Below are 56,237 nucleotides of genomic sequence, written 5' to 3' on the forward strand. Positions count from 1 at the left end.
ACGGCACGCTGACCGGCATCGACTGACAGCACCAGGCCACCGCCGGCGATGCGCCCGGACACCTCGATCACGAGGCGGCCGGTGCGCGGATTTTCGGTGTAGGGATCGGTCGCGATCGGATTGGACAGGGAGATGTCGATCTCGCCGACATGGTTGCGGCCGATCGCCTTGTTCTCGCTGCTCGAGAGCTCGCCGGGATCGACCGCCTTCTCGATGGCGACCACGGTGGCGCGGCTTTCCTTTGGCCCCGACCGCACCAAAAGCTGGTCGCCCTTGGCGAGCGGCTTGTCGTGCAGCCAGAAGATCCGCGCGCGCAGCCGCCGCGTTTCGCGCGGGGCGGCGCCCGCATGCGCGATGATGTCGCCGCGCTCGACGAACAATTCACGGTCGAGCGTGATGCCGACCGAGCGGCCCGCGCCCTGCCGTCCCGCCACCGGCGTTATCGGCCAGCTCTCGACCGTCTTGATCTTGGCGATCTTGCCGGCCGGCATGATCACGATCTCGTCGCCGGCAATCAGGCTGCCGGATTCAATGCGGCCGGCGACGATACGGCGGTCGTCGAACTTGTAGATCGCCTGCACCGGCAGCCGCAGCGCCAGCGCTTCCAGGGGACGCGCCGGCTCGAGGTGATCAAGCGCCTCGACCACGGTCGGTCCCTTGTACCAAGAGATGCGGTCGGTGCGCTCGGCGACGCCATCGCCGTCCCGCGCGGAAATCGGGATCACGGCCGTGGGCGTCACGCCGAGGCCGTTCAGATGCGCGGAGATCTCGTCGCTGATGTCCTTGAAGCGTGCGGCGGAGAAATCGACGCGGTCCATCTTGTTGACGACGACCGCGACCTGCTTCACCCCGAGCAGATGCAGGAGATAGCCGTGCCGCCTGGTCTGGTCGCGCACTCCCTCCAGCGCGTCGATGATCAGCACCGCACCGTCGGCCTGCGAGGCGCCGGTGATCATGTTGCGGAGGAATTCGGCGTGACCGGGCGCATCGATCAGCACGATGTCGCGCGAATTGGTGCGGAAGCGGATTTGGGTGGTGTCGATGGTGATGCCCTGGTCGCGCTCGGTCTGCAGCGCGTCGAGCAGGAACGACCATTCGAACGGCATGCCGCGCCGCGCGCTGACGGCCTTGAGCATTTCGAGCTTGCCCTCGGGCAGGCTGCCGGTTTCGTGCAGGAGGCGGCCGACCAGGGTCGACTTGCCGTGGTCAACATGGCCGACGATGACGATGCGGACCTGGGGACGCGTGGTGCCGTTCGGCGTGCCGGGCGAGGCTGACGTGACGATCATGTTCATGGCCGCGTCCTTGATCAGAGATAGCCGGCGACGCGAAGGCGCTCGAAGGCGTCCTCGGTCTCGTGGTCGAGTGCGCGGCCCGAGCGCTCCGGCACTTTGGTCTGCTCGAGCTCGATCAGGATCTCGTCGATGCTCGCAGCGTTCGAGGCAACCGGATTGGTGATGTCCTGGTCACCCAGCGAGCGATAACGCTTGCCGTCCTTGGCGAGGTACAGCGGAATGATCGGGATGTTCTCGCGCTTGGTGTAGGCCCAGATGTCGGCCTCGGTCCAATGCAGGATCGGATGGACGCGCAAATGCGCGCCTTGCGGCGGCGAGGCGTTGAAATGATCCCAGAACTCCGGCGGCTGGTCGCGCACGTCCCAATTGCCCTCCAAGCCGCGCGGCGAGAACACCCGCTCCTTGGCGCGCGTTGCTTCCTCGTCGCGGCGGATACCGGCGATCAGGCCGTCGAAGCCATACTTGGCGAGCGCCATCTTGAGGCCCTCGGTCTTGCGCGCGGCGGACCGGGCGGCCGGTGGCAACGTTGGGTCGACGGCATCGATCGGCGGGCAGGGCTCGACGCGTAGATCGAGATCCCATTCCTTGCCGTAATGATCGCGGAAGCGATACATCTCCGGAAACTTCTTGCCAGTATCGACGTGAAGGGCCGGGAACGGCATCTTGCCGAAGAAGGCTTTCCGCGCCAGCCAGATCATGACGTTGGAGTCCTTGCCGAGCGACCACAACAGGGCAATCTTCTTCAGCCGGGCAAAGGCCTCACGGAAGATGTAGATGCTCTGCGCTTCGAGCTGGTCGAGATGGTCCATGCTCGGGGCAAGTTCGGCAGAAAATTCTTGCGCGCGCACGCGCTCAGCTAGCGCCGGATTGCTCAGTCGATCAGCAGCGGAATCGTCCTTGAGAAGATGCATCTCTGCCACTTTGCGTTTGGAGGCGAAAATTCTATAGTTGCGGTGCGGAAGAGAAGAAAAAATTTTCTCTTTGCGCGCTCGAAACGAGACATATATAGAAAATAATTCCAGTCAACCCCGTTTGTGGGGAAGCGAGTATCACATGCGGTTCTTGCCGGTGTTTCTCGATCTCAAGGCCGGCCCGGTGGTCCTCATCGGGGCGGGCGAGCTTCTGCGCGCCAAGCTGCGCGTGCTCGCCGCTGCCGGCGCGCGCCTGCGCGTGCATGCGATCGATGGCAATCATGACCTTGGCCTGGGCTCCGAAGATTTGGCGCGCATCGAGATCACGGCGAGCGATCCGCTCACGGCGGATCTTTCCGGCGTCATCGCCGTCGTCTGCGCGGGCGCAGGCGATGTCGGTGTCGCCATGTCGGCTCGCGCCAAGGCGGCTGGCCTGCCCGTCAACGTCATGGACGACCTCGAGCATTCCAGCTTCATCTTTCCGGCCATCGTCGATCGCGGCGATGTCGTGGTCGCCGTCGGCACCGGCGGCACCTCTCCAGTGGTGGCGCGGCGCGTGCGCGAGAAGATCGAGGCGCTGCTGCCGGCGCGCATTGGCGAACTCGCCGAGTTCATCGGCACCTTCCGCAAGTCGATCAACGAGCGCATCGCCGAGTTTCCGCTGCGCCGCCGCTTCTGGGAGCGCGTCATCGACGGTCCGATCGGCGCCGCCGTGCTCGCCGGCCGCAACAGCGAAGCCGATGCATCGCTCAAGGCGATTGCCGATCCCACCGCATTCGCGCGCGCCGACAAGCCGGAAGGCTCCGTCGCACTGGTCGGCGCCGGCCCCGGCGATCCCGATCTGCTCACCATCAAGGCGCTGCGCGCGCTGCAGGACGCCGACATCGTCTTCCATGACGAGCTGGTCTCGCCCGAGATTCTCGACCGCATTCGCCGCGACACTGCGCGCGTTCCGGTCGGCCGCCGCGTCGGCAAGCCCGGCATCGGCCAGGACGCCATCAACGAGCGCATGATCGAGGCCGCGCAATCGGGCCAACGCGTCGTGCGGCTGAAGGGCGGCGATCCCTTCGTGTTCGGCCGCGGCGGCGAAGAGGTGGAAGCGCTGCGCGCCGCCGGCATCGCCTATTCGATCATTCCCGGCATCACCGCAGGGCTCGGCGCCGCCGCCGATTTCGAGGTGCCGCTCACTTATCGTCACGAAGCGACCCGCATCACCTTCCTCACCGCACACAAGGCCCGCGATGCCGAGAACGTGGATTGGTCGACGCTGACCGACACGAGGATGACGGTCGTGGTCTACATGGGCATGACCGCAGCGCCCGCCGTGCGCGCAGGCTTGTTCGCGGCCGGCCGCTCGCCGGAGACGCCGGTCGGCGTGTTCGCCCGCGTCACGCGGCCGGATGCGCAAGGCGCAATTGGCACGCTGCGCGATCTGCCGGAACTGGTGCGGCGGATCCATGGCGGTCCCGCCATCCTCATCATCGGCGACGTCGTCCGGCATGCCGGCTCGCTTCGCCGCCAGACACCCAAACAAATCATCTCTGACCTATTGGATGCAGCCGAATGACCTCTCCGCTCGAACAAAAGAAGATTCGTATCGCCGGCCCCTCGGTCGTGACCGCCAACCGTACCTGGGACGGCATCGTGGTCTACCGCACCGCCGCCAAGAGCTGGTCCGCCGAGCTGTCGGAAGCCGCGATCGTGCGCAACTCCGACGAGGCCAAGGCGTTGCTTGCGGAAGCCGTGGCCGATGACGTCGGCGCCATCGGCCCCTATATCGCGCCGGTGCAGATCGGCGACGATGGCAAGGTCCAGCCCGGCAATCTGCGCGAGCAGATTCGCCGCACCGGCGTCACCATCGGACAGCCGGCCCAGGTTTAAGGCACCCACTTATGTATGCTTACGACGAAATCGACCGCACGCTCGTCAACGAGCGCGTCTCGGAGTTCCGCGACCAGGTGAAGCGGCGCCTGTCCGGCGAGCTCACCGAGGACGAGTTCAAAATTCTGCGGCTGCAGAACGGCGTCTATCTGCAGCTGCACGCTTATATGTTCCGCGTCGCGATCCCCTATGGCACGCTGGCGACGAACCAGATGCGGGCGCTCGCCCATGTCGCGCGCAAATACGATCGCGGCTACGGCCACTTCACCACGCGGCAGAATATCCAGTTCAACTGGATCAAGCTTGCCGAACTCCCGGATGCACTCGAAGACCTCGCCAAGGTCGGCATCCACGCGATGCAGACCTCCGGCAACAACATGCGCAACGTCACCTCGGATCAGTGGGCCGGCGTCGCGCCGGGCGAGATCGAGGACCCCCGCATCTGGTCGGAGCTGATCCGCCAGCACACCACGCTGCATCCGGAATTCTCGTTCCTGCCGCGCAAGTTCAAGATCGCGATCACCGCCTCGGACCACGACCGCGCCGCGATCAAGATCCATGACATCGGCCTGCGTTTGATCAAGAACGAGAAGGGCGAGACCGGTTTCGAGGTGCTGGTCGGCGGCGGTCTCGGCCGCACGCCGTTCATCGCCAAGACCATCAAGCACTTCGTGCACGGCCGCGACATCCTCAGCTACATCGAGGCGATCTTACGCGTCTACAATCAGTACGGCCGCCGGGACAACATCTACAAGGCGCGCATCAAGATCCTGGTCCACGAGCTCGGCATCGAGAAATTCTCGCGCGAGGTCGAGGACGAGTGGCAGCACATTCGCAACTCCTCGCTCCAGATCGACGACGAGGTGATCGAGGACATCCGCTCGCGCTTCACCTATCCTGCCTACGAGAAGCTGCCGCACATGCCGGACGAGCTGCGGCAGGCCGCGGCCGACCCCGATTTCGAGGCATGGCGCAAGAACTCGGTGGCCCCGCACAAGGTGCAGGGTTACTCCATCGTCACGATCTCGCTGAAGCCGGCCGGCGGGCCTCCGGGCGATGCCACCGCCGAGCAGATGGACGCGCTGGCAGATCTTGCCGACAAATATTCCTTCGGCGAGATCCGCGTCGGCCATGAGCAGAACCTGGCGCTGCCGCACGTCGCCAAGCGCGACCTGCCGGCGCTGTGGAAGGCGCTCGACAAGCTCGGGCTGGCGACGCCCAACGTCAACCTGATCACCGACATCATCGCTTGCCCCGGGCTCGATTATTGCTCGCTGGCGAATGCGCGCTCGATCCCGATCGCGCAGGAGCTGACGCGGCGCTTCGCCAATCACGAGCTCGCCAACCTGATCGGCCGCCTGCACATCAACATCTCCGGCTGCATCAATGCCTGCGGCCATCACCATGTCGGCCATATCGGCATTCTCGGCGTCGAGAAGAACGGCGAGGAGGTCTACCAGATCACCATCGGCGGCCGTGCCGACGAGAACGCCGCGCTCGGCACCCTGATCGGTCCCGGCGTCAAGTTCGACGAGGTCGCCGACGTGGTCGAGGACATCGTGGAAGCCTATCTGGCGCTGCGCGAGCGGCCTGAAGAGCTGTTCATGGACACGGTGAAGCGCCTCGGCGTCGAACCCTTCAAGGAGCGCGTCTATGCCACTCGTTAATGGCGGAAAGATCACGGACGACAGCTTCGTCAAGCTCGCCGTCGACACGCCGCTGCCCGAGGGCGGCGACATCCTGGTGCCCGCCGAGCGCTTCCTCGGCGAGGCCGAGGGCTTGCTCAAGCGCGCCGGAAAGGTCGGCGTGATCTGGCCCAACAATCGCGACATCGCCGAACTCGTGCCGTATCTCGGCCAGATCGCCGCCGTCGCGCTGGTGTTCCCGACCTTCCGTGACGGGCGCGCCTACAGTCAGGCGCGGCTGCTGCGCGAACGTTACAATTATCGCGGCGAATTGCGCGCGACCGGTCAGGTGCTGCGCGACCAGTTCGTGTTCATGCTGCGCGCCGGCTTCGATGCCTTCGAGGTCAAGAAGCAGGCCGACGCGGAGGCCTTCATGCAGACCGCCAAGCGCTATTCGGTGTTCTACCAGCCGACCGGCGATGGCCGCATCACCGCGCTGCACCGGCGCATGCAGCTGCGCCATTCCGAAGGGGTCGGCACGTGAACGCGATCGCGCCTCAGGTTTCGCCCGTGTCTGCGCTACCTTCGGCGGACGAGCTCGATCGCGCCTTGCGCGATGCCTCGCCCGCGGAGGTCATTGCCGCGGCGCTGAAGACGGTCGGGCGCGAGAAGCTTGCGCTGGTGTCGTCCTTCGGCACGGAATCGGCGACGCTGTTGAAGGTCATGTCGGATGTCGATCCCGCAATCCCCGTGATCTTTCTCGACACCGGCTGGTTGTTCGAGGAGACGCTGGCCTATCGCGATACGCTCATTGCGACGCTGGGCCTGAAGGATGTCCGCTCGATCAAGCCGGCCGAGGAGACGCTGTTGCGCGAAGATCCCGACCGCGACCTCTGGTTCTCCGATCCCGACGCCTGCTGCCGGATCCGCAAGGTCGAGCCGCTGGCGCGTGCGCTGAAGCCGTTCGACGCTTGGCTCAACGGCCGCAAGCGCTTTCAGGGCAATGCGCGCGCCGACATTCCGGTCGTCGAGGACGACGGCGCGCGGCTGAAGTTCAATCCCTTCGCCAACGTCTCGCGCGAGGAGATCGAGGCGATCTTCACCCGCGCCAAATTGCCGCGGCACCCTCTGGTTGTGTCAGGATTCCTGTCGGTTGGGTGCATGCCTTGCACCAGCAGAACGACTGAAGGTGAGGATGCACGCGCCGGCCGGTGGCGCGGCCGGGCCAAGACAGAATGCGGCATCCATACGATGAAGACTTCGTAGCACAGTCACGCTGCGAGCTAGCGAACAAGAAAATCGGGTTCCGTTGACACAAGAGCGTTTCGCCAGGAGTTATGCCTGCCGTCGACGACGCAGATGTCGTCGAGGTGAATGGAGATGGACATGATGCGCCGTATCGTTCCGCTCGCCGCAGGATTGCTCGCGACGGGGCTCTGGGCAGGCTCGGCTCTGGCCGCCGACATCAATTTGCTGAACGTGTCGTACGATCCGACGCGCGAGCTCTATGTCGAGTTCAACAAGGCGTTCGCGAGCGCCTACCAGAAGGAAACCGGCAAGAGCGTCGAGATCAAGCAGTCGCACGGCGGCAGCGGCTCGCAAGCACGCGCGGTGATCGACGGCTTGCAGGCCGATGTGGTGACGCTTGCGCTCGCCTATGACATCGACGCCATCGCGAACAAGCGCCTTACCGCGGCGGATTGGCAGAAGCGGCTGCCGCAGAATTCATCACCCTATACCTCGACCATCGTTTTCCTGGTGCGCAAGGGCAATCCCAAGGGCATCAAGGACTGGGACGATCTGATCAAGCCGGGCGTCGCCGTCATCACGCCGAACCCGAAGACGTCGGGCGGCGCGCGCTGGAATTATCTGGCCGCCTGGGGCTTTGCGCAGAAGAAATACGGTTCGACCGACAAGGCCAAGGACTTCGTCGGGAAGCTCTTCCAGCAGGTGCCGGTGCTCGATACCGGCGCCCGGGGCGCCACTGTGACCTTTGTCGAGCGCGGCGTCGGTGACGTGCTGCTCGCGTGGGAGAACGAGGCGTTCCTGGCCCTGAAGGAATTCGGTGCGAACAAGTTCGAGATCGTTGCACCGCCGCAGTCGATCCTCGCCGAGCCGCCGGTCGCGATCGTGGACAAGGTTGCCGACAAAAAGGGCACCCGCAATGCGGCTGACGCCTACCTTCAATACTGGTACACCAAGGAAGGGCAGGAGATCGCCGCGCGCAATTTCTACCGTCCGCGCGATGCCGAGACCGCCAAAAAGTATGAAAATTCCTTCGCCAAGGTCGAGCTGTTCACGATCGACGACGTCTTCGGCGGCTGGACCAAGGCACAGAAGGAACATTTTGCAGACGGCGGCGTTTTCGATCAGATTTACAAGAACTGATCGGGCGCTGTCGTAGGGGGCTTTAGCAGGGGGCCTGGTGAGCGCACTCGCAGCACGACGCCGGACATTGCCGGGCTTCGGTCTCACCATGGGACTGACGCTTTCCTGGCTGTCCGTGATCATCCTGATTCCACTCGCCGGCCTGTTCCTGAGATCGCTCGAGCTCAGCCCCGAGCAGTTCTGGAACATCCTCTCCAGCCGCCGCACCCTGAACGCGCTCCGCGTCTCGTTCGGCCTCGCCTTTGCGGCGGCTTGCGTCAATCTGGTGATGGGCAGCATCATCGTCTGGGCGCTGGTCCGCTACCGCTTCCCCGGCCGCCGCATTTTCGATGCCATCGTCGACGTGCCGTTTGCGCTGCCGACGGCGGTGGCCGGCGTCGCGCTGACGGCGCTGTTCGCCGAGAAGGGCTGGTTGGGTGCGCCGCTCGCCGCGCTCGGCCTCAAGGTGGCGTTCACGCCGGTCGGCATCTTCGTCGCCATGATCTTCATCGGCATTCCCTTCGTTGTCCGCACCGTGCAGCCGGTGCTGCAAGATCTCGACCCTGAAATCGAGGAGGCCGCGGGCAGCCTGGGGGCCAGCCGCTTGCAGACCATCGTTCGCGTGATCCTGCCTTCGCTCGCGCCGGCGCTGCTCACGGGCCTCGCGCTCGCCTTCGCCCGCGCGGTCGGTGAATACGGCTCGGTGATCTTCATCGCCGGCAATCTGCCCAACGTCTCCGAGATCGCGCCGCTCTTGATCGTGATACGCCTGTCCGAATTCCGTTACGCCGATGCGACCGCGATTGCGGTGGTCATGCTGGTCGTCTCCTTCGTCATCATCTTCGCGGTCAATCGGCTCCAGCGCTGGGCGCAGAGCCGGATCCCGGCGCGCTGAGGGCGGACCATGACGATGCAGATCGCAGATTCCGTGTCGCTCTCGGCCTCCGACTCGCAGGCACGCGCGCACGCGGCGGCGGCGCGGAACAATTTGCGCACAGAGCCGCGCGCCGTCCGCATCGTCATCATCACGCTGGCGTTGCTGTTTCTCACCGTCTTCGTCGTGCTGCCGCTGGTCGTCGTGTTCGCGCAGGCATTTTCGCGCGGCATCCTCGCCTATTTCGCCGCGCTCGCCGAGCCGGAGGCGATGGCGGCGATCAAGCTGACATTGATCGTCGCGGCGATCTCGGTCGGGCTCAATCTGGTGTTCGGCCTCGTCGCCGCCTGGGCGATTGCAAAATTCGAGTTTCCGGGCAAGACCTTCCTGATCACGCTGATCGACCTGCCGTTCTCGGTCAGCCCGGTGATCTCGGGCCTCGTCTTCGTGCTATTGTTCGGCGCGCAAGGTTATTTCGGCAGCTGGCTGCGCGAGCACGACATCCAGATCCTGTTCGCGGTCCCCGGCATCGCGCTCGCCACCACCTTCGTAACCTTCCCCTTCGTGGCGCGCGCGCTGATCCCCCTGATGCAGGAGCAGGGCACGCAGGAGGAGGAGGCCGCGATCTCGCTCGGCGCCTCCGGCCTGCAGACCTTCTTCCGCGTCACCCTGCCCAACATCAAATGGGGTGTGCTCTACGGCGTCCTGCTCTGCAACGCGCGCGCGATGGGCGAGTTCGGTGCGGTCTCCGTCGTCTCCGGCCACATCCGCGGCGAGACCAACACCATGCCGCTCTTGGTCGAGATCCTCTACAACGAATACCAGTTCGTCGCCGCTTTCGCGATCGCCTCGCTGCTCGCAATGCTGGCGCTGATCACGCTGATCGCAAAAACCGTTCTCGAACGTCATCTCGACGAAGGACAAGACGCCAGTGACCATTGAAGTCAAGAATCTCGTCAAGAAATTCGGCAGTTTTGCAGCCCTCGACGGCGTCGATCTCAAGGTCAATGACGGTGAGCTGCTGGCGCTGCTCGGCCCGTCCGGCTCCGGCAAGACTACCTTGCTGCGGATCATCGCCGGCCTCGACTGGCCGGACTCAGGCGAAGTCTCCTTCAACGGTGAGGACGCGCTGGCGCAAGGAGCCCGCGAGCGCCACGTCGGCTTCGTGTTCCAGCATTATGCGCTGTTCCGCCACATGACGGTGTTCGAGAACGTTGCCTTTGGCCTCCGCGTGCAGCCGCGCGCGGTCCGAAAGGATGAGGCTGCGATCCGCTCGCGCGTCAAGGAGCTGCTCGATCTGGTGCAGCTCGACTGGCTCGCCGACCGCTATCCGAGCCAGCTCTCCGGCGGCCAGCGTCAGCGCATCGCGCTCGCCCGTGCGCTTGCGATCGAGCCGCGCATTCTGCTGCTCGATGAACCCTTCGGCGCGCTCGACGCCAAGGTGCGCAAGGAGCTGCGCAAATGGCTGCGCTCGCTGCATCACGAGATCCACGTCACCTCGATCTTCGTCACGCACGACCAGGAGGAGGCGCTGGAAGTCGCCAACCGCGTCGTGGTGATGGACAAGGGACGGATCGAGCAGATCGGCTCGCCCGACGATGTCTACGACAATCCGGCGACGGCGTTCGTGCACGGCTTCATCGGCGAATCCATCGTGCTGCCGATCCAGATCGGCGATGGTGCGATCCGGCTCGGCGACCGGCAGCTCGATCTGGCGGCCGATGGGCTTGCGCCTGGCGCGTCGAAGCTGTTCGTGCGGCGACATGACATGCTGGTCGGCCCGCCCGGCAGCGGCGCCTTCGAGGGCGCGGTCCAGCACGTCCGTAATTTCGGCCCGGTGCAGCGGGCGGAAGTAGCCCTGTCCGGCGGCGAGACCATCGAGATCGACGCCCCCCGCGACAAGGAACTGCGTGCCGGCGACACGATCGGCCTCAATCCGCGCCGCTACCGAATTTTTGCGGGCTAGGCCCGCCGTCATTCCGCCCCCGGAATGACGGCTCAAATTCTCTTCAAAATTCACCTTTCAGCCATTGTTGGTATGCAACAACAGCCCCTCATTTGGGGGCCCCGATTCATGCGCGCTGCGGCCGCAATTCTCATCATGTTGCTGCTTGCCGGCTGTGCCGGCAACGAAGCTCCGGTCCAGCAGCCGTCGATGTATGCCGACATGGCGGTCCCGGGCTCCAAGCTCGACGTCCAGGCAGCTGCGATCATGATCTCGCAATACCGCCAGAACAACGGGCTCGGTACGGTCGTGGTGGACCCGGATTTGACTCGGCTCGCCGAATCCCAATCGGGCGCCATGGCGGCGGCCAACAAGATGGACCACGACGTCCGCGCGCCGCTCGCCAAGCGTCTGGCCTCTGGCGGTTATCCCGCCACCGTGGCGGTCGAGAACATCTCGGCCGGCTATCATACGCTGGCGGAAGCGTTTTCCGGCTGGCGCGACTCGCCTCCGCACCGCGCCAACATGCTCAAGAGCGGTGTCACAAAATTAGGCATCGCGGCGAGCTATGCTCCAGGCACCAAATACAAGGTGTTCTGGACCATGATCCTGGCCTCCACCGAGCCTCGATAAGCCAGACTTGATCCCGGGGATGCATTGACGTCGCGGCGGAGTGTCGCCACGGTGGCCAGCCTTTTGCTATTGTTCCCGCATGACCGATCATAGTCCGGAAACCGCAACAATCCCCACGAATGCGCAGCGCGTGCTGGTCCTCCAGGGCGGCGGCGCGCTCGGCTCGTACCAGGCGGGCGCCTTCCAGGCGCTGTGCGGCTACGGCTTCGATCCGGAATGGGTCGCCGGCATCTCGATCGGCGCGGTCAATGCCGCGATCATCGCCGGCAACGAGGGGCACACCCGCGTCGAGCGGCTCAAGGAATTCTGGGAAATGGTGTCGGCCCCGGTGCCGTGGAAGCCGGTCGGCAAGAGCGACCGCAGCCGCGAGCTGTTCAATTCCACCAGTGCCGCGCTGATTGCGACGTTCGGCGTGCCCGGCTTCTTCACGCCACGCATTCCGCCGGCGCCGCTGTGGCCGCCGGGGCATCCCGAGGCCGAAAGCTATTACGATACCTCGCCGCTGAAGAAGACGCTGGAACGTCTCGTCGATTTCGACCGCATCAACGATCTGAAGACACGCCTGTCGGTCGGCGCGGTCGGCGTCACCTCGGGCAATTTCAGATATTTCGACAATTACGCGTTCAAGAAGCTCGGCAAGAAGATCGGCCCCGAGCACATCATGGCCTCCGGCGCGCTGCCGCCGGGCTTTCCCTCCGTCGTCATCGACGGCGAGCATTATTGGGACGGCGGCATCGCCTCCAACACTCCGCTCGACTACGTGCTCGATGCCGAGGTCGAACGCGACATGCTGATCTTTCAGGTCGATTTGTTTTCCGCGCGGGGCGACCTGCCGAACTCGCTGCTGGAGGCGGCCGAGCGCGAGAAGGACATCCGCTATTCCAGCCGCACGCGGATGAACACCGACAAGAACAAGCAGCTGCACAACGCCCGCAGGGCCGTGCGCGATCTGATCGGCAAATTGCCGGACTATCTCAAGAATGATCCTTCCGTCGAATTCCTGGCGAAAGTGTCGCGCGAAAGCACCGTCACCGTGGTGCACCTGATCTATCGCAGCAAGAACTACGAATCCTCGTCCAAGGATTACGATTTCTCGCACATTGCCATGGTCGAGCATTGGGAAGCCGGCGTGCGCGACGTGCATCTGTCGATGCGCCACAAGGACTGGCTGGAGCGGCCGCAGTCCGGCGAGACCATGGTGACCTACGATCTCACGGGGGACGTCACCGCGCCCCCGGCAAAAAGGAGCGAATAGAATGGGTACTCTGTCAGGCAAGAACGCCGTCGTGACCGGATCGACCAGCGGCATCGGGCTCGCTTACGCGCGCGCCTTCGCCGGCGCCGGTGCCAACGTCGTCATCAACGGTTTCGGCTCGCCGGAGGACATCGAGAAGGAGCGCGCCAAGATCGAATCCGATTTCGGCGTCAAGGCGGTCTACTCGCCCGCCGACATGACCAAGCCCGCCGAGGTCGCCGGCATGATCGCGCTCGGCGAGAAGACGTTCGGCTCGGTCGACATCCTCGTCAACAATGCCGGCATCCAGTTCGTCTCGCCGATCGAGGAATTCCCGCCGGAGAAATGGGACCAGATCATCGCGATCAATCTGTCCTCGGCCTTCCACGCCATCCGCGCCGCGGTGCCCGGCATGAAGAAGAAGGGCTGGGGCCGCATCATCAACACGGCGTCGGCGCACTCGCTGGTGGCCTCGCCATTCAAGTCGGCCTACGTCTCGGCCAAGCACGGCATCGCCGGCCTCACCAAGACCGTGGCGCTGGAAGTCGCGACCCACAAGATCACCTGCAACTGCATCAGCCCCGGCTACGTCTGGACCCCGCTGGTCGAGAAGCAGATCCCCGACACGATGAAGGCGCGCAATCTTACGCGCGAGCAGGTCATCAACGACGTGCTGCTCGATGCGCAGCCGACCAAGGAGTTCGTCACCTCCGAGCAGGTCGCCGCGCTCGCACTGTTCCTGTGCAGCGACGACGCCGCCCAGATCACCGGTACCAACCTCTCGATCGACGGCGGCTGGACCGCGGAGTAAGAGGCGATGCCGTAGGGTGGGCAAAGGCGCGTCAGCGCCGTGCCCACCAATTTTCCGCTGCTCGCGACCAGCGTCAGCGGCACTGGGTGTCTCACCTCTTCCCGCGCCTTCTGCGAACCAGCCGTTCTCAGGTCCGAGGCGAACCATATTGGCTTTCCGGCTCGTTCAGTCCGGCAAGGGGCCGCCGCGACGTGTGGCGGATATGGACGATATGAACGAACTCGCCACTGACACGGTAAAATATCCGAAATGGATAGCGGACGACCGTTACCACGCGGACTTGGGAACGTTGTGTGACCCGTGGCGATGAGAAAGGCGCACCCCGGACGCGCTCGATAACATCCGCAAATCTTCGTCCTATGGCATCGGCGATCGCTGGGCTGGCGTTGCTGGCATAATAGGTTGCAATGTTTTCGAGGTCAGCAAGCGCCTCTCGGGACCAGACGACCTTCATCCGCGCCTGAATTTCGCGAAGACTTCTGCGACCTCGGCATCCGTAGCGAACTCGCCGCGATCTATGGAGGCTAACGCAGCGTCGATACTTCGCAGCTCTTCCTGCGTCGCAACATACTCGCCGCCGAGCAGTTCGCTCTCGATTTCGCTGGCAATCGCAACCAGCTCGTTCTGGGCCTCTTCGGGCCAAGTCTGGGCACGTTCCAGAATATCTCGCAGATCGCTTGCAGCCATACCCAACTATATCAGGTGCCGAAGAGCTTTCCAATCATCTCAAGCTGATGGCTAACGTCCGAACGCCAGCACGTGCAGCCCGAGCCGCTGCCGCACGATCCAGAACAGCAGCACCGTCTCGAAGGTGAGGGAGATCGAGGTCGCGGCCGCCGCGCCATGGCCGCCGTAGCGCGGGACCAGCGCGATGCAGAGCACTAGGTTCATCACGAAGGCCAGCGCATAGGCGAGCGCGCAGATCTTCTGCTGGCCGAGCATGTTGAGCAGGCGCTCCACCGGGCCGATCGCGGCGCGCACCACGAGGCCGATCGCGGCCACAAACATGATGTCGTAGCCGATCACGAATTGTGGTCCGAACAGCCAGAGCAGCGGCTTGCCGAGCGCGAGCAGCACGATGGTCGCGGCCAGCGACGGCCAGAACGTCCAGGTGATGGCATGCGCGACGTAGGCCGACAGGCGCGCCTTGTCGCCGCTGGCATAGTATTCGGCGAAGCGGTGTGCCGTCGTGGCTGACATCGCGTAGTGGATGAACGAGACCAGCGCCAGCGTCTTCACCACGGCGAAATAGACGCCGACCTCGTCCGAGGGACGGAATTGCTGCAGCACCAGCACGTCGGTGTAGGACAGGAGCAGGTAGAAGCTCTCGACCAGCAGGATCGGTAGCGAGACGGCGAGCCAGCCCTTGACGTCATAGGCCTTCGGTCCCGGTGTGATGTGATCGGCGAGCTTGCGGTTCAGCACCACCATCTGCCCGGCCATTGCGATCCATACCGCGCAAAGGCTTGCCACCATCGCGGCGACCGCGCCGAGGTGATAGCCGAGCAGGAAGGCGAGCGCCGTGATGCCGATGATCAGCGCCTGACGGATGATGAATTGCGGCATCAGGCCGAGTTGCATCCAGTCGTGCGAGCGCGCGATGCCGTCCTGGGTGTTCGCGACCACGAAAGCGGGCAGCGTCATGCAGCCGATATAGAGCGGCAGCACCTCGGCCGGATCGATCCAGGGCGACAGCAATTTGACGATGCCGGCAAGGCCGAGCGACGTCAGCGTGGACACGGCAAAGGTCAGCCAGCGGCTGCCGGACAGGAAGCCGCGCAGCAGGGCCTGCGCGCCGCTGGCGCGGTACTCCGGAATGATCTTCTGTGCGGAGGCCGAGATGCCGAAATCCATCATGCTGCCGAGCAGCAGCACCCAGGTCCAGACATAGACATAGATGCCGTAATCGGACGTCCCCATCCAGCGCGCCAGCAGCACCTGCGACACGTAAGCGAGGCCGGCGCTGATGACGCGGATGATGAAGATGGTGCTGGCGAGCCGCCGCGTCAGCGACGCCTCGCTCGATCCGCCCGCGAGCTTGGCGCGCAGCCGCGCGACCAACCCGGCCGGTCCGGTCGTTGCGGGTGGTGCATCCATCACGGCCAATCGAAGAATCCCCAGCGACCTGCAGCAGGTGAGGAACTAGCAACCATTCGTTAAGATTCGGTTGGGCAGCTATTCAATGCTCGGTGTCGTCCCGGACAAGCGCGCCTCAAGCGCGCGCCGATCCGGGACCCATAACCCCAGGGAGAAGTGGCAGCGTGAGCTGGCAAGTCCGAGTCTTCGCCAAACCACTCCCTGTGGTTATGGGTCCCGGGCTCGCGCTTCGCGCGTCCCGGGACCACAGCTGAACGTGGAACGGCAGCAGTGCAACTCACTCGCGCCGTCCGGCCTCACTCCAAATTCGTGTTGAACTCGTACGCCTTCTCCGGCCCGACCAGCGTGAACTTCAGCGCGGCGCCCTCGGGCTTGGCGCCCGGCGGCAATCCGCCGAGCTCGAACGAGAAGCGCACGACTCCCGGCGCGCCGTGCTGCACCGGCGCCGGAATCGGCAGCGCCCAATCGGGTGTCGGGCCTTCCACGAACAGATTGACGTTGCTTCTGTCCGGCGCCACCACGTCGACCACCACGTTCTTGGGCCCGTCACGCTTGACGTCACGAATGGTGAGCGGATTGGGATCGCCGATATTGGCGGGCTTCGGCACGGTGTCGAGCGCGGCACGCAAGTTCGCATCCTCGGTCGAGGCGACGCTGTTGAAACCCAGCTCGGCGCTGGCCTCCACGGGAATGCAGAGCTTCTCGCAGACCGCGTAGTTGATCTCGGCGCGCAAGGTCACCGGCTTGTCCGCAGCCTTGGCGACGATGCGCAGGGGCAGCACCACCTGGTCGCGATAGCCGATCGAATGGCCGCCCGCGCCGTCGTCGAACTTCAGCGGTGCCGGCCACATCACCGTCACCGCTTCGACATTGTCGGACTTGGAGAAGTCGAACCGGGGTGGAACGCCGGAATCGCCAGGCGACCGCCAATAGGTCTTCCAGCCGGGCTGCAGCTGGAAGGCGATACCGCCGAGCAGCACCGCGCCGCTGCGCGATCCCGCGAGTAACCGCACCGCGGAATGTCCATCGCGCTGCCAGGGCGAGGCGTCATCGGCACGGGCCGCGAGGGCCAACGACGAAGCGAGCAGGGTTGTCGCGACGCCAATCGCCGCACGCAGGGGAACAATGCTGGACATGGCACGTCTTTACAGGGTCGCCCAGGGCCAAACCATTGAATTGCTTGTGATGGATGCACTCGAATCAAGTCGCCGCAAGCCTTGATTTGACAGCCGCCCGGCCCGACATCAGGATAGGAATTGAAACCGGAGTGCTCGAGCGATGGCTCCCACAGGCAAGAGGACGGGCGAAAGCACCCGCAGCTCGGGCGCCGCGCTGCCCAGTTCCGGCGGCTATCTCGACGGCCGGCTCCTGATCGCAATGCCCGTGATGGGCGATTCCCGCTTCGAGCGCTCGGTGATCTATCTCTGCGCCCATTCGGCGGAGGGGGCGATGGGCATCATCGTGAACCATCCCGCCGGCAGCATCGACTTCCCCGAGCTCTTGCAGCAGCTCGGCATCATCAAGAAGGGCGAGCACATCAAGCTGCCGGAGAACGCCGAAAGCATGAAGGTGCTGCGGGGCGGGCCGGTCGACACCGGGCGCGGCTTCGTACTGCATTCCAGCGACTTCTACATCGAGAACGCCACGCTGCGGATCGATGACGGCGTCTGCCTGACCGCGACGGTCGACATTCTGCGCGCCATCGCCAACGGCTCCGGCCCCAAGCACGCCATCCTCGCGCTCGGCTATGCCGGCTGGGCGCCGGGCCAGCTCGAGACGGAGATCCAGAGCAACGGCTGGCTGCATTGCGACGCGGACGCGGATCTGATTTTCGGCGACGACGTCGACGACAAGTACAACCGTGCTTTGCAGAAGATCGGCATCGACCCCGGCATGCTCTCGAACGAGGCCGGGCACGCGTAGGGGGTGTGGCATCCTTCCGATGTCGTACATCCTCTCCGCTGTCATGCCCCGGCTTGACCGGGGCATCCAGTACGCCGCAGCCTATCGTTTCGATCACGACCATCACGGAATACTGGATCGCCCGGTCAAGCCGGGCGATGACACCATTTGCTGAGCGGAGCTGTGCGGCGCCTACTCCGCGGCCTGCTGCTGCACCGTCGGCTCCGTCCCCGCCACCGTCGCGCGGCGCATGTCGCGGGGCTGGGACTGGTCGTAGCGGCGGACGCGGTGCATGGTCTGGCGGTTGTCCCACATCACGAGGTCATGCAGCTTCCATTTGTGCACGTAGACGAACTCGGGTTGCGTGGCGTGCTCGTTCAGATCGCGCAGCAGCAGCCGCCCCTCGGGCACGCTCATGCCGACGACCTTGCCGGCATGCGATGACAGATACAGCGACTTGCGGCGATGCACGGGGTGCGTGCGCACCAGCCGTTGCAGCACCGGCTTGAACATCTCCTTCTCTTCGTCGGTGTATTCGGTGAAGCCGAGCGATCCCCGCGAATACATCAGCGAATGCTCGCAGACGAGATCCTCGATCTCCGCCTTGGTCTCATCGTCGAGCGCGTCATAGGCCGCGCGCATGTCGGCGAACTCGGTGTTGCCGCCCTTCGGGTTCACCACCCGCGCCGACAGCAGCGAGAACTTTGCGGGGATAGGCCGGAACGAGCTGTCCGAGTGCCACAGGCAATTGCCGAGGTTGAACAGATTGGCACGGCTGTCCTTGGGCAGCGGCTTGCCGTCCTTGCCGAGATTGGAGACGTCGTTCAGACCCGAGGTGAGGCGGTACTCGTCCGCCTTGGTGATGTTGCCGCCGCGCACCTCCTCCCGCTGGCCGAAATTCAGCGCGAACGCCATCTGCTGCTCGTCGGTGATGTCCTGATCGTGGAAGACGAGCACCGCGTATTTGTCCATGGCAGCCTCGATCTCGCGCGCCTGATCCGGCGTGAGCGCCTTGCGCAAGTCGAGGCCGGACACCTCGCCGACGAAATGTTTCTGAAGCTGCCGGATGGCGATGGTCATTGCGTTCCTCCCGCATCTACGAGCGGTTTCCCGCTCTGTTTGTGGAAAAAATGACTCCCGCATCCGGCGATGTCAACGCGCCGCGCGCATGCCTCTCACGCGTTCCGCGCCATCAGCCCGCCATCGACCGGGATCACCGCGCCGGTGAGGAAGGACGCCGCCGGCAGGCACAGGCTCAGCGTCATATGCGCGACCTCTTCAGGGTCGCCATAACGGCCGAGTGCGGTGCGGCGCTTGGCGTAGATGGTCTTGTGCTCCTCCGGGATGCGGTCGGTGATTCCCGTGCGGATCGGTCCGGGGCAGATGCAGTTGACGGTGATGCCCTCGCGGCCGAGCTCCACCGCCAGCGAGCGGGTGAGGCTCACGACGCCGCCCTTCGCGGCCGAATACGGGCTGTGCAATGCGGTGGCGCCGAGCGCCTCGGTCGAGGCGATGTTGACGATGCGCGGGCTCTTCGACTTGCGTAAGTAGGGCAGCGCGGCGCGGATGATGCGTGGGTGCGCCGTCAGCATCACGGCGATGCCCTTCGCCCAGGCATCCTCAAAGCCCTCATCGTCGATCGCGACGCGCAACGAGATGCCGGCATTGTTGACGACGATGTCGAGGCCGCCGAAATGCGCGGCGACGTCGCCGACCACGCGCTTGATCTCGCCGCCGTCGGCGACGTCGAGCTTCCACGCCCTTGCCGCGCCACCGCTTGCCGCAATCTCCCTGGCGACGTCCTGCGCGCCTTGCTCGTCGAAATCCGTGACGGCGACGTTCGCACCTTCGTTTCCGAACACACGCGCAGTGGCGCGCCCCATGCCGCTGGCTGCGCCAGTGACGAGTACGGTGAGTCCCTTAACGGACCGGCTGAGCTCCCTGACGTCGGACATGCTGTTCCCTCGCGCCGAGCTGGTTCTTGTTGTGATTGACAAGGCTGGCATCGATCCGCAGACAGGTCAAACAAGCAGAAAACAAAAGGGGAGGCCGACAATGGCAAACGAGCTCGATTTCTCAGGCAAGCAGGTGCTGGTGGTCGGCGGTTCCAGCGGCATCGGCAACGGCATCGCGCAGGCCTTTCGCGCCAAGGGCGCAGCTGTTGCCGTCTGCGGCACGCGTGCTCGCGCAACGGAATATTCAGCCGACGAAGGCTCCGATCTCGAAGGTCTTGCTTACGCGCAGCTCGACGTCAGCAATCCCAATGCCATCGAAGCATTCAGGCCGCCGTTCGACCGTCTCGACATCCTGGTGCTCGCGCAGGGCGCGGTGATCTACCGCCGCGGCGAATTCGAGATGGCGGGTTTCCGCAAGGTCGTCGAGGTCAATCTGATGAGCCTGATGGCCTGCGCGACGCGCTTTCATTCCATGTTGCAGGACGCGAAGGGCGCGCTGATCATCGTGTCCTCGACCGCGGCCTATCATTCCACCATGGGCAATCCGGCCTACAACGCCTCGAAGACCGGTGCGGTCGGATTGACGCGCACGCTGGGCGAGGCCTGGGCCGAGGACGGCATCCGCGTCAACGGCATCGCGCCAGGGCTCGTCGACACCAAGATGACGAAGGTGACGACCGACAATCCGAAGCGGCTCGAAGGCGCGCTCGCACGCATCCCGCTGCGGCGATTGGGCACGCCGGCCGACATGGCGGGCGCAGCGTTGTTCCTGGCCTCGCCGCTGTCGTCCTACATCATCGGCCAGACGCTGGTCGTCGATGGCGGCCTGATTCTATAGGAGAGCCTAAGGAACCGCGCTGCGTCTGATCGGTTACTTCGGCTGACCACCGAGGAGGATTATCATGGACACGGATCGGATTGTTGGATCGGCGAAGGAATATGCCGGACGCGCGGAAGGCGCGATCGGAGACATGGCAGGCGATGCCAAGACGCAGGCGTCGGGCAAGGCGCGGGAAGCCGCGGGCACGGTGCAGAATCTCTACGGCCAGGCCAAGGATGCCGTGCGCGACGCCACGGACACCGCCGCGGGCTATGCCAAGGACGCCTACGAGAACAGTGGTGAGACTTTCCGCGACGGCTCGAAGGCCATTGCGCAGAAGGTGCAGGACAATCCGCTCGGCGCGCTGCTGGTTGCCGGCGGCATCGGCTTCGCGCTGGCGCTGCTGATGTCGCGTCCCGCCCGCCGCCCGCCGTCACGCTGGCGCTATTAGGGCTAGTTGCCGAACGCCTGTCACGCGTGCCCCGGCTCAGCGATGCAGCGTGAGACGCTGCATCGCTGAGCCGGGGCCATCTTTTCTGAATGCCGCACGAATTGGGTCCCGGCTCTGCGCCGCATCACCAGAAGGTGCTGCGTCGCGTCTGGGACACGAGATCTTACGCTTACCGGAACATCTCGGCGGAACGGCCGACGTTAGCCGGCGGACGCGGGATCCCAGGATTGAGATTCGGATTGCGCGGCCCGGGCGGCGGCGCAATTTGGCGCGGCGGCGGGGGCTGCGGCGAGCCGAAGCCGAAGAAATCACGGAATGTGGGCGTTGCCTGGGCCGGCAGTTGCGGGGCGACCTGCGGCTTCTTCGGCGCGAGCTTTGGCGGCGCGATTGCAGCGGCCGCGCCCGGTGCGCCCTGAGCCGCCCCGCCGTCCGGCGTCGTTGCCGCCATCGGCGTATCGCCCTTGGCCTGCTCGCGGCCGACTTCCCGGCGAGGCCAGGCATAATCGTCGGCGCGGCCGGCAGGAGCTGCCAGCGGCTCACCCTTCACCATCGTCTTGGCGGCGAGCGCATCGACGGCGGCGGGACGCGTGCCCGGTCCGCCCAGCAATTGATCGGTCGAGATCGAGGCTGCAACCAGCGGCACGATCGGCCCGGCCAGCGGCCGCGGCGCAGGCTTGCCCGGCTCGGCGCTGGTGTCGGGCGTCGCGGGCTCGCTCGGCAGCGCGATCGGGCCGGAGCGTCCGGCAAGCAGGCGCGTGATCTCGCGCTCGACATAATGCGCGAGCTTGCGCGCGCCAGCCTTGGTGAAATAGATGCCGTCGGAGCTGCGCAGCTGGCGGATCTGGCCTTCGAAGTCCGGGCCCTTCTGCAGGAAGCGGCCGGCTTCGTCGACGAAGCCGTCCCAGACGTCGACATAGGTGATGCCGGCCTTGGCCGCGCCTTCACGGTACAGCGAATCCAGGAACAGCGTGTCCGCGGTGCCCTTCGGTCCGCGGACCGCGGGCAGGCCGACCCAGAGCACCGGCACGCCCTTGGTTTTGAGGACGGCCGCGAGCTCCTCGATCTTCTTGCCGTAGAGCTCGACCCAGCGCTCGTCACGGAATTCGTAGAGGCCGTTGGGGTTGCGCGCGGTCTTTTCCGGCGCAGCCGCCGGCGTGTCGGCATTGTCGGCGTCGTCCTGCGGCAGATCGGCATCGGCAGGCTTGTCGTCCGGCTTGGCGGCGCTGTCGCCGGGCTTGGCGTCGCTGGGCTTGCCTTGCGGCTTTGCGCGCGCACCCTTGTCGTTCTTCTTATCTCTGTCCTTCTCCGCGGCCGGCTTGTCGGGTTTGTCGGCGGCCGGCTCGCGGATCGCGACGCGGTCGTTGAGGCCGAGCATGACGACGATCACGTCGGGCTTTTCGGTCTCGAGAATGCCCTTGGCCGCCGCGGTCCAGTCCGCGGGCTCGCCCTTGGGCTGGTACCTGATCAGGCCGGACGTGGTCTTGTGCTTGCGGATCACGCCCATGTCGGGCTGCTCGGCGTAGGCGTCTTCTAGGCCATAGGCGAGCCAGTCGGCCATGGCATCGCCGATCACCAGCACGTTCTTCTCGGGAATCGTGTCGCGCTTGGCCGGTGCCGGCGCGCGCGAAAAATCCTGGCGCGGCGCCTGCGGCGGCGGCTGGAATGGTGCGAAGAAGTCGCCGCCGAACCAGCCGCCACCTCCGCCGCCCCGTGGTGGCGGTGGTGGGGCCGAACGCTGCGGCGGACCGCCGAAGCCGGGGAAGTTGAAGAACTGCGCCGAAGCGGGTGCCGCCACCGACACCAGGATCGCAAGCGCCGTCCCCAGCGCGATCAACGGGCCGGTCTCGGTCAGCGCCTTGAACAGGGACTTCTTCGACATGCGATCTCGGGCACGCGCAATGGGGGATCGAAGTTAGCTCAATATAATAACGGAATCAGGCGCCAAACGGGCAAATTCCATCTCAGATTCTTGTCCATAGACCGGGGAACACCAGTCCCGGTCAAGGCTATCAGCCAAAATCCCCCTTCAAGATTACTTCAGGCGCGATTTTACCGCCCGCGCAGCCGGTCCAGCACGTCGGAGGAGGCAAAACCGTCGGCGGGGACCCCGATCGAGGCCTGGAAATTACGCAGGGCCTCCCTGGTCAGGCCGCCGAATTGGCCGTCCGGGGTGCCCTTGTAGTAGCCGCGCTGAGCCAGCAGCTGCTGCAGCTCCAGCCGTTCGGTACGGGACAGCTCGCGCTCCTGCCGCGGCCAAGGCTGCACGAAAGGCTGTCCCCCGCGCAGCCGGTCGGCGAAATGGCCGATCGCCAGCGCATAAGCCTCGGCCGGGTTGTACTTCATGATGACGCGGTAATTCTGCAGCATCAAAAAGCCCGGTCCCTGCGCGCCGGCGGGTGCCAGCAGGTAAGCCTTGTCCGCAGGATGCGGGAAGGCCTGGTTGTTCGGACGCTTGAGCCCGAGCTTCTCCCAATGCGCGATCGGCATCGCCTTGGCACGGTCGGCCAGCATGTAGTTGAAGCCTTGCGGCACCACGACCTCGTAGCCCCAGGTCTGGCCGGGCTGCCAGCCGTCCTTCTTCAGATTGTTGGCGGTCGACGCGATCAGGTCGGTCGGATTGTCGACGACGTCGCGCCGGCCGTCGCCGTCGCCGTCCACCGCGAAGCGCTTGAACGCGGTCGGCATGAACTGGGTCGGGCCGAAGGCGCCGGCCCAGGAGCCGCGCAGCTGCTCCGGACGCAAATCGCCGCGGTTGAGGATCTCCAGCGCGGAGAGGAATTCGTCCTTGAAATAGGCTTGGCGGCGGCCGATGCAGGCGAGCGTCGCGGTCGATTGCAGCACGCTGCGATCGCCGATCTGCGTCGAGTAATTGGACTCGATGCCCCAGATCGAGGCGATGATGTAGCGGTCGACACCGGTGGCCTTTTCGGTGGCGTCGAACTGCGTCTTGTATTTGGCGAGGACCTCGCGGCCCTTGGCGAGGCGGTTGTCGTTCACCAGGATGTCGAGATAGGCCCAGATCGACTTGGTGAATTCCGGCTGCGAATCCATGAGGTCCATGATGCGCAGGTCGGGCGAGAGTCCGGCGGTGAAGCGCTGAAAGTTCTCCTGCGTAACGCCGCGTCGTGCGGCATCGGGCCACATCGCAGCGACGCAATTGTCGAAATTGCCGGCAGCCTCGCGGATCGCGGCGGCCGTCATCAAGGGATGGCCGGAGGCGCCATCCTCGCCGCTCCACGGCAATGGACCCGTCGGCGCGCCGCTCGGGCCAGGTGTGGGTTGCGCCGGTGCCGGGTTCGATCCCGAGAAGATGCCGCCGAACAGGTTGGACAGGCCGTTCTGCGCCTGGGCGTGCGCGCCAGCCGGCAGCAGCAAAGCGGCCGCAACGATTGCTCCGCCAGCCCGTCTCGCCAGTCCTGCCATTGATCGCATCATATTCCACCCGTCGGCCTAAAAACCCGCCACAGGAGGCCTGGTTAGCGTTGCCAATAGCTTAACAAAGGTGAAATTTTGGTGGCGGCCTTTTTCTTAACTCCGTCGGGGCGAGGCCCCACATCCGCCTTTGTTGGCGGCTGCAAACAGGCTAGCAAGGATGCCATTGCTCCCGTCCCATGTGCCCCCAAGGTATTCGATCGATCCCATGAAGATTCGCAAAGCCGTATTCCCCGTCGCCGGCCTCGGCACCCGCGTTCTGCCTGCCACCAAGGCGATGCCGAAGGAAATGCTGACCATCGTCGACAAGCCGCTGATCCAATACGTCTATGACGAGGCGAAGGAAGCCGGCATCGAGCACTTCGTCTTCGTCACCGGCCGCAACAAGGCTGTCATCGAGGATCATTTCGACCGGATGTTCGAGCTCGACGCGACGCTTGCCGCGCGCGGCAAGAAAGCGGAGCAGGACATCCTGGCGCAGAACCAGCCCGAAGCCGGCGCGGTCAGCTTCACCCGCCAGCAGGCGCCGCTCGGCCTCGGCCACGCGGTCTGGTGCGCGCGCGACATCGTCGGCAACGAGCCGTTCGCCGTCGTGCTGCCGGACGAACTCGTGCTCAACACGCCCGGCTGCCTGAAGCAGATGATCGAGATGGCGTCCTCGCTCGGCGAGAAATCCAACCTGATCGCGGTCGAGGCGGTGCCCGATCACCTGACCCATCAATACGGCATCTGCGGCGTCGGCAAGCGCAACGGCAAGATGTTCGAGGTCGATGGCATGGTCGAGAAGCCGGCCAAGGGCACCGCGCCCTCCAACCTTTCGATCACCGGCCGCTACATCCTGCAGCCCGAGATCTTCAAGATCCTGGAGACCCAGGAGCGCGGCGCCGGCGGCGAGATCCAGCTCACCGACGCCATGATCGGGCTTGCCAAGACGCAGAAATTCTACGGCGTCGAATTCGAAGGCGAGCGCCATGATTGCGGCTCCAAGCCCGGCTTCCTGCGCGCCAACATCGCCTATGGCTTGAAGCGCCCGGAATTGCGCGACGGCCTGGTCGCGGAGATGAAGAAGTATCTGGGGCAGTAGCGGGCCGCTCGTCATTGCGAGCGAAGCGAAGCAATCCAGAATCCTTCCGCTGAGGAAGTCTGGATTGTTTCGTCGCAAGAGCTCCTCGCAATGACGACGGGGAGAGACCGCCTCACGCCACCAGCGACAGCTGCGGCAGGCTCGCCACCACCGACTGGTTGCGCCCGCCGGCCTTGGCGGCGTAGAGCGCCTTGTCGGCGGCGGCAACCAGCATCGGCCAATCCATGCCGGCATCCGGGACCAGGCTGGCGATGCCGCAGGACACCGTCGACATCGCTTGCTCGTCGGACCAGCCCTGCACCTTGCGGCGGATCGTCTCCGCCACCTTGAAGGCCTCGGCGGAGGAGGTGTTCGGCAGCAGCACGGCGAATTCCTCGCCGCCATAGCGCGCCGCGCAATCGCCGGCGCGGCTCACCGAATCGGAAATGCAGATGGCGATGCCGACCAGCACCTGATCGCCGGCCTGATGGCCGAACGTGTCGTTGTAGGCCTTGAAGTGATCGGTATCGATCATGAGCAGCGCGATCGGCGCCTTCTGGCGCATGGCGCGTCGCCATTCGACGTCGATGACGGAATCGAACTTGCGGCGGTTTTTCAGGCCCGTGAGCGCGTCGGTCGTCGCCAACTCCTCGAGCTTGCGCTCGGCCTCGGCGCGCCGGCCGATCTCGCGCGCGAGCACGAGGGTCGATCCCAGCACGAACAGGATGAGCGCCAGCACCACGGTGCCGATGCGGAGCGCCTCCCTTTGCCAGAGTGCGAACACCGCGGCCAAAGGCTTGCCGGCGACCACGAACAGCGGACCATTGTTCTTGCTGCGGACATAGAGCCGCGGCGTTGCATCGACCGGGCCCTGTCCCGAATAGGCGGCGCCGACCCTGAGATTGTCGGCCTTCCAGTTCTGACGGTCGTTCAGGTTCGTGCCGATGATGTCGAGATCGAACGGTCGCCGCATGATGATGGTGCGGTCGCGCTTGAGCACGGTGATGGTGTCCTCAGGGTCGAGGGTGAGCCGATCGAACAGCTCGTGGAAATAGCTGAAGCGGATCGAGCCGGCGACGACGCCCATGAAGCCGCCGTCAGCGTCACTGATGCGCCGGCTCAGCACGATCGAGTAGGCGCCGCGAAACAGCATGGGACGGCTGATGAACAGGCCTGCGCCGGGACTGTCCCGGTGAACCCTGAAATAATCCTCCTCACTGCGGTCCTCGGGCAGGGGATCGAGCGTGGAGGCATCGATGGTCAGCCGGCCCTCGGCGTCGAACACCTGGATGGCGCCGAAATGCTTGGCGGTGGTCGCGTGGTCGAACAGGATCAGGTGACGGATCGTCTTTGAGACCGTCGCCAGCTCGGGCAGCAGCATGTTGCTGGCGACCGCCTTCAGCGACAAATCGTAGATCTCGACGTTGCGGCTGACGTCGGACTCGATCGTGGTCGCGAGGTTCTCCAGCGTCTGGCGGGCGAGTGCCTCCTCGCCGCGGCGCATGTCGAGCATGACGTTGACGCAAATGGCGGAAAAGCCGATCACCGTCACCACGGACGAGATGATCAGCAGCTTCGCCGAAATCCGCAACGGCCGGCGGGCCGCAACGTCGCGCCATCCAGAGAACATTGTTCGCTCCTGTCCATAGTGGATGCGCCCGAAAGCTTGCGTAGTGTTTAAGCCGCGACGGCGCTGCCGCAATGAGTTAAGAATCGGTTTATGCGGCTGACGGTTTTGAGCAACCTGACATCGCCCCTGACGAGAGGACGAGTGTGAACGACTACGACGCGTTGCGCGATTATCTGCTGCGGCAGAAGCAGGAGGAGCTCGTGCTGAGCTTCGAGCAGATCGAGGAGATCATCGGCGCGGCGCTGCCGCGCGCGGCCCAGCGCGCCTCATGGTGGGACAGCCTGCGCAGCCCCGACATCCAGATGCCGCAACGCGAAGCCTGCCTCGCCGCCGGCTTCGTGGCAACGCGCATGCCGGACGGCCAGAGCGTACGGTTCAGGAAGCAGAAGGGCGAGCGGCGGCGATAGTATCGTAGGGCACGCCGTCCACTCTCCCCCTCCAGGGCAGGGCGATCGCATATGACTTGTCGCGGCGCCGGTGCGCACGCCTCGTCCTTCGAGACGGCGCTTACGCGCCTCCTCAGGATGAGGCTAATCTACCGTCAGTGCTCGTTGAAACTGTTGCCGCGAACTCCGCCCTCATCCTGAGGGCCCGCCAACGGCGGGCGTCTCGAAGGATGGCCACAGGCGAGTTCGCCTATATGCGATCGCCCTGCCCTCCAAGAGAGGGTAAGAGAGCCTAGCTCGCCGCTTCCAGCCGCACTTCCGTGAGCAGCCGCATCGCCGCGTCCGCGTCCATCGGCTCGCCGAAGGCAAAACCTTGCGCGTATTCGCAGCCCATCTGGTAGAGCTCGACGGCGTCCGAATCGGTCTCGGCGCCTTCGGCGACGACGTCCATGCCGAGATCGTGGGCGAGCGCGATGATCGACTTCAGGATCACGGGGCGGGTGCCGCGGCTGGTGGTGCGCACGAACGACTGGTCGATCTTGATGGTGTCGAACGGGAAGCGCTGCAGATAGGCCAGCGAGGAGTGGCCGGTGCCGAAATCGTCGAGCGACAGCCCGGTGCCGAGCTCGCGGATCCGGGTCAGCATCTGGGCCGCGTGCTCCGGATTCTCCATCACCAGCGATTCCGTCAGCTCGAGCTTGAGCGTGCCGCGCGCCACCGAGGAGCGCGACAGCACGGTACGGACATCGTGGATCAAATCGTGGCGCAGCAGCTGCCGCGAGGAGACGTTGACGGAAGCGAAGATCGGCTCGCGCGAGCGCATCGCCCGCTGCCACACCGAAAGCTGCTTGGCGGTCTGGTCGAGCACGAACATGCCGAGGTCGACGATCAACCCGGTCTCTTCGGCGATGGTGATGAACTCCGAGGGCGCCATGCGTCCGAGCTTCGGGTGGTCCCAGCGCGCCAGGGCCTCGAAGCCGGCGATGGAGCGATCCTCCAGCCGCACGATCGGCTGGTACAGGATCGTGATCTCCTGGCGCTCGATGGCGCGGCGCAATTCGCTCTCCAAGGTCAGGCGGTCGGTCTTGCGCGCCCGCATCGCCGGCTTGTAGACGTCGATGCGGTCGCCGCCGATCCGCTTGGAGTGATACATCGCCAGCTCGGCGTCCTTGATGATCTCGTCCGTGAGCTGGGTTTGCGGATCGGACAGCGCGAGGCCAATCGACGCGGTGAGGAAGATCTCGCGGTCGTTGAAGGCGATCGGCGCGCGGATGGTCTTGCGGATGGTCTCGGCGAAAGCGGTGATGCGGGCCGGGTCCTGCTCCGACAGCAGGATCAGGCCGAACTGGTCGCCGGCCATCCGCGCCAGCGTGTCCTGCGGCTTCAGGATGCGGGTGAGGCGGCGCGCCAGCGTGAGCAGGATGGAATCTCCGACCGCGATCCCGACGGAATCGTTGACCTGCTTGAAGCGGTCGAGGTCGATCACCATCAGCGTCGGCCGCAGCGTCGGCATGGTCTTGGCGAAATGCGCGACCGCGCCCAGCCGGTCCATGAACAGTTTTCGGTTGGGCAGGCCGGTGAGATTGTCATGCACGGAATCGTGCAGTAGGCGCTCCTCGGCGTTGCGCAGCTCGGTGACGTCGGTCAGCGTGCCCACCACGCGCGAGACCTCGCCGTCCGAGCCGACCACCGGGCGCGCCTTGAGCGCGAACCACATGAAGTGGCCGTCCGGCGTGCGCAGACGGAAATCCTGCACCAGGCGGCCGCGGCGCTGGTCGAGCACGCTGTCGAGCGCGGCGCGGAAACGGTCCTGGTCGAGCGGATGCAGCACCTCTAGCCAGGACGCCGCCGGGCCTTCCAGCGTGCCGCGCTTCAGCCCGAGCAGGGCTTCGGTCTCCGGGCTGGTGAACACCTTGTCGGCGGAGACGTCCCAGTCCCAGATCAGGTCGCCGGAGCCGGCCAGCGCCAAAGCGCGCCGCTCGATGTCGGAGACGACGCCCGTGCTGGCACCGCCGCCGGCAAAGGCGTGCTGCATCACCGTGAAGCCGATCAGCATCACGATCAGCACGAGGCCGCCGAGCAGGGCAGGGCCGACGATGTCGTTGGTGACCGAGCCCGCCACCGTCATGCCGGCCGCGACCACCCAGACCACCAGGAGGAACCAGGTCGGGATCAAGAGCACGGCGCGGTCGAAGCCGTGGGTGGAGAGATAGACGATCAGCGCGAAGCCGGCGAAGGCGATCAGCACCAGCGAGATGCGTGCGATGCCGGAGGCCACCGCCGGGTCGAACAGCGCGAGCGCGACCAGCGAGCCGAGGAACGCGAGCCAGCCGACCGTGATGTGCGAATAGCGCACGTGCCAGCGGCTGAGATTGAGATAGGCGAACAGGAACACCAGGAGTGTCGCCGCCAGGATCGCCTCGCCCGCCGCGCGCCAGATGCGCTCGGCGTTGTTCGACATGTCGAGCACCTTGCCCCAGAAGCCGAAATCGACGCCGATATAGACCAGCACCGCCCAGGCCAGCGCCGCCGCGGCCGGGAACATGATGCTGCCCTTCACCACGAACAGGATGGTCAGCACCAGCGCGAGCAACCCGGAGATGCCGATCACGATGCCCTGGTACAGCGTGAAGGAGTTGACCTTGTCCTTGTAGGCTTCCGGCTCCCACAGATAGAGCTGCGGCAGCTTGTCGGTGCGCAGCTCCGCAACGAAGGTGACGACGGCGCCGGGGTCGAGCGTGATGCGGAACACGTCCGCGGTGGCGCTTTCCTGCCGTTCCGGGCGGTCGCCGATCGAGGGCGTGATGGTCGCGATGCGTGACAGGCCGAGGTCGGGCCAGAGCAATCCCGAGGAGACGATGCGGTAATGCGGAGCGACGATCAGGCGGTCGAGCTGGTCGTCGGTGTTGTTGGCGAGCGCGAACACCACCCAGTTCTGTCCGCCCTCGCGGGCGCGCACCTCGATGCGGCGGACGATGCCGTCGGTGCCGGGTGCGGTGGAGACCTGGATGCGATCGGCATCGCTGCGCTGATGCTCGAGCACGCCGGTGAGGTCGATCGCGGGCGCGTCGCTACGGACGCTGACGGCGTCGAGCGCGCGCGCGGGATACGCGGCGACAAGAATCATGAGGCCCAGCGCGATGGGCGCGAGGCACCTGATCAGACGCAAGGTCAGTTCTCCGCGTTCGACGCAAACTCGTCAGTGCAAGGCAAATCTAGAAGGCGATTCAGACCGGACCGATGCGGTTCGGTGCGTCGCGATAGATGCCACGAAAGCGAGGAAAATCAAAGGGTTTCCGGCTTGCCCTGTGGGCCAGCGGCCTAGGCCTCCAACACAATTTTGCCAATATGTGCGCTCGTTTCCATGCGCCGGTGGGCGTCTGCCGCCTTTTCCAGCGGGAAAGTGCTGTCCATCACCGGCTTGACGCGGCCTTCGCGCAAAAGCGGCATCACTTTCTGCTCGATCGCGGCCACCATCGCCGCCTTGTCCGCATTACTACGGGGGCGCAAGGTCGAGCCGGTATGGGTCAGGCGCTTGACCATCACCTTGGCGATGTTGACGCTGACCTTGGGGCCGTTGAGGGTCGCGATCTGGACGATGCGGCCGTCGACCGCGGCGGCATCATAGTTGCGATCGACATATTCTCCGGCGACCATGTCGAGGATCAGGTTGACGCCAACGTTGTTGGTCTCCGCCTTCACCACGGCGACGAAATCTTCGGTCTTGTAGTTGATGGCGCGGTCGGCCCCCAGTTTGAGGCAGGCGTCGATCTTGTCCTGCGATCCCACGGTGACGAACACTTTCGCACCGAAGGCTTTGGCGAGCTGAATGGCCATGGTGCCGATGCCGGACGAGCCGCCATGGATCAGCAGCGTCTCGCCGGCCTTGAGGCCGCCGCGCTCGAACACATTGTGCCAGACCGTCATCAGTGTTTCCGGCAGCGCGCCGGCTTCCTTCATCGACAGCGCCGGCGGCACACTCATCGCCTGGGCGTCCTGGGCGATGCAGTACTGCGCATAGCCGCCGCCGGCGACCAGCGACATCACCTTGTCGCCGACCTTGTGCCGCTTGGCGTTGCTGCCGACCGCGACGACTTCGCCTGATATCTCGAGGCCGGGCAGGTCGCTGGCGCCGGGCGGCGGCGGATAGGCGCCGGAGCGCTGCGCCACGTCGGGCCGGTTGACGCCGGCAGCTTCGACCTTCACCAGGATCTCGTCGGGCCCGGGCTGCGGAACACTGCGTTGCTCCGGCACCAGCACCTCCGGCCCGCCGGGCTTGGAGATGGCGACCACGGTCATTTGCGCGGGCAGCTTGTCCATGATGTGTCCTTGAGCAAAAGTGCGGGAGGAAACGAGGCCCTTGCTTAGCCAGCGCGGTGCAGGCTGGCAACCGCCTCAGCGATGTGGTCCGACCCGCGGACGGAGAGGAGGAACGACGATGCCGATCGAAGACGACGACCGCCCGCGCAAGAAGATCAGTCATGAAATTGGGCAGGACCTCTCACTTTTGTCAGTGGAGGAACTGACCGAGCGCGTGGCGCTGCTCAAGACCGAGATCGCAAGACTGGAAGAAGCCGCCGCCAAAAAGCGCGCCTCGCGCGATGCGGCGAACAGTATTTTCAAGTCGTAGCAGTCGCCACACAGCCACTGTCGTCCCGGACGCGTGGGCCGGACTTTCTCCGTCTCGTCATTCCGGGGCGGCGCGTCAGCGCCGAGCCCGGAAATCCATAATCACAGGCTCTGCAAAAGGGCGCGCTAAGAGAGCCGGGCCGTTCCATCCGCTCGTGGTTATGGATTCCGGGCTCGCGACTTCGTCGCGCCCCGGAATGACGACGGAGACGTCTGTTCCCGCAGCACACTCGGCCACTGGCTCACATGACTAATGAACTCTGAAAAAATTAGCTCGTTTACTTCAGATTAAGCTTTCGGGTTTATGACTGGAACTGTCCTCGTTTGGACACCGAGTGGCTCCTGTCCACTCTGTTTGACGCCTCCCTGTTATCAACTTTCAAAGCCGCCGGTCTCCGGCGGCTCTTTTTTGCGTTCACTTGACCGGTTTGGGCCTCTCATCCCGGTTGCATTTGAAAGGATTGACCCGCGGAAACCATATCCGCGCTTGTCACTGGACTCCGCGTCCCGCCCGCGCAATGATTTGTTCATCATAAGCCGGCGCCAAAGCCGGGCAGTCAAACAGTTGCGTAAGAGGCGTTAACCATGGAACGTTTGCAGGCCGACGGCGCGCTCGTTCAGCTCAGTGAGCGATTCACCAATTCTGCGGCGTTCGGCAATTTGTTCCGTGAGGGGATGGACCTCGTCGAGGAGACCGCCGCCTATCTCGACGGCGCCGGCCGCGTCGAGGCCAAGGCGCTCGACCGCGCCGTCAGCCTCACCTATGCGACCGAGAGCATGCGCCTCACGACGCGCCTGATGCAGCTCGCCTCCTGGCTGCTGCTGCACCGCGCGGTCAAGGAAGGCGAGATGACGCTGAGCCAGGCCAATCGCGAGAAGACCAAGGTCAAGCTCACCGCCGCCGATCCCGGTCCCGCCGACACGATCGAGAAGCTGCCCGCGCAGCTTCAGGACCTGATCCATCGCTCGATGAGCCTGCAGACGCGCGTCCGCCGCCTCGACAGCACGATCCACACCCCGCCGGCCGAGCAGGCCACGATCGGCAACCCGCTGGTGCCGCATCTCAACGCGCTGAAGGCCGCGTTCGAGCGGTAGGGTCTATCAACAGTTCAAATCGTCATTCCGGGACGCGCCTCTTGGCGCGGGCCCGGAATCCATACTCCCGATCGTGGTTATAGATTCTCAGATGCGCAATTGCGCATCGTAGCTCGCGACTTCGTCGCGCCCCGGAATGACAGCCCCAAAACAAAAACGCCCCCGGTCTCCCGGGGGCGTTTTCGTCTCCAGCCTTGCGGCCGGCTCAATCCTTCTTGAGGAAGCCCGAAAACTTCTTCTGGAAGCGCGAGACGCGGCCGCCGCGGTCCATGATCTGGGCGGAGCCGCCGGTCCAGGCCGGGTGCGACTTCGGATCGATGTCGAGGTTCAGCGTGTCGCCTTCCTTGCCCCAGGTCGAGCGGGTCAGGTACTCGGTTCCGTCGGTCATGACGACCTTAATCGTATGATAATTCGGGTGAATTTCGGCTTTCATGGCAATTCCTCGGCGCTCCGGCGCCTTCTTGGGTGGCTCGCGAATGACGGATTTGGGCGGCTCTATACCTCACGAAACCCCGCAAAACAAGCCATGCCGGCGCGCTGGACCGGGTTTGCCCCTAAGGGACTTCCCGGATTTGCCACTACTTCTGCACCGGCCTATTGGGAGCAGATCAATGCAACGGGTCGGATCTCATGAGCGCAGTGGAACGGCTGGATGACCACGATGTCGAACGGCCCGCAATGAACGCCGCAGACACTCCCTCAATCGAGGCCGAGCTGATCGAAGCGCCGGCCAAGGGCCGCGCCAAGTTGCGGCCGCTGCTCGCGCTCGCGCCTTATGTGATCCGCTATCGCGGCCGGGCGGCGCTGGCCTTCGTCGCACTCACGATCGCGGCGTTGACCACGCTGCTGGTGCCGGTCGCGGTGCGCCGGATGATCGATTTCGGCCTGACGCCCGAGGGCATCGAGCTGATCAACAGCTACTTCTCGGTCATGCTCGCGGTCGTCGCCGTGCTCGCGATCGCCAGCGCCGCGCGCTACTACCTCGTGATGACGATCGGCGAACGCATCGTCGCCGATCTCCGGCGCGACGTCTTCGCCCATCTCTTGTCGCTCTCTCCCGCCTTCTTCGATTCCGCCCGCAGCGGCGAATTGATCTCGCGCCTCACTGCCGACACCACCCAGCTGAAATCGGCCGTCGGCGCCTCCGTCTCGATCGCGCTGCGCAATCTGATGATGTTCCTCGGCGCGACGGCGATGATGGTGATCACGAGCCCGAAGCTGTCGGGCTTCGTGCTGCTGGCCATCCCTTTGATCGTGCTGCCGCTGGTGGCGTTCGGGCGCTGGGTGCGGCGCCTGTCGCGTAATGCGCAGGATACGCTCGCCGATGCCTCCGCCTATGCGGGCGAATTGGTCGGCGCGATCCGCACCGTGCAGGCCTATACCAGCGAGCAATTTGCCGAGAAGCGTTTCGGCGGCGAGGTCGAGCAGGCCTATGAAGCCGCGCGCACCTCGACCCAGGCCCGCGCCGTGCTCACGGCGATCATCATCTTCATCGTGTTCGCAAGCGTGGTCGCGATCCTCTGGATCGGCTCGCATGACGTGCTCACCGGCGCGATCACGCCGGGCCGGCTCGGCCAGTTCGTGCTGTATGCGGTGTTCGCCGCGGCGGGCCTCGGCCAGCTCAGCGAGGTCTGGGGCGAGGTCTCGGCGGCATCGGGCGCGGCCGAGCGTCTGTTCGAGATCCTCCACGTCAAGCGCGAGATCACCGCGCCTGCGGCGCCGCTTTCGCTGCCGGTGCCGGCGCGCGGCGAGGTCGGCTTCGATCGGGTGAGCTTCGCCTATCCGGCGCGGTCCGACGTCAAGGTGCTCGATGCGGTGTCGTTCACCGTGCGCCCCGGCGAGAAGGTCGCGATCGTCGGTCCCTCCGGCGCCGGCAAGAGCACCATCTTTCATCTGCTGCTGCGCTTCTACGATCCGCGCAGCGGGACGATCTCGCTCGACGGCGTGCCGGTCAAGTCCGCCGCCCCGGGCGATTTCCGCGCGCGCATCGCATTGGTGCCACAGGAATCGGTGGTGTTCGCCGCGAGCGCCCGCGAGAACATCCGCTTCGGCCGGCCCGATGCGACCGATGCCGAGGTCGAGCGCGCTGCCGAGCTCGCCCATGCCGCCGAATTCATCCGCCGCCTGCCCGAAGGTTTCGAGACCGCGCTCGGCGAGCGCGGCGTGACACTGTCCGGCGGCCAGCGCCAGCGCATCGCGATCGCACGCGCCATCCTGCGCGACGCGCCGTTGTTGCTGCTGGACGAAGCCACCTCGGCACTCGACGCCGAAAGCGAGACGCTGGTGCAGACCGCGCTGGAAGAGCTGATGCGCCACCGCACCACGCTCGTCATCGCCCACCGCCTCGCCACCGTGCTCTCCTGCGATCGCATCCTGGTGATGGACCAGGGCCGGATCGTCGAGCAGGGCACGCATGCCGAGCTCGTCGCGGCGAACGGGCTCTATGCGCGGCTGGCGCGGCTGCAATTCGAGGGCGCGTGAGGGGCAGAGCGGCGTGAGGTCCTCGATTGCCGTCCCAATCACGGTGTCATTCCCCGCGAAGGCGGGGAATCCAGTACGCCGCGGCGTCTCGGTTCGATCACTGCCGTCTCTGGAATACTGGATTACCCGCCTTCGCGGGTGATGACAGCTCAGTTTGCGTTTGGCGATTACGCCCGCCACACCATCTTCAACACCGGCCGCCCCGAGGTGGGGTTCACATCGTCGCCCGCGTGGGCGAAGCCGTTGCGCTCGTAGAAGCGGATCGCGCGGGCATTGTCCTTGTTGACGAGCAGCGTGACGCCCGAGGGCGACACGCGCTTGGCCTCGTCCACCAGCAGCCTTGCCGCGTCGGAGCCCCAATGCGCGGGATCGACGACGAGCTGGTCGAGATAGCCTTCGCCGTCGATGGTGACGAAACCGACCAGCGCGCCGTCCTGCTCCGCCACCACGATCTGGGCCTTCGGCACCAGATCCCTCAGCCAGCGCTCGCGCCACCATTCGAGCCGTGCGGCGAAGTCGATCTGCGGATAGGCCTGCTGCCAGGTGCGATGCCAGAGATCGATCGCGACGGCTTCGTCTTCGGGTCGGTAAGGGCGGAGGTGGAGGGGGCTCATTTTACGAAAGTCGTCATGCCCGGGCTTGTCCCGGGCATCCACGCCTTTCTGTCGCGGCGGGCCAAAGATCGTGGATGGCCGGGACAAGCCCGGCCATGACGTTGAGGTCGTGTGTCCCTCACCACTACCGCTCCGTCAGCTTCAGCTCGATGCGGCGGTTGCGCTTGTAGGCCTCTTCTGTGTTGCCGGTATCGAGCGGCTGGAATTCGCCGAAGCCGGCCGCGACGAGGCGCTGGGCGGGCACGCCGAGCGAGACCAGATATTGCACCACCGAGATCGAGCGCGCTGCGGACAGGTCCCAGTTCGACTTGAAGTTCGCGCCGCTCACCGGCCGCAAATCGGTATGGCCGTCGACGCGCAGCACCCAGGGGATGTCGCTCGGGATCTTCTTGTCGAGCTCGATCAGCGCCGCTGCCAAGGTGTCGAGCTCGGCGCGGCCCTCGGGCAGCAGCACCGCTTGTCCCGTGTCGAAGAACACTTCGGACTGAAACACGAAGCGGTCGCCGACGATCCGGATGTCGGGGCGGTTGCCGAGGATGGCGCGCAGGCGGCCGAAGAATTCCGAGCGGTAGCGCGACAATTCCTGCACGCGCTGCGCCAGGGCGACGTTGAGGCGAGAGCCGAGGTCGGCGATGCGGTTTTGCGATTCCTTGTCGCGCTTCTCGGAGGCATCGAGCGCCTCCTCCAGCGCCGCCAATTGCCGGCGCAGCGCGCTGATCTGCTGGTTCAGCACCTCGATCTGCGCCAGCGCCCGCGCCGAGACCGCCTTCTCGGAGTCCAGCGCCTTGCCGAGCTCGGCGGTCTTGCCTTGCGCGTCGTTGCCGGCGGCAGCCAAGCCGTCATAGAGGCCCTTGATGCGGTCGCGCTCGGATTCGGCCGAGGCGAGCCCGGCTTTCAGCGACGAGACCTGGTCGTCGAGCGTGAGCTTGCCGAGCTTCTCCAGCGACAACAGCTCGTTGAGCTGGGCGATCTTGGCGTTGAGCTGCTCCAGCGCCTTGTCCTTGCCGGTGACCTCCTGCGACAGGAAGAACTGCACCACGAGGAACACCGACAGCAGGAACACGATCGACAGCACCAGCGTCGACAGCGCGTCGACGAAGCCGGGCCAGTAGTTGAGACCGCCTTCGCTGCGGCGGGCGCGGGCAAGGGCCATTTAGTTCTCCGCTTCTGCTCTCGTGTCCCGGACGCGGTGCAGCGTGCAACGCTGCTGCGCAGAGCCGGGACCCATTCCTCGTTTCTCTGGGCCCCGGCTCAGCAGCGCATCACTACGTGCTGCGCTGCGTCCGGGGCACGATGGTTCGGCGAGCCCTCAACTCTTCTCGGGCTGGCGCGCGATCCGCTCCAGCAGGCGGCGGATCTCGCGATTCTGCTCGCCCTGGCCGTCGGCCCATTCGCGGATCATCTGCTGCTCGGTGCGCATGTGCGAGACCAGCGCCTGGATGGCTTCGGCAAGGCTCGCCATCGCCGCGGTGGTGCCGCGGCCGGCGCTGCCTTCCTCGAGCACGGACCGCAGCCGTTCGACCGCGGCCTGAAGCTCGCCGCTGGCGACGCCGCCGCCGGTCGCGACAGGCGCCTCGCCGTTGCCATACTCGCGCACTGTGGTGGCGAGCCAGTCCTCGAGATCGGTGTAGAAGCGGTTCTGCGCCTGGCTCGATTGCAGATCGAGGAAGCCGAGGATCAGCGAGCCGGCAAGGCCGAACAGCGAGCTGGAGAAGGAGATGCCCATGCCGCCGAGCGGGGCGGCGAGGCCTTCCTTCAGCGTGTCGAACAGCGCCCCGGAATCGCTCCCGACCTTGAGCCCGTCGATCACCTTGCCCACCGAGCCCACCGTCTCGATCAGGCCCCAGAAGGTGCCGAGCAGGCCGAGGAAGACCAAGAGGCCGGTCATGTAGCGGGAGATGTCGCGGGCCTCGTCCAGGCGGGTCGCGATCGAATCGAGCAGGTGCCGCATCGTGGTCTGGGTGATGGTCATCCGCCCCGAACGCTCCCCGCCGAGGATCGCAGCCATCGGCGCCAGCAGCTTGGGGTGGCGGGCCGGCGCCAGGCCGGGATCGGCGACGCGGAAATTGTTGACCCAGGAGACTTCGGGATAGAGCCGGATGACCTGGCGGAAGGCCAGGATGATGCCGATGAACAGCACCCCCCCGATCAGGGCGTTGAGCCCGGGATTGGCGAAGAAGGCCTGGACGATCTGCTTGTAGAGCACCACGCTCACCAGCGTGCACAGCACCAGGAAGACCAGCATCCGCACCAGGAAGACGCTGGGCGAGGACAGTTTGGTGTACTCGATGTCCATGGTGGATCGGGAAGTGCCAGACCGCATGCCGGTATCATCCGTTACGTAAAGCTTGCTTGCGGCGCGCACTATGGCACAGCGCCGGCCCAAAAAAAGCGCCGGATGCGCCGATTTCGGGGACAGCTCGGGAACCCGGACCGGAAGCGGCGCTTTGATAGCCAAGTCTCTGCAGAAGTTCGCCATTCGGGGGGCGCATGAGCGTCGTTTCCGCGATCATCGGGACTGCCGAGCGCGTGCCGCTGCCGGACGTGGTGGTCCGCGCCGCGATCCAGCGCCTGTGCTCCCGCATGGCGACGCGCCTGTCCGGGCTCGGCCCCGGCGACGATGCCGCCTTCGCTGGGCGGATGATGCTACGGCCGATCGCCGAGGGCGCGGCAGCGGGCCATGACGAGGTGCCCGCGGCCTTCTTCGCCGACTTGCTCGGCCCCAAACGTAAATTCTCCTCCTGCTTCTACAAGACCGACGCGACCACCTTGCGGGAGGCGGAGGAGGAGGCGCTGCGCCAGACCGTCGAGCATGCCGGCCTGGCCGACGGCCAGGCCATCCTGGAGCTTGGCTGTGGCTGGGGCTCGCTGGCGCTGTGGGTGGCACGGCAGTTTCCGCACGCGACGGTGACGGCGGTCGCGGCCTCACAGGCTCAGCGTGCTTATGTCGAGGAGGAGGCGCGGCGGCGCGGACTGCTGAATCTGCGCGTGGTCACGGCCGACATGAACGTGTTCGCGCCCGAGGGCCAGTTCGACCGGATCGTCTCGGTCGAGATGTTCGAGCGGATGAGCAACTGGCGCAAGCTGATGACACGCGCGCGGTCATGGCTCGCGCCGGAGGGGCGGTTCTTCATGCACGTCGTCACCCACCGGTCCGGCTCGCATCTGCCTGACCCGGCCGATCGCGACGACTGGATCGCGCAATACGTCTACACGGGCGGGCTGATGCCGAGCCATCACCTCGTCAGGCAGTTCGACGATATCTTTGCCATCGAGAAGGAATGGTGCTGGAGCGGCACGCACTACCAGCGCACCGCCGACGACTGGCTGGCCAATTTCGATGCGCATCGCGACCCCATCGAAGTCTCCTTGCGCAGGGTCCACGGCGAGGAGACCGCTCTCTGGATGCGCCGCTGGCGCTGGTTCCTGCTCGGGACCTCGGGCCTGTTCGGTCACGCCGACGGAACGGAATGGGGCGTCAGCCATTACCGGATGAAGGCCGCCGAGTAATTGCGATGTTCGGCCGCACACGCGGCGGTGGAACTTAGATTCACAATCAAGTTACACCGCAAAAGATCTCTGATTTCAACAGGATAAGCTGTGTGACAATGAGCCGCCCGCGCCATGCGTTGCATCGCAGCAGATGCATTCTATCTTGGCGGCATCAGCCGCGTGCAAAAGGTCCAGAACGGGCTTCGCGCGAGCATGATCAGTTTCAACAATCGGGGCATCCCACTTCATGTTTGGAATTCGAGCGCGATCGGCATGCGTTGCAATGATGCTCGCGGCCCTTGCGCCGCTGCTGGGTGCTTGCGAGGAATCCAGTTCCGCGGTGTCCGCCGCCCAGGCGCCTGCCCCTGACGTCAGCATCGTTATCGTCAAGCCGCAGCCGCGCGCCGTAGTGCGCGAGCTGCCGGGCCGCATCGCCCCGACCCGGGTCTCCGACGTGCGGCCGCGCGTGTCCGGCATCGTGGTCGAGCGCCTGTTCCGCCAGGGCAGCGAGGTCAGGGCCGGCGATCCGCTCTACCGCATCGATCCGCGCCCGTTCGAGGTCGAGGTCATGGCCAACGAGGCCGCGCTGGCCAAGGCCGAAGCGGCATTGGCGCAGGCCAAGCAGCAGGCGCATCGTATCGCCACCTTGACCAGGGATCGCGCCGCCCCCGAAGCCGAGAACGAGAAGGCGATTGCGGCCGAACGCCAGGCCCATGCCGAGGTCGAGGGCCGCAAGGCCGAGCTCGCGCGGGCCAGGCTTAATCTCGACTACGCCACCGTGCGTGCGCCGATCGACGGCGTGGTCGGCGCGGCCCTCGTCAGCGAGGGCGCGCTCGCCGTGCAGAACGAGACCAATCTCGCCACCATCCAGCAGCTCGATCCGATCTATGCCGACTTCACCCAGTCGGTGACCGAGCTCAACCAGCTCCGCCGCGCCTTCGAGACCGGCGACCTCGATCGCATCGCCGCCGATGCCGCCAAGGTGCGCCTCGTGCTCGACGACAACACCATCTATTCGCTCGACGGCAAGCTGCTGTTCTCCGACGCCAAGGTCGACGCCCACACCGGGCAGGTGACGTTGCGCGGCGAGTTCCCCAATCCCAAGCGCGAGCTGCTCCCGGGCATGTATGTCCGGGTCCGCATCGACCAGGGTCTCGATTCCGACGCGATCGCGGTGCCGCAGCAGGCGATCCAGCGCAATGGCGGCGGCGGCAGCGAGGTGTTCGTCGTCAAGGACGACAATCACATCGCGGTGCAGCCGGTGCGCACCGGCTCGGTGCAGGACGGCCTCTGGTTCATCACCGAAGGCCTGAAGTCCGGCGACAAGGTCGTGGTCGAAGGCTTCCAGAAATTCGCGGCCGGCGACAAGGTCAAGCCGCAATCCTGGTCGGAGGCGGAAGCGACCGCAGACAACCGGCACGCTCAGCAGCTCACGCGGTAACGCTCCGCGCAGCAAGTGTCGTCCTTAACCTGAGGAGCCCGCTGCAAGCGGGCGTCTCGAAGGATGGCCGCGGGAGAGAGCCGGGCCTTCATGGTTCTCGCGGCGATGCGCGGCATCGTCCGGAGCGCGCGTTCCGCGCTCCTCACCATGAGGGTCTAACCGAACAACGAGGATAAAACGGCCAATGCCGAGTTTCTTCATCGACAGGCCGATCTTCGCCTGGGTGGTCGCGCTGTTCATCTGCTTGATCGGCGCGATCGCGGTGCCGCTGCTGCCGATCGCGCAATATCCGATCATCGCGCCGCCCTCGATCTCGGTCTCGACCAGCTATCCCGGCGCCTCGCCGGAAAACCTCTACAACAGCGTCACGCGGCTGATCGAGGAGGAGCTCAACGGCGCCGCCAACATCCTCAATTTCGAATCGACCAGCGACTCGCTCGGCCAGGTCGAGATCATCGCCAACTTCCAGCCGGGCACCGACACCAGTGCCGCCTCGGTCGAGGTCCAGAACCGCATCAAGCGCGTCGAGGCGCGCCTGCCGCGCGCGGTGATGCAGCAGGGCATCCTGATCGAGGAGGCCTCGAGCGCAGTGCTGCAGATCATCACGCTGAACTCGACCGACGGCAGCCTGGATGAAGTCGGCCTCGGCGACTTCATGATCCGCAACGTGCTCGGCGAGATCCGCCGCATTCCCGGCGTCGGCCGCGCCACACTGTACTCGACCGAGCGCTCGCTTCGTGTCTGGGTCGATCCGGCCAAGCTGGTCGGCTATGGCCTGACCGCCGACGACGTCAACAAGGCCATCACCGCGCAGAACGCGCAGGTCGCTTCCGGCAGCATCGGCGCCGAGCCGTCGACCTCGAACCAGCGCACCTCTGCGCTGGTGCTGGTCAAGGGCCAGCTCTCCTCGCCGGACGAGTTCGGCGCCATCATCCTGCGTGCCAATGCCGACGGTTCGACCGTGCGCCTGCGCGATGTCGCGCGCGTCGAGGTCGGCGGCCTCAGCTACCAGTTCAACACGCGCCTCGACGGCAAGCCGACGGCGGGCCTGTCGGTCCTGATGTCGCCGACCGGCAATGCGCTGGCGACCGCCAGCGCGGTCGAAGCCAAGATGAAGGAGCTGTCGCGCTTCTTCCCGGCCAACATCACCTACGAGATCCCCTACAACATCACGCCTGTGGTCGAGGCCTCGATCGAGAAGGTGCTGACGACGCTGGTCGAAGCCGTGGTGCTGGTGTTCGTGGTGATGTTCTTGTTCCTGCAGAACATCCGCTACACCATCATTCCGACCATCGTGGTCCCGGTGGCGTTGCTGGGCGCCTGCTCCACGCTGCTGCTCGCCGGCTATTCCATCAACATGCTCTCGATGTTCGGCATGGTCCTCGCGGTCGGCATCCTCGTCGACGACGCCATCGTCGTGGTCGAGAACGTCGAGCGCATCATGGCCGAGGAAGGCCTGCCGCCGAAGGAAGCGACGCGGAAAGCCATGTCGCAGATCACCGGCGCCATCATCGGCATCACGCTGGTGCTGATGGCGGTGTTCGTGCCGATGGCGTTCTTCCCGGGCTCGGTCGGCATCATCTATCGCCAGTTCTCCGTCACCATGGTCGCCGCGATCGGCTTCTCCGCCTTCCTGGCGCTGTCGTTGACGCCGGCGCTGTGCGCGACGCTGTTGAAGCCTGTGGCAAAGGGGCACGGTCATTCGACCAACTTCGTGTTCGGCTGGTTCAACCGCATGCTCGAAGGCGTCAAGGAACGCTATTCGCGCACCGTCGGCTTTTCGCTGAATCGCACCGGCCGCTTGATGCTGGTCTATGCCGCGCTGCTGGTCGGCCTGTCCTGGGCCTTCGTCAACCTGCCCGGCGGCTTCCTGCCCGTCGACGACCAGGGCTTCATCACCACGGACGTGCAGACGCCGTCGGATTCGTCCTATGCCCGCACCGAGGCCGTGATCGAGAAGGTCGAAAAATATCTCGCCGCGCGGCCGGGCGTCGACAACGTCACCTTCCTCACCGGCTTCAGCTTCTCCGGCCAGGGCATGAACACCGCCCAGGCCTTCATCACGCTGAAGGACTGGTCGGAGCGCGGGCCGAAGGACTCCGCTGCCGCGATCGTCAACGACGTCAACCGCGACCTGGGCTCGTCGATCCGCGACGCAAAAATCTCGGCGCTGCAGCCGCCGCCGATCGACAATCTCGGCAACTCCTCCGGCTTCTCGTTCCGCCTCCAGGATCGCGGCCAGAAGGGCTATCAGCAATTGATGCGCGCCGCCGACCAGCTGATCGCGGAGGCCAATGCCAGCCCGGTGCTGCAGAAGGTCTATATCGAAGGCCTGCCCGAGGCGGGCGTGGTCAATCTCATGATCGACCGCGAGAAGGCCGGCGCGTTCGGCGTCACCTTCGAGGACATCAACAACACCATCTCGACCAATCTCGGCTCGAACTACATCAACGACTTCCCGAACCGCGGCCGCATGCAGCGCGTCGTGGTGCAGGCGGACGCGCGCGACCGCATGCGGGCCGAGGACATCCTCAACTACAACGTCAAGAACAGCCGCGGCCAGCTGGTGCCGCTCTCGTCCTTCACCACGATCGAATGGGCGCGCGGCCCGACGCAGATCGCCGGCTTCAACTATTATCCGGCGGTACGCATCTCCGGCGAGGCCAGGCCCGGCTTCACCTCGGGCGATGCGATCGCCGAGATGGAGCGGCTCGCCGACCGGTTGCCGCGCGGCTTCGGCTATGAATGGACCGGACAGTCGCTGCAGGAAAAGCTGTCGGGCTCGCAGGCGCCGTTCCTGCTCGCCCTGTCGGTGTTCGTGGTATTCCTGTGCCTCGCCGCGCTCTACGAGAGCTGGACCATTCCGCTCGCGGTGCTGCTCACCGTGCCGCTCGGCATCGTCGGTGCGGTCACTGCCGCCATGCTGCGCGGCCTGCCCAACGACGTCTACTTCACGGTCGGCCTGATCACGATCATCGGCCTCGCCGCAAAGGACGCGATCCTGATCATCGAGTTCGCGAAAGACCTGCGGAAAGAAGGCAAGCCGCTGGTCGAAGCCACCATCGAAGCCTGCCGCCTGCGCTTCCGCCCGATTTTGATGACCGGCCTTGCCTTCATCTGTGGCGTGCTGCCGATGGCCATCGCCCACGGCGCCGGCGGCGCCAGCCAGCAGGCGCTCGGCAGCGTGGTGATGGGCGGCATGATCGCCGTGGTGATCCTGGCGCTGTTGATGGTGCCGGTGTTCTTCGTCTCGGTGCAGCGCGTGCTGGCGGGGGATCGCGAGCCGGCGCCGGCGCGGGACGCTGAAGCGCACGGCCGGCCGGCGCGGGCGCACACCGGCCACTGACGCTTCTCTCTGTCCTTCCGGGGCGTGCGAAGCACGAGCCCGGAATCCATCGGGCCGCGTTCACGGTCGATGAATGGATTCCGGGCTCGCGCCAAGAGGCGCGCCCCGGAATGACGGGGAATGTGGAGTGCGAGCTTCCGCCTTACGCCGGCTTCCGCAAAATCTTCACCAGCTCCCCGTGCACATACTCGTTGCCGCACACCACATGCCCGGTGATCAGCGGATCCCCCGGGGTCGCGATATCGCTCACCGTGCCGCCGGCTTCCTTCACCATGATCTGCCCGGCCGCGATGTCCCAGGGCGACAAATTCCGCTCCCAATACCCGTCGAGCCGGCCGGCCGCGACGAAGGCGAGATCGAGCGAGGCGGCGCCGAAACGGCGCAAGCCGGCGACGCGGTCCTGGATCGCGGTCATCTCGCGGCGGAATTCCTCGTGGTCGCCGCGGCCGATATGGGGCAGGCCGCAGGCCACCACGCATTCGCTCAGCTGGCGGCGGCCGGCGACGCGCAGGCGCTGGTCGTTGAGGAAGGCGCCCTTGCCGCGCTCGGCGATGTAGAGCTCGTCATTGGCGGGATTGTAGATCACGCCCGCGATCACGGTGCCCTCGCGCGCGAGCCCGATCGAGATCGCAAATTGCGGGATGCCGTGCAGGAAGTTGGTGGTGCCGTCCAAGGGATCGACGATCCAGGTGTGGCTCTTGTCGGTGCCCTCGCGGGTGCCGCCCTCTTCGCCGATGAAGCCGTAGCCGGGCCGGGCCTTGGCGAGGTCCTGGTAGAGGATCTCCTCGGCGCGCTTGTCGGCGAGCGAGACGAAATTGGCGGGACCCTTCAGCGAGACCTGGAGATGCTCGATCTCGCCGAGATCGCGCTTGAGGCTGCGGCCGGCGCGGCGCGCTGCCTTGACCATGACGTTGATAGTGGCGGAATACAGCATATGCTTCTGGTCTTGATCGGGGGGAGGGGCGCGGAAACGCGCCTGTTTGGGGGATTGGGTGCCCCGTGAGGGGCCCCGCGTCAAGTCATTTGGACCCGAGCCACTTCCTGGCGGCGGCCTCGGCCTTGGCGCGCTCATCCGCCGGCAGATCGGAAAGCTGCTTGTCGAGCTCGGGGTCGCCCTTGCCGGCCGTCTTGGCCACCAGGTGCCATTTGAAGCCTTCGATCTTGTCCACGGGCGTGCCGACGCCGTTGATCAGCACCCAGGCCAGCCGGTTCTGCGCGATCGCGCTGCCCTGGCGGGAGGCCTTGCGAAGCAGGGCGACAGCCGCCGGCTGGTTCTTCGGCGTGCCGGTGCCGTTGAACATCGCGATGGCATATTCGACCTCGGCATCGACATTGTCGGCGATCGCGGCGGCCTGGAGCAGCCGCACCGCGCGTTCGGGGTCCTTCGGCACACCGGTGCCTTCCTTGTAGAAGGTCGCGAGCGCGTATTGCGCTTCGGGCAGGCCTGCATCGGCGGCCTGGCGCAGCAGTTCCGCCGAACGCCGGACGTCCTGCGGCAGCGTCTGGCCGTCCAGGTAGAGCAGAGCGAGGTTGTAGGCCGCCTTGGGCTCGCCGAGCTTGGCAGCCGAGGCCATCAGCCTGACCGCCTCGTTTTTGTCGACCGGGCCGCCGCGGCCGGAGATGCGCAGCATGGCGAGCGCGAACATCGCCTCGCGATCGCCGGCATCGGCGGCGCGCTTGTACCATTCGGCCGCCTTGGCGTAATCGCGCCGGATGCCCATGGCGTTGGAATAGAGCTCGCCGAGCATGGTCATCGCCTTGGCATCGCCGGCTTGCGCGCGCACGGTGGCGAGCTCGAACGCGGTCTTGTACTGGCCGCGCTGATAGGCGCCAAACACGAGGTCGACGTTGGGATCGTCGGACGGCGGCGCGGGGATCACGGTTGCCGGCTTGGGCGAAGCGGACGGCTTGGGAGATGCCGTAGGCTTCGGCGCCGGCGCCGCCTCCTTCTTCTTGGCAGGTGCGGGCGGCTTTGGCTTCTGCTTCTCTGCCGGTGCGCTCGGCGTCGTCGCCGGCGGGGTGATCTGCAGCTGCGCGGCCGCGGGCACTGTCAGCAGCAGCGTGGCCAGCATGGTGATGCACGGGAGCTTCATGTCGGGCGCTGGCCGTGCTCCTGGCCCGCAGGATCTTGGCCGGCCAGCGCCGTCGCATGGGCCTTCTTGATCGCGGCATCGACCTCGATCAGTGCGGCCTTGGGCCCGCGCGGATCGGCCCAGATGAAGTCGCCGACCAGCACGAAATCGGCGCCGCTGGCGGCGAAATCGTAAGCCTCGTCCAGCGCGGTGGCAAAGCCGACGCAGGGCGGCTCGAACAGCTCGGCCCACCAGTCCAGCCGCTCGGCGATCGCCTGCGACGACGGCCGCTGGCCTTTCGCATCGGGCTCGCCAAACAGCACGTAATCCGCGCCCATCTCGCCCGCATCCATGGAATGGTGCCGCGTCGTCAGCCCGCCGACACCGGCGATGCGATCTGGCTTGAGCGACGGCAGCGCCTCCTTCAGCGCGGCGATGCCGGGCAGGTGCGCGCCGTCGGCGCCGCCGCGCGCGACGATATCAGGATGGCCGTCGACGAGGAGTGCCGCGCCCGCCTTCTGCACCGGCGGCGCCAATGCCTTGACGCGCGAGATCATGCCGCGCTGATCGGTCTCCTTCAGCCGCAGCAGCACGGCGGCAATGTCGGCGGACGCGATCAGCCCCGGCAGCTCGGCGACCAGCGTCGCGGGATCATCGACGACGGGCGTCGCGAGATAGAGACGCGGCGCCGGGCGCGGCGGAGGCGGTTTGTTCGACAAGGTCTAGGCTGCCTTCTGTTCCAAGCTGCTTTGCCATTCGCCCTTGGAGGCGAGGCCGTTCATGCGGGCGCGATGACTGAAGGCGCGCTGGCCGGCCGCGACGTTCTCAGGCTTGCCCGACCAGGCCTTCTGCGGCGCGGCCTGCAGCGCGCGGCCGTAGGAGAAGGTCAGGCCCCAGGGCAGCGGCCCGAGCTTGTGCATGGCGTTGAGATGCGCGGTCGCCTCTTCGTCCGACTGGCCGCCGGACAGGAAGGCGATGCCGGGCACGGCCGCCGGCACGCAGGCCTTCAGCAGCCGTATCGTCTTCTCCGCGACCTCCTCGACTGAGCCCTGCTTCGGACATTTCTTGCCTGATATCGCCATGTTCGGCTTCAGCACCATGCCTTCCAGCGCCACGCGCTGCACGCGCAGTTCCTGGAAGGTCTTGTTGAGCACGCGGCTCGTTACCTCGTAGCAGCGCTCGATGTCGTGGTCGCCGTCCATCAGCACCTCCGGCTCGACGATCGGCACGATCTGCGCGGCCTGGCACAGCGCGGCGTAGCGCGCCAGCACGTGGGCATTGACGCTGATCGCCGTCATCGAGGGAATGCCGCTGCCGATGTCGATCACCGCGCGCCATTTGGCAAAGCGCGCGCCGCGCTCGTAATATTTCTTCAACCGCTCGGCGAGCCTGTCGAGCCCGACCGTGACGAGCTCTCCGGGACACATCGGCAAGGCCTGCGTGCCTTCGTCGACCTTGATGCCGGGAATGGCGCCGGCCTGCTCGATCAGCTTGACCAGCGGCGTGCCGTCCTTGGCATTCTGCCAGATCGTCTCGTCATAGAGGATCACGCCGGAGATGTACTGGCTCATGGCGTCCTTGGCGCGGAACAGCATCTCGCGATAGTCGCGGCGGTTCTCCTCGGTCGATTCCACGCCGATGGCGTCAAAACGCTTCTTGATGGTGCCGGAGGATTCATCGGCGGCAAGGATGCCCTTGCCCGGCGCGACCATGGCGGTCGCGATCTTGTTGAGCTCAGTCAGATTCATCGAGAGGTCCTCCCAAAACGATTCTGCCCTTGCCCGTGAAAATAGACCGTTCTCGGGCAATTGCCGAGTTATCGTTCGTCGCAGGGGGTCGGGGAGGTCTGTTGGGTAAAATGGCTGGCCGGGCTGGGCGGACCTTCACCTCGCCCCCGCTTGCGGGGAGAGGTCGGATTTTACGCAACGCGTAAAATCCGGGTGAGGGGGTACAGGTCTGTCGATAGGGCACAACTCGCGGAGAGAGCCCTTCACCCCGACCCTCTCCCCGTAAGAACGGGGAGAGGGAGGAGAGATCACGCAACCTCGCGATCGCTTACGCGACGCGGGGATCGCTTACGCCACCTTCGGATCCAGCTCGCCCTTGGCGTAGCGCTTGGCCATCTCGGCGGTGGTCAGCACCTTCTTGATCTTGGAGGCCTGGCCTGCGGTGTTGAACTCCTGCAGGCGCTGCTTGCACAGCTTGGTCATGGCTTCCATCGCCGGCTTCAGGTACTTGCGCGGATCGAACTCTTCCGGGTTGTCCTTGAGAACTTTCCGGATCTGGCCGGTCATCGCCATGCGGTTGTCGGTGTCGATGTTGATCTTGCGCACGCCGTTCTTGATGCCGCGTTGGATCTCGGCCACCGGCACGCCCCAGGTCGGCTTCATCTTGCCGCCATAGGCATTGATGATGTCTTGCAGGTCCTGCGGCACCGAGGAGGAGCCGTGCATGACGAGATGCGTGTTCGGCAGCTTGCGGTGGATCTCCTCGATCACGTTCATGGCGAGGATGTCGCCGTCGGGCTTGCGGGTGAATTTGTAAGCGCCGTGAGACGTCCCCATCGCGATCGCGAGCGCGTCGACCTTGGTCTCCTGCACGAACTTCACGGCTTCGTCCGGATTGGTCAGGAGCTGGTCGTGGCTGAGCTTGCCTTCGGCGCCGTGGCCGTCTTCCTTGTCGCCCATGCCTGTCTCGAGCGAGCCGAGCACCCCGAGCTCGCCTTCCACCGAGATGCCGCCGAGATGGGCCATGTCGGTCACGGTCTTGGTGACCCCGACATTGTAGCCCCAGTCGCCGGGGGTCTTGCCGTCGGCCTTGAGCGAGCCGTCCATCATCACCGAGGTGAAGCCGGCTTGGATCGCGGTCATGCAGGTCGCCGGCTCGTTGCCGTGGTCGAGATGCACGCAGACCGGAATGTGCGGATAGATCTCGGTCACCGCGTCCATCATGTGCTTGAGCATGACGTCGTTGGCGTAGGAGCGCGCGCCGCGCGAGGCCTGAATGATGACGGGCGCGTCGACCTGGTTGGCCGCGTCCATGATGGCCAGCGCCTGCTCCATGTTGTTGATGTTGAAGGCCGGTACGCCGTAATCGTTCTCCGCCGCGTGGTCGAGCAATTGACGTAACGTGATCCGAGCCATCTGTCTTTGTCTCCCGTTGGGGCCTCAAAGGCCGCTTGATTACTTGCTACGCAGAACTTCAACGCCGGGCAGGGGCTTGCCTTCCATCCATTCAAGGAACGCGCCACCGGCCGTCGACACATAGGTGAAGTCACCGGCCACATGGGCCTGGTTGAGCGCTGCGACGGTGTCGCCGCCGCCCGCGATCGAGATCAGCTTCTTGGCCTTGGTGCGCTCGGCGGCGTGCTTGGCGGCCGCGACCGTGCCGCGGTCGAACGGCTGCATCTCGAAAGCGCCCAGGGGGCCGTTCCAGACCAGCGTCGCCGCATCGTCGATCGCGGCATGGACGCGCGCGATCGATTGCGGACCGACGTCGAGGATCATGCCGTCGGCCGGGATCGCATCGAGCCCATAGGCGTGCGACGGCGCGTTGGCGGCGAAGTGATAGGCAACGGTGGCATCGACCGGGAGGATGATGGCGCAATTGGCGGCTTCAGCCTTCTCCATGATGCGCAGCGCGGTGGCGGCGAGATCCTTCTCGGCCAGCGACTTGCCGACCGCAACGCCCTGCGCGTGCAGGAAGGTGTTGGCCATGCCGCCGCCGATCACGAGCGCGTCGACCTTGGTGACGAGGTTTTCCAGCAGGTCGATCTTGGTCGAGACCTTGGCGCCGCCGATGATGGCGATGACGGGCTTGCTCGGCGAGCCCAGCGCCTTCTCCAGCGCGTCCAGCTCGGCCTGCATGGTGCGGCCGGCATAGGCCGGCAGCTTGTGGCCGAGGCCTTCGGTCGAGGCGTGGGCGCGGTGCGCGGCCGAGAACGCGTCATTGACCCAGATGTCGCCGAGCTTCGCGAGTTCCGCGACGAAGGCGGGATCGTTCTTTTCTTCCTCTTTGTGGAAGCGGGTGTTTTCCAGGCACAGGATGTCGCCATCCTTCAAGCCGGCGACGGCCTTGGCCGCGGGCTCGCCGATGCAATCCTCGGCAAACGCGACGGGCTTCTTCACCACCTTCGCCAGCGCCTCCGCGACGGGCCTCAGCGAGTCCTTGGCATCGCGTCCCTTCGGGCGGCCGAAATGCGCGAGCAGGATGACCTTGCCGCCCTTGTCGGCGAGCTCGGTGATGGTCGGTGCAACGCGCTCGAGCCGGGTGGCGTCGGTGACGCGCCCGCTCTCCATGGGCACGTTGAGGTCGACGCGCAGCAGCACGCGCTTGCCCTTCACGTCGACGTCGTCGAGGGTGCGGAATTTGTTCGTCATCTCACGCTTCCTTGTCCCGGGCGCGCTGCGGCGCAGGGCGCCGCTGCGCTGAACCGGGACCCACGTCACGGCGAGCCCCGCGGTTAAGATGGGTCCCGGCCCTGCGGAGCAGCGCAAGCGCGCTGCACCGCGTCCGGGACACGAGACTCTGGTCAGATCACCTTCGCCATCGCAACGGCGGTGTCCGCCATGCGGTTCGAGAAGCCCCACTCGTTGTCGTACCAGGACATCACGCGCACCAGCGTGCCGTTCTGCACCTTGGTCTGGTCCTCGTGGAAGGTCGAGGAGTGCGGGTCGTGGTTGAAGTCGATCGAAACGTTGGGCGCGCTCGTGTAGCCGAGGATGCCCTTGAGCTGCTGCTCGCTGGCGCGTTTCATCGCCGCGTTGACTTCCTTGGCGTCGGTTGCGCGCTTGGCGACGATCTTGAGGTCGACGACCGAGACGTTCGGGGTCGGCACGCGGATCGCGACGCCGTCGAGCTTGCCTTTCAGCTCGGGCAGCACGAGGCCGATCGCCTTCGCAGCGCCGGTCGAGGTCGGAATCATCGACATCGCCGCGGCGCGGCCGCGGTACAGATCCTTGTGCAACGTGTCCAGCGTCGGCTGGTCGCCGGTATAGGCGTGGATCGTGGTCATGAAGCCGGTCTCGATGCCGACGAGATCGTTCAGCACCTTGGCGACCGGGGCGAGGCAGTTGGTGGTGCAGCTGCCGTTGGAGACGACGAGGTGGTCCTTGGTCAGCGTGTCGTGGTTGACGCCGTAAACGATGGTGGCGTCGGCGCCGTCGGCGGGCGCGGAGACCAGCACGCGCTTGGCGCCGGCCGTCAGGTGCGCGCTAGCCTTGTCCTTCGAGGTGAAGATGCCGGTGCATTCCAGCGCGATGTCGACGCCGAGATCCTTCCAGGGCAGCTTCGAGGGATCGCGCTCGGCGGTCACCTTAATCTTGCCGTTGCCGAGGTTGATGGAGTCGCCGTCGACGGTGACGGTGCCGGGAAAGCGGCCGTGGACGCTGTCGAAGCGGAGGAGATGGGCGTTGGTCTCGACCGGGCCGAGGTCGTTGATGCCGACGACCTCGATATCCTTGCGGCCTGACTCGGCGATAGCCCGCAGGACGTTGCGGCCGATGCGGCCAAAACCGTTAATTCCGACGCGGACTGCCATGTTTCGTCTCCTTCAATGACCGTTGTCATCCCGCACAACGCGCGGATAGCGCGCCTGCGAGGTTTTTTAGGGGCGGGCGCCCGGTTCGGCCGGGCGGTGCTTGATCATATGGGAGATTAGGTAGTCCTTTTTTGCGGCAAGCTCAACTCTCAGGAAACGCGCTTCAGCACAGCGTTAACCGCGGCCTCGGCGGTAATGCCGAAATGCTTGTAAAGCTCCTTGGCAGGGCCGCTTTCGCCGAACGAATGCATGCCGATGAATTCGCCATCCTGGCCGATCACGGCATCCCAGCCCCAGCGCACGGCGGCCTCGATCGCGATCTTCACCGGCGCGTTGCCGATGATGGCGGCGCGCTTGGCCTCTGGTTGCGCTAGCAACAGCTCAAGCGAGGGAACGGAGACAACGCGCGAGGCGACGCCGCGTTCCGCGAGCTGCTTCTGGGCCGCGACCGCGATCTCGACCTCAGAGCCGGAGGCGAACAGCGTCGCCTTGGCCTCGCCCTGGGCGGCGACCAGCTCATAGGCACCGGCCGCGCAGGGATTGTCGTTGGGTGCCGTGGTCCGCAGCTGCGGCAGGTTCTGGCGCGTCAGTGCCAGCACGGTCGGGCCATCGACGCGGTTGAGCGCGAGCTCCCAGCACTCGGCGACCTCGATGGCATCGCAGGGACGGAATACGCGCATGTTGGGAATGGCACGAAGCGCGGCGAGATGCTCGACCGGCTGATGGGTCGGGCCGTCTTCGCCGAGGCCGATGGAATCGTGGGTCATCACGTAGACGACGCCGGCGCCCATCAGCGCGGCAAGGCGCATCGCCGGACGCGCATAATCGGTGAACACGAGGAAGGTCGCGCCATTCGGCGCAAAGCCGCCGTGCAGGAAAATGCCGTTCATCGCGGCGGCCATGCCGTGCTCGCGGATGCCGTAATGGATGAAGCGGCCCTTCGGCGTCTTGGCCGAGAAGGCGGTCGCCGACTTCGCCTTGTTGTTGTTGGAGCCGGTGAGGTCGGCCGAGCCTGCCAAAAATTCCATCGGCATTGCGGCTGCGATCGCCTCGATCGCCGCCTCCGAGGATTTGCGCGTGGCAGCCGTCAGCGGCTTCTCCAGCAGCTCCTTCTTGTGCGCCTTCAGCGCCTTTGCCAGCGAAGCCGGACGCTCATGGCGCAGGCGGCGCTCGAACTCGGCGCGCTTGCGGCTGCCGAGCTCACCGAGCCGGGCTTCCCATTCCTGGCGTGCCGCGGCGCCCCGGCTGCCGGCAGCGCGCCAGGCCTTCAGCGCGTCGTCGGCGACCGCGAACGGCTCGAGCGAAATGCCGAGATTTTCCTTGGCAGCCTTGAGCTCGTCGGCGCCGAGTGCTTCGCCGTGCACTTTCGAGGTGCCTTGCTTGTGCGGCGCGCCGAAGCCGATCGTGGTGCGGCAGGCGATCAGCGTCGGCTTATTGGATTTCTTCGCGCGCGTGATCGCATCGGCGATCGCGGCCTGGTCGTGGCCGTCGATCTTTTCGGCGGCCCAGCCCGCCGACTTGAAGCGCTTCACCTGGTCGACGGAATCGGAGATCGAGGTCGGGCCGTCGATCGAGATGCCGTTGTCGTCGTAGAGCACGATCAGCTTGTTGAGCTTCCAGTGCCCGGCCATCGCGATCGCTTCCTGCGACACGCCTTCCATCAGGTCGCCGTCGGAGGCGAGCACATAGGTGTGGTGGTCGACGATCTTCTTGCCGAATTCGGCGGCGAGCATCTTTTCGGCCAGCGCCATGCCGACCGCAGTCGAGATGCCCTGGCCGAGCGGGCCGGTGGTGGTCTCGATGCCCTTGGTACGGAAGTTCTCGGGGTGGCCGGGGGTCAGCGAGTCGACCTGGCGGAACTGCTTGATCTGGTCCAGCGTCATTTCGTCATTGCCGGTCAGATACAGCAGCGAATAGAGCAGCATCGAGCCGTGGCCGGCCGAGAGCACGAAGCGGTCGCGGTCCGGCCAGGCGGGCGCGGCGGCATCGAATTTCAGGAACTGCGTGAACAGCACGGTGGCGATGTCGGCGGCGCCCATCGGCAGGCCGGGATGCCCCGATTTCGCCTTCTCGACAGCGTCCATCGCAAGGCCGCGGATCGCGTTGGCCATACGGGTGTGATCGACCTGCGTCATGTCTGAAATCCGTCTGAAATGAAGCGCTTGGCGATGGTTGCCCGCGCGGGGAGAAGCCTGGCGGCCACTGAAGGTTGGCGCTGGGATAGCACCTCGGTTCCGGGAGTCCAAGGCAATCGAACGCCGGTTTGGCCGCAAAAGTTGCCTGTGTGGACATCGGTTTTCCGCTGGGATCGCGCTAGGCGGAAGCGACGGATCGGCACGTCGTCCCGATTGATCGGTGCATAGTTTTGCGGCGGCGTTGCGCTCGGCTAGCTTGCTTTGTAAATTTCTGCTTCTAACCGCTTGCCGAACCGAGTCTTTTGCCGGACGGCAAGCTCCAGGGAAAGGCCACTGGGCAAAGGCCGCCAGGTTCCGCCGCTGACTGCATGAACGATCGCGTATCCAACAGTTCCGCCATGACGGAGTCGTCCGCCGTCGAGATCGAGATTGCGACCCGCAGACTCATGGCGGCGCTCGACGCGCTTGAAAGTGCGGTGGAGCGGCGGCGCGACGCCGATCGCGACGAGAACGAGCTTGCGGCGCGAATCCAGGCGCTCGGCGCGGATCGCTCGCGTCTTGCCGACGAACTCGACGGCGCGCTGGTGAAGGCACGCAAGCTCGAGCGCACCAATCGCGAGATCTCCGACCGGCTGGATTCCGCGATCGTCACGATACGCTCGGTGCTCGATACCGGAGAGGACGGATGAGCCACATCAACGTCACCATCAACGGCCGGCAATATCGCATGGCCTGCGAGGAGGGCCAGGAGGTGCGGCTGCTCAAGCTCGCCGAGACGCTGGAGACGCGCATCCAGTCGCTGCGCGGAAAGTTCGGCGAGATCGGCGATGCGCGCCTCACCGTCATGGCTGCGCTCACCGTGTGCGATGAGCTGATCGACACCAGCAACCGCGTCCGCGCCCTGGAGCAGGAATTGATCGAGCTCAGGGATTTCCGCAACGCCGCCGTCGAGCGCGCCCGCATGACGCAGACCGCCGTGGTGAATGCGCTCAACGCCGCCGCCGAACGCATCGAGAAATCGACCCAGGTCCTGAACCGCACCGTCGGCAATGGGATCGCGATCGGCTGAAGCTCGATAGTAGCCACGCGGCCAGTGCGCTCCCTCCCCCGCTTGCGGGGGAGGGTTGGGGAGAGGGTGTCTCCGCTGGGCGAGAATCCCCAAGAGGTGAGAGCCCTCTCCCCAACCCTCTCCCGCAGGCGGGAGAGGGAGTTCACCTCCGTCGTGGCTCGCCGCCCGCTTCACTACACCGAAGCTCGGCACTCTCGCCGCACTGGCGATTCGTCAGTATCGTTGTTACATTGCCTCCGCGAGGCTGCGACGTGCGTCAGGAGCCATATATCCCCGGGGCCTTATCGATCCTTTAGGGAACTGTCCCTGGCCGGGCCCGTGGGCTCGGACATATGGTGCCCACCTACTTTCGTAGGGAACTCCGGGATCGAGTGCTTCAACGGCGTTCGCGGCTTCGCACTTTTGTTTGCTTGCAGTTATGTTTGCTTGCAGTGCGTTCTTGTCGAGTGGGGTCTACGACAAACCGGCAGTGTCATGCCCCGCCTAGTGCGCAATTGCGCACGGGGGGCGGGGCATCCAGTACGCCGCGGCGTCGAGGTTTTTGCACTAGCGTCTCTGGAATACTGGATCACCCGCCCCAGTGCGCAGGGCGCACAAGGCGGGTGATGACAGCGGAGCAAAGACTTCGCCTTCGGGGGAAAACGCACATGCCCAACTCCAAAGCCGAACTCCGTGCCAAGGCCCTCGCAAAGCGCGACGCGCTCAGTGAGAAGAAACGCATCGCGGCCGCCGCAAAGCTCGCCAAGCGCGGGCTGCCGTTCAAGCTGCTGTCCGGCAGCATCGTCTCCGGCTACTCGCCGATCCGCAGCGAGATCGATCCGATGCCGCTGCTTGCGAGGCTCGCGGAAGAGGGCGCCAGGCTGGCGCTGCCTTGCGTCACCGCGCGCGGGCAGTCGCTGATCTTCCGCATCTTCCATCCGAACGACCGCCTGATGCTCGGCCCGCTCGGCATTCCCGAACCTTCACCTGCTGCGGCCGAAGTCATTCCCGACATCATGCTGACGCCGCTCGC

General features: G+C 65.5%; 51 protein-coding genes and 1 other RNA gene (2 of these 52 running past the window's edge). 27 read left to right on the top strand and 25 right to left on the bottom strand.

Features of this window, described 5'->3' with window-relative positions:
* Both cysC and cysD read right to left on the bottom strand, forming a co-directional pair.
* Positions 1-1,295 carry the 5' portion of an adenylyl-sulfate kinase gene (cysC, locus tag ACM43_RS22235; protein ID WP_271542853.1) on the bottom strand. 622 nt of this gene lie to the left of the window's left edge, so the window shows 1,295 of its 1,917 coding nt (coding positions 1-1,295); the start codon lies at positions 1,293-1,295; its stop codon lies off the left edge, out of view.
* A gap of 14 nt (positions 1,296-1,309) precedes the next feature.
* On the bottom strand, positions 1,310-2,104 hold the full coding sequence (cysD, locus tag ACM43_RS22240; protein WP_271542854.1) for a sulfate adenylyltransferase subunit CysD: 795 nt from the start codon (positions 2,102-2,104) through the stop codon (positions 1,310-1,312).
* 244 nt (positions 2,105-2,348) lie between these two features.
* On the opposite strand from cysD, the gene cysG reads away from it, so the two are divergent.
* From cysG to ACM43_RS22300, 12 genes are all read left to right on the top strand, one after another.
* Complete coding sequence (cysG, locus tag ACM43_RS22245) at positions 2,349-3,773, top strand: siroheme synthase CysG (RefSeq protein ID WP_271542855.1); 1,425 nt, start codon at positions 2,349-2,351, stop codon at positions 3,771-3,773.
* The gene (locus tag ACM43_RS22250) at positions 3,770-4,087 is read left to right on the top strand and encodes a DUF2849 domain-containing protein (protein ID WP_035998194.1); all 318 of its coding nucleotides are present in this window, start codon (positions 3,770-3,772) and stop codon (positions 4,085-4,087) included. Before cysG ends, ACM43_RS22250 begins: the two co-directional genes overlap by 4 nt.
* Positions 4,088-4,098: 11 nt before the next feature.
* Positions 4,099-5,754: a nitrite/sulfite reductase gene (locus tag ACM43_RS22255; RefSeq protein WP_271542856.1), complete on the top strand. Its 1,656-nt coding sequence runs from the start codon at positions 4,099-4,101 to the stop codon at positions 5,752-5,754.
* Entirely contained in the window at positions 5,741-6,256 is a 516-nt protein-coding gene (locus ACM43_RS22260) for a DUF934 domain-containing protein (RefSeq protein WP_271542857.1), read from the top strand. Before ACM43_RS22255 ends, ACM43_RS22260 begins: the two co-directional genes overlap by 14 nt.
* Complete coding sequence (locus ACM43_RS22265; RefSeq protein ID WP_271542858.1) at positions 6,253-6,978, top strand: phosphoadenylyl-sulfate reductase; 726 nt, start codon at positions 6,253-6,255, stop codon at positions 6,976-6,978. The genes ACM43_RS22260 and ACM43_RS22265 overlap by 4 nt, the downstream gene beginning before the upstream one ends.
* A gap of 108 nt (positions 6,979-7,086) precedes the next feature.
* Positions 7,087-8,100: a sulfate ABC transporter substrate-binding protein gene (locus ACM43_RS22270; RefSeq protein WP_271542859.1), complete on the top strand. Its 1,014-nt coding sequence runs from the start codon at positions 7,087-7,089 to the stop codon at positions 8,098-8,100.
* A 37-nt stretch (positions 8,101-8,137) separates the two neighbouring features.
* Positions 8,138-8,974: a sulfate ABC transporter permease subunit CysT gene (cysT, locus tag ACM43_RS22275; RefSeq protein WP_074447692.1), complete on the top strand. Its 837-nt coding sequence runs from the start codon at positions 8,138-8,140 to the stop codon at positions 8,972-8,974.
* 9 nt (positions 8,975-8,983) lie between these two features.
* Positions 8,984-9,895 carry a sulfate ABC transporter permease subunit CysW gene (gene cysW / locus ACM43_RS22280; protein ID WP_036021670.1) on the top strand — a complete coding sequence of 304 codons (912 nt, stop codon included), beginning with the start codon at positions 8,984-8,986 and terminating at the stop codon, positions 9,893-9,895.
* Positions 9,885-10,919, top strand: a complete 1,035-nt coding sequence (locus ACM43_RS22285; protein ID WP_035998225.1) for a sulfate/molybdate ABC transporter ATP-binding protein — start codon at positions 9,885-9,887, stop codon at positions 10,917-10,919. The genes cysW and ACM43_RS22285 overlap by 11 nt, the downstream gene beginning before the upstream one ends.
* A gap of 108 nt (positions 10,920-11,027) precedes the next feature.
* Entirely contained in the window at positions 11,028-11,531 is a 504-nt protein-coding gene (locus tag ACM43_RS22290; RefSeq protein WP_035998228.1) for a CAP domain-containing protein, read from the top strand.
* A gap of 79 nt (positions 11,532-11,610) precedes the next feature.
* A complete protein-coding gene (locus ACM43_RS22295) occupies positions 11,611-12,786 on the top strand; it encodes a DUF3734 domain-containing protein (RefSeq protein WP_036036932.1) in 1,176 nt (391 codons plus the stop codon).
* Between the two features lies 1 nt (position 12,787).
* Positions 12,788-13,576, top strand: a complete 789-nt coding sequence (locus ACM43_RS22300; protein ID WP_057028138.1) for a 3-hydroxybutyrate dehydrogenase — start codon at positions 12,788-12,790, stop codon at positions 13,574-13,576.
* Positions 13,577-13,703: 127 nt separating this feature from the next.
* On the opposite strand, the gene ACM43_RS22305 is transcribed toward ACM43_RS22300, so the two are convergent.
* The 4 genes from ACM43_RS22305 to ACM43_RS22320 all read right to left on the bottom strand — a co-directional run bounded on the left by ACM43_RS22305 (position 13,704) and on the right by ACM43_RS22320 (position 16,809).
* The gene (locus ACM43_RS22305; RefSeq protein ID WP_271542860.1) at positions 13,704-14,030 is read right to left on the bottom strand and encodes a type II toxin-antitoxin system RelE/ParE family toxin; all 327 of its coding nucleotides are present in this window, start codon (positions 14,028-14,030) and stop codon (positions 13,704-13,706) included.
* Positions 14,027-14,263, bottom strand: coding sequence for a hypothetical protein (locus ACM43_RS22310; RefSeq protein WP_271542861.1), 237 nt, complete (start codon positions 14,261-14,263; stop codon positions 14,027-14,029). The genes ACM43_RS22305 and ACM43_RS22310 overlap by 4 nt, the downstream gene beginning before the upstream one ends.
* A gap of 51 nt (positions 14,264-14,314) precedes the next feature.
* Positions 14,315-15,682, bottom strand: coding sequence for a flippase (locus tag ACM43_RS22315; protein ID WP_271542862.1), 1,368 nt, complete (start codon positions 15,680-15,682; stop codon positions 14,315-14,317).
* Positions 15,683-15,969: 287 nt separating this feature from the next.
* Positions 15,970-16,809: a protein-disulfide reductase DsbD domain-containing protein gene (locus tag ACM43_RS22320; protein ID WP_271542863.1), complete on the bottom strand. Its 840-nt coding sequence runs from the start codon at positions 16,807-16,809 to the stop codon at positions 15,970-15,972.
* A gap of 142 nt (positions 16,810-16,951) precedes the next feature.
* On the opposite strand from ACM43_RS22320, the gene ACM43_RS22325 reads away from it, so the two are divergent.
* Positions 16,952-17,596, top strand: a complete 645-nt coding sequence (locus ACM43_RS22325; protein WP_036021679.1) for a YqgE/AlgH family protein — start codon at positions 16,952-16,954, stop codon at positions 17,594-17,596.
* Between the two features lie 171 nt (positions 17,597-17,767).
* Here the strand turns inward: ACM43_RS22325 and ACM43_RS22330 are convergent, their stop codons facing one another.
* Both ACM43_RS22330 and ACM43_RS22335 read right to left on the bottom strand, forming a co-directional pair.
* A complete protein-coding gene (locus ACM43_RS22330; RefSeq protein ID WP_271542864.1) occupies positions 17,768-18,655 on the bottom strand; it encodes a TauD/TfdA dioxygenase family protein in 888 nt (295 codons plus the stop codon).
* 95 nt (positions 18,656-18,750) lie between these two features.
* Positions 18,751-19,530 carry an SDR family NAD(P)-dependent oxidoreductase gene (locus tag ACM43_RS22335; RefSeq protein WP_157283729.1) on the bottom strand — a complete coding sequence of 260 codons (780 nt, stop codon included), beginning with the start codon at positions 19,528-19,530 and terminating at the stop codon, positions 18,751-18,753.
* A 100-nt stretch (positions 19,531-19,630) separates the two neighbouring features.
* Between ACM43_RS22335 and ACM43_RS22340 the strand changes: the two genes are divergently transcribed.
* Positions 19,631-20,368 (top strand): SDR family NAD(P)-dependent oxidoreductase, encoded by a 738-nt coding sequence (locus ACM43_RS22340; RefSeq protein ID WP_271542865.1) that lies wholly within the window; start codon positions 19,631-19,633, stop codon positions 20,366-20,368.
* 64 nt (positions 20,369-20,432) lie between these two features.
* A complete protein-coding gene (locus ACM43_RS22345) occupies positions 20,433-20,801 on the top strand; it encodes a CsbD family protein (protein WP_128264255.1) in 369 nt (122 codons plus the stop codon).
* Positions 20,802-20,970: 169 nt separating this feature from the next.
* Here ACM43_RS22345 and ACM43_RS22350 read toward each other — a convergent pair whose 3' ends face one another.
* Both ACM43_RS22350 and ACM43_RS22355 read right to left on the bottom strand, forming a co-directional pair.
* Positions 20,971-22,680 (bottom strand): SGNH/GDSL hydrolase family protein, encoded by a 1,710-nt coding sequence (locus tag ACM43_RS22350; protein ID WP_271542866.1) that lies wholly within the window; start codon positions 22,678-22,680, stop codon positions 20,971-20,973.
* A gap of 170 nt (positions 22,681-22,850) precedes the next feature.
* Positions 22,851-24,233 carry a lytic murein transglycosylase gene (locus ACM43_RS22355; protein ID WP_271543089.1) on the bottom strand — a complete coding sequence of 461 codons (1,383 nt, stop codon included), beginning with the start codon at positions 24,231-24,233 and terminating at the stop codon, positions 22,851-22,853.
* A 208-nt stretch (positions 24,234-24,441) separates the two neighbouring features.
* Between ACM43_RS22355 and ACM43_RS22360 the strand changes: the two genes are divergently transcribed.
* On the top strand, positions 24,442-25,317 hold the full coding sequence (locus tag ACM43_RS22360; RefSeq protein ID WP_225111690.1) for a UTP--glucose-1-phosphate uridylyltransferase: 876 nt from the start codon (positions 24,442-24,444) through the stop codon (positions 25,315-25,317).
* Positions 25,318-25,429: 112 nt separating this feature from the next.
* Here ACM43_RS22360 and ACM43_RS22365 read toward each other — a convergent pair whose 3' ends face one another.
* Positions 25,430-26,926, bottom strand: coding sequence for a sensor domain-containing diguanylate cyclase (locus ACM43_RS22365; RefSeq protein ID WP_271542867.1), 1,497 nt, complete (start codon positions 26,924-26,926; stop codon positions 25,430-25,432).
* A gap of 143 nt (positions 26,927-27,069) precedes the next feature.
* Between ACM43_RS22365 and ACM43_RS22370 the strand changes: the two genes are divergently transcribed.
* Positions 27,070-27,333, top strand: a complete 264-nt coding sequence (locus tag ACM43_RS22370; protein WP_035998268.1) for a DUF7662 domain-containing protein — start codon at positions 27,070-27,072, stop codon at positions 27,331-27,333.
* A gap of 271 nt (positions 27,334-27,604) precedes the next feature.
* Here the strand turns inward: ACM43_RS22370 and ACM43_RS22375 are convergent, their stop codons facing one another.
* The gene (locus ACM43_RS22375) at positions 27,605-30,481 is read right to left on the bottom strand and encodes an EAL domain-containing protein (RefSeq protein WP_035998272.1); all 2,877 of its coding nucleotides are present in this window, start codon (positions 30,479-30,481) and stop codon (positions 27,605-27,607) included.
* A gap of 152 nt (positions 30,482-30,633) precedes the next feature.
* The gene (locus tag ACM43_RS22380; RefSeq protein ID WP_157283734.1) at positions 30,634-31,632 is read right to left on the bottom strand and encodes an NAD(P)H-quinone oxidoreductase; all 999 of its coding nucleotides are present in this window, start codon (positions 31,630-31,632) and stop codon (positions 30,634-30,636) included.
* 118 nt (positions 31,633-31,750) lie between these two features.
* On the opposite strand from ACM43_RS22380, the gene ACM43_RS22385 reads away from it, so the two are divergent.
* Both ACM43_RS22385 and rcdA read left to right on the top strand, forming a co-directional pair.
* Positions 31,751-31,942, top strand: coding sequence for a DUF1192 domain-containing protein (locus ACM43_RS22385; protein WP_035998277.1), 192 nt, complete (start codon positions 31,751-31,753; stop codon positions 31,940-31,942).
* Between the two features lie 584 nt (positions 31,943-32,526).
* Positions 32,527-33,036, top strand: a complete 510-nt coding sequence (rcdA, locus tag ACM43_RS22390; RefSeq protein WP_035998279.1) for a protease adaptor protein RcdA — start codon at positions 32,527-32,529, stop codon at positions 33,034-33,036.
* Positions 33,037-33,241: 205 nt separating this feature from the next.
* On the opposite strand, the gene rpmE is transcribed toward rcdA, so the two are convergent.
* Positions 33,242-33,469 (bottom strand): 50S ribosomal protein L31, encoded by a 228-nt coding sequence (gene rpmE, locus ACM43_RS22395; protein WP_027573780.1) that lies wholly within the window; start codon positions 33,467-33,469, stop codon positions 33,242-33,244.
* A gap of 197 nt (positions 33,470-33,666) precedes the next feature.
* On the opposite strand from rpmE, the gene ACM43_RS22400 reads away from it, so the two are divergent.
* Positions 33,667-35,517, top strand: a complete 1,851-nt coding sequence (locus tag ACM43_RS22400; protein ID WP_271542868.1) for an ABC transporter ATP-binding protein/permease — start codon at positions 33,667-33,669, stop codon at positions 35,515-35,517.
* Between the two features lie 167 nt (positions 35,518-35,684).
* On the opposite strand, the gene ACM43_RS22405 is transcribed toward ACM43_RS22400, so the two are convergent.
* From ACM43_RS22405 to ACM43_RS22415, 3 genes are all read right to left on the bottom strand, one after another.
* On the bottom strand, positions 35,685-36,131 hold the full coding sequence (locus ACM43_RS22405; protein WP_271542869.1) for a GNAT family N-acetyltransferase: 447 nt from the start codon (positions 36,129-36,131) through the stop codon (positions 35,685-35,687).
* Between the two features lie 124 nt (positions 36,132-36,255).
* Positions 36,256-37,284, bottom strand: coding sequence for a peptidoglycan -binding protein (locus ACM43_RS22410; protein ID WP_128264247.1), 1,029 nt, complete (start codon positions 37,282-37,284; stop codon positions 36,256-36,258).
* Between the two features lie 156 nt (positions 37,285-37,440).
* On the bottom strand, positions 37,441-38,454 hold the full coding sequence (locus ACM43_RS22415) for a hypothetical protein (protein WP_036021706.1): 1,014 nt from the start codon (positions 38,452-38,454) through the stop codon (positions 37,441-37,443).
* 167 nt (positions 38,455-38,621) lie between these two features.
* Between ACM43_RS22415 and ACM43_RS22420 the strand changes: the two genes are divergently transcribed.
* The 3 genes from ACM43_RS22420 (at position 38,622) to ACM43_RS22430 (ending at position 44,410) form a co-directional block, all read left to right on the top strand.
* A complete protein-coding gene (locus ACM43_RS22420) occupies positions 38,622-39,641 on the top strand; it encodes an SAM-dependent methyltransferase (RefSeq protein ID WP_271542870.1) in 1,020 nt (339 codons plus the stop codon).
* 265 nt (positions 39,642-39,906) lie between these two features.
* Complete coding sequence (locus ACM43_RS22425) at positions 39,907-41,064, top strand: efflux RND transporter periplasmic adaptor subunit (RefSeq protein ID WP_271542871.1); 1,158 nt, start codon at positions 39,907-39,909, stop codon at positions 41,062-41,064.
* Positions 41,065-41,248: 184 nt separating this feature from the next.
* Positions 41,249-44,410: a multidrug efflux RND transporter permease subunit gene (locus ACM43_RS22430; protein ID WP_157283740.1), complete on the top strand. Its 3,162-nt coding sequence runs from the start codon at positions 41,249-41,251 to the stop codon at positions 44,408-44,410.
* A gap of 142 nt (positions 44,411-44,552) precedes the next feature.
* On the opposite strand, the gene ACM43_RS22435 is transcribed toward ACM43_RS22430, so the two are convergent.
* From ACM43_RS22435 to tkt, 8 genes are all read right to left on the bottom strand, one after another.
* On the bottom strand, positions 44,553-45,344 hold the full coding sequence (locus ACM43_RS22435) for an inositol monophosphatase family protein (protein ID WP_157283741.1): 792 nt from the start codon (positions 45,342-45,344) through the stop codon (positions 44,553-44,555).
* Between the two features lie 85 nt (positions 45,345-45,429).
* Complete coding sequence (locus ACM43_RS22440) at positions 45,430-46,503, bottom strand: tetratricopeptide repeat protein (protein ID WP_271542872.1); 1,074 nt, start codon at positions 46,501-46,503, stop codon at positions 45,430-45,432.
* A complete protein-coding gene (locus ACM43_RS22445) occupies positions 46,500-47,201 on the bottom strand; it encodes a thiamine phosphate synthase (RefSeq protein ID WP_271542873.1) in 702 nt (233 codons plus the stop codon). Before ACM43_RS22445 ends, ACM43_RS22440 begins: the two co-directional genes overlap by 4 nt.
* Positions 47,202-47,204: 3 nt before the next feature.
* The gene (locus ACM43_RS22450; protein WP_271542874.1) at positions 47,205-48,230 is read right to left on the bottom strand and encodes a class I fructose-bisphosphate aldolase; all 1,026 of its coding nucleotides are present in this window, start codon (positions 48,228-48,230) and stop codon (positions 47,205-47,207) included.
* Between the two features lie 327 nt (positions 48,231-48,557).
* Positions 48,558-49,625, bottom strand: a complete 1,068-nt coding sequence (gene fba / locus ACM43_RS22455) for a class II fructose-bisphosphate aldolase (protein WP_025034030.1) — start codon at positions 49,623-49,625, stop codon at positions 48,558-48,560.
* Between the two features lie 39 nt (positions 49,626-49,664).
* On the bottom strand, positions 49,665-50,861 hold the full coding sequence (locus tag ACM43_RS22460; RefSeq protein ID WP_271542875.1) for a phosphoglycerate kinase: 1,197 nt from the start codon (positions 50,859-50,861) through the stop codon (positions 49,665-49,667).
* Between the two features lie 152 nt (positions 50,862-51,013).
* The gene (gap, locus tag ACM43_RS22465; protein WP_271542876.1) at positions 51,014-52,021 is read right to left on the bottom strand and encodes a type I glyceraldehyde-3-phosphate dehydrogenase; all 1,008 of its coding nucleotides are present in this window, start codon (positions 52,019-52,021) and stop codon (positions 51,014-51,016) included.
* A 149-nt stretch (positions 52,022-52,170) separates the two neighbouring features.
* Positions 52,171-54,156, bottom strand: a complete 1,986-nt coding sequence (gene tkt / locus ACM43_RS22470) for a transketolase (protein ID WP_271542877.1) — start codon at positions 54,154-54,156, stop codon at positions 52,171-52,173.
* Between the two features lie 368 nt (positions 54,157-54,524).
* On the opposite strand from tkt, the gene ACM43_RS22475 reads away from it, so the two are divergent.
* The 4 genes from ACM43_RS22475 to ACM43_RS22490 all read left to right on the top strand — a co-directional run.
* Positions 54,525-54,845: a DUF4164 domain-containing protein gene (locus tag ACM43_RS22475; protein ID WP_020608063.1), complete on the top strand. Its 321-nt coding sequence runs from the start codon at positions 54,525-54,527 to the stop codon at positions 54,843-54,845.
* Positions 54,842-55,225 (top strand): cell division protein ZapA, encoded by a 384-nt coding sequence (locus tag ACM43_RS22480; RefSeq protein WP_271542878.1) that lies wholly within the window; start codon positions 54,842-54,844, stop codon positions 55,223-55,225. The genes ACM43_RS22475 and ACM43_RS22480 overlap by 4 nt, the downstream gene beginning before the upstream one ends.
* A 238-nt stretch (positions 55,226-55,463) precedes the next feature.
* A non-coding RNA gene (gene ssrS, locus ACM43_RS22485) (6S RNA) lies at positions 55,464-55,624 on the top strand.
* 248 nt (positions 55,625-55,872) lie between these two features.
* Positions 55,873-56,237, top strand: the 5' portion of a protein-coding gene (locus ACM43_RS22490) for a 5-formyltetrahydrofolate cyclo-ligase (RefSeq protein WP_271542879.1). The gene runs 232 nt beyond the window's last position; 365 of the gene's 597 nt are visible here — the first part of the coding sequence; the start codon lies at positions 55,873-55,875; its stop codon lies beyond the right edge, outside the window.

Source organism: Bradyrhizobium sp. CCBAU 45321, assembly GCF_028128975.1.
GTDB classification, from domain to species: domain Bacteria; phylum Pseudomonadota; class Alphaproteobacteria; order Rhizobiales; family Xanthobacteraceae; genus Bradyrhizobium; species Bradyrhizobium yuanmingense.

Bases quoted from the DNA above. Each gene is read 5' to 3' on its own strand.
- ACM43_RS22325 (WP_036021679.1), top strand. From the start codon at position 16,952: ATGGCTCCCACAGGCAAGAGGACGGGCGAAAGCACCCGCAGCTCGGGC.
- ACM43_RS22310 (WP_271542861.1), bottom strand. From the start codon at position 14,263: ATGGCTGCAAGCGATCTGCGAGATATTCTGGAACGTGCCCAGACTTGG.
- ACM43_RS22305 (WP_271542860.1), bottom strand. From the start codon at position 14,030: ATGAAGGTCGTCTGGTCCCGAGAGGCGCTTGCTGACCTCGAAAACATT.
- ACM43_RS22385 (WP_035998277.1), top strand. From the start codon at position 31,751: ATGCCGATCGAAGACGACGACCGCCCGCGCAAGAAGATCAGTCATGAA.
- fba (WP_025034030.1), bottom strand. From the start codon at position 49,625: ATGGCTCGGATCACGTTACGTCAATTGCTCGACCACGCGGCGGAGAAC.
- ACM43_RS22480 (WP_271542878.1), top strand. From the start codon at position 54,842: ATGAGCCACATCAACGTCACCATCAACGGCCGGCAATATCGCATGGCC.
- ACM43_RS22450 (WP_271542874.1), bottom strand. From the start codon at position 48,230: ATGAATCTGACTGAGCTCAACAAGATCGCGACCGCCATGGTCGCGCCG.
- ACM43_RS22380 (WP_157283734.1), bottom strand. From the start codon at position 31,632: ATGGACAAGCTGCCCGCGCAAATGACCGTGGTCGCCATCTCCAAGCCC.
- ACM43_RS22345 (WP_128264255.1), top strand. From the start codon at position 20,433: ATGGACACGGATCGGATTGTTGGATCGGCGAAGGAATATGCCGGACGC.
- ACM43_RS22425 (WP_271542871.1), top strand. From the start codon at position 39,907: ATGATGCTCGCGGCCCTTGCGCCGCTGCTGGGTGCTTGCGAGGAATCC.
- ACM43_RS22405 (WP_271542869.1), bottom strand. From the start codon at position 36,131: ATGAGCCCCCTCCACCTCCGCCCTTACCGACCCGAAGACGAAGCCGTC.
- ACM43_RS22255 (WP_271542856.1), top strand. From the start codon at position 4,099: ATGTATGCTTACGACGAAATCGACCGCACGCTCGTCAACGAGCGCGTC.
- ACM43_RS22355 (WP_271543089.1), bottom strand. From the start codon at position 24,233: ATGCGATCAATGGCAGGACTGGCGAGACGGGCTGGCGGAGCAATCGTT.
- rpmE (WP_027573780.1), bottom strand. From the start codon at position 33,469: ATGAAAGCCGAAATTCACCCGAATTATCATACGATTAAGGTCGTCATG.
- ACM43_RS22440 (WP_271542872.1), bottom strand. From the start codon at position 46,503: ATGAAGCTCCCGTGCATCACCATGCTGGCCACGCTGCTGCTGACAGTG.
- ACM43_RS22415 (WP_036021706.1), bottom strand. From the start codon at position 38,454: ATGCGGTCTGGCACTTCCCGATCCACCATGGACATCGAGTACACCAAA.
- ACM43_RS22330 (WP_271542864.1), bottom strand. From the start codon at position 18,655: ATGACCATCGCCATCCGGCAGCTTCAGAAACATTTCGTCGGCGAGGTG.
- ACM43_RS22475 (WP_020608063.1), top strand. From the start codon at position 54,525: ATGAACGATCGCGTATCCAACAGTTCCGCCATGACGGAGTCGTCCGCC.
- tkt (WP_271542877.1), bottom strand. From the start codon at position 54,156: ATGACGCAGGTCGATCACACCCGTATGGCCAACGCGATCCGCGGCCTT.
- gap (WP_271542876.1), bottom strand. From the start codon at position 52,021: ATGGCAGTCCGCGTCGGAATTAACGGTTTTGGCCGCATCGGCCGCAAC.
- ACM43_RS22350 (WP_271542866.1), bottom strand. From the start codon at position 22,680: ATGTCGAAGAAGTCCCTGTTCAAGGCGCTGACCGAGACCGGCCCGTTG.
- rcdA (WP_035998279.1), top strand. From the start codon at position 32,527: ATGGAACGTTTGCAGGCCGACGGCGCGCTCGTTCAGCTCAGTGAGCGA.
- ACM43_RS22320 (WP_271542863.1), bottom strand. From the start codon at position 16,809: ATGTCCAGCATTGTTCCCCTGCGTGCGGCGATTGGCGTCGCGACAACC.
- ACM43_RS22250 (WP_035998194.1), top strand. From the start codon at position 3,770: ATGACCTCTCCGCTCGAACAAAAGAAGATTCGTATCGCCGGCCCCTCG.
- cysW (WP_036021670.1), top strand. From the start codon at position 8,984: ATGACGATGCAGATCGCAGATTCCGTGTCGCTCTCGGCCTCCGACTCG.
- ACM43_RS22410 (WP_128264247.1), bottom strand. From the start codon at position 37,284: ATGGCCCTTGCCCGCGCCCGCCGCAGCGAAGGCGGTCTCAACTACTGG.
- ACM43_RS22260 (WP_271542857.1), top strand. From the start codon at position 5,741: ATGCCACTCGTTAATGGCGGAAAGATCACGGACGACAGCTTCGTCAAG.
- cysG (WP_271542855.1), top strand. From the start codon at position 2,349: ATGCGGTTCTTGCCGGTGTTTCTCGATCTCAAGGCCGGCCCGGTGGTC.
- ACM43_RS22365 (WP_271542867.1), bottom strand. From the start codon at position 26,926: ATGTTCTCTGGATGGCGCGACGTTGCGGCCCGCCGGCCGTTGCGGATT.
- ACM43_RS22400 (WP_271542868.1), top strand. From the start codon at position 33,667: ATGAGCGCAGTGGAACGGCTGGATGACCACGATGTCGAACGGCCCGCA.
- ACM43_RS22335 (WP_157283729.1), bottom strand. From the start codon at position 19,530: ATGTCCGACGTCAGGGAGCTCAGCCGGTCCGTTAAGGGACTCACCGTA.
- ACM43_RS22270 (WP_271542859.1), top strand. From the start codon at position 7,087: ATGGAGATGGACATGATGCGCCGTATCGTTCCGCTCGCCGCAGGATTG.
- cysD (WP_271542854.1), bottom strand. From the start codon at position 2,104: ATGGACCATCTCGACCAGCTCGAAGCGCAGAGCATCTACATCTTCCGT.
- ACM43_RS22340 (WP_271542865.1), top strand. From the start codon at position 19,631: ATGGCAAACGAGCTCGATTTCTCAGGCAAGCAGGTGCTGGTGGTCGGC.
- ACM43_RS22290 (WP_035998228.1), top strand. From the start codon at position 11,028: ATGCGCGCTGCGGCCGCAATTCTCATCATGTTGCTGCTTGCCGGCTGT.
- ACM43_RS22300 (WP_057028138.1), top strand. From the start codon at position 12,788: ATGGGTACTCTGTCAGGCAAGAACGCCGTCGTGACCGGATCGACCAGC.
- ACM43_RS22460 (WP_271542875.1), bottom strand. From the start codon at position 50,861: ATGACGAACAAATTCCGCACCCTCGACGACGTCGACGTGAAGGGCAAG.
- ACM43_RS22295 (WP_036036932.1), top strand. From the start codon at position 11,611: ATGACCGATCATAGTCCGGAAACCGCAACAATCCCCACGAATGCGCAG.
- ACM43_RS22420 (WP_271542870.1), top strand. From the start codon at position 38,622: ATGAGCGTCGTTTCCGCGATCATCGGGACTGCCGAGCGCGTGCCGCTG.
- ACM43_RS22435 (WP_157283741.1), bottom strand. From the start codon at position 45,344: ATGCTGTATTCCGCCACTATCAACGTCATGGTCAAGGCAGCGCGCCGC.
- ACM43_RS22430 (WP_157283740.1), top strand. From the start codon at position 41,249: ATGCCGAGTTTCTTCATCGACAGGCCGATCTTCGCCTGGGTGGTCGCG.
- ACM43_RS22360 (WP_225111690.1), top strand. From the start codon at position 24,442: ATGAAGATTCGCAAAGCCGTATTCCCCGTCGCCGGCCTCGGCACCCGC.